This is a genomic window from Streptomyces sp. NPDC050703 (assembly GCF_040654435.1).
Lineage (GTDB): Bacteria > Actinomycetota > Actinomycetes > Streptomycetales > Streptomycetaceae > Streptomyces.
The window spans coordinates 1-56,538 of record NZ_JBFAHX010000005.1; the positions used below are offsets into that span (position 1 = coordinate 1).

Below are 56,538 nucleotides of genomic sequence, written 5' to 3' on the forward strand. Positions count from 1 at the left end.
ACCTCCGTGTGGTGCAGTCCTAGACAGCTCCACCACACCGGAGGTCTTCGCCTTTGATCAAGACCCCCGTGTCAACAACGCTCGTGATCAATACACCTAGCGCAGCGTGCCGAGCAGCCCCGCGTCGTAGGGCACCGCCTCGGCCAGGCGGCCGGAGACCGCCTTGTCGGCCCACTCGGGGTCGGCGATCAGGGCGCGGCCCACCGCGATGACGTCGAACTCCTCCCGCTCCATGCGGTCGAGGAGCAGGTCGATACCGGTGGCCGCGGACTCCTTGGAGAAGCCCTGCGGGCCCACGAACTCCTTGTCGAGGCCGACCGAGCCGACGGAGAGGGTGGCCTTGCCGGTGAGCTTCTTGACCCAGCCCGCGAGGTTCAGGTCGTCGCCCGGGAACTCGGGGACCCAGTAGCGCCGCGTGGACGCGTGGAAGGCGTCGACGCCCGCGTCGGCCAGCGGGGCGAGCAGGGCGTCGAGCCCGGCCGGGTCCTCCGCCAGCTTCGCGTCGAAGGCGTTCGCCTTCCACTGGGAGAGGCGGAAGATCACCGGGAACGCCGGCGAGACGGCCGCGCGGACCGCCTCGACGATCTCCCGGGCGAAGCGGGTGCGGGAGGCGGGGTCACCGCCGTAGCCGTCGGTGCGGCGGTTGGTGCGGCCCCAGAGGAACTGGTCGATCAGGTAGCCGTGGGCGCCGTGGAGTTCGACGCCGTCGAAGCCGATCCGCTCGGCGGCGGCGGCGCTGTCGGCGAAGGCGGCGATCACCGCGTCGAGGTCGGCGCCCGTCATCGCGTGGCCCTTGGCCTCGCCGTCGAGGCCGAGGCCCGAGGGGCCCGCCGGGGGCGCGGTGGGGACGGGGCCCTGGCCCTCGTCGCGGGTGGCCCCCACGTGCCAGAGCTGCGGGACGATCCGGCCGCCGGCCGCGTGCACGGCTTCGGCCACCTTCCGCCAGCCCGCGAGCGCCGTCTCGCCGTAGAAGTGCGGGACGCGGTGGCTGCTGCCGGCCGAGGCGTGGCCGACGTACGTGCCCTCGGTGACGATCAGGCCGACGCCGCCGGCCGCGCGGCGGGCGTAGTACTGGGCGACGTCGTCGCCGGGCACGCCCTTCGGCGAGAACTCGCGGGTCATGGGGGCCATGGCGATGCGGTTGCGCAGGGTGAGGCCGTTGATGTCGAAGGGGCGGCCGAGTACGCGGGCGGCCCGCTCGGCGGCTCCGGTCGTCGCTTCCGTGGTCGCTTCCGTGGCTTCCATGCGGCCCTCCAGGGCTCTCGGTACGAAGGTCTTCGCGGGGTCTCCGGCAGTGTCCGCGCGAAGCCTCGCTGACAGCACCGTAACGCGTTTGGTCATGTTGATGTGAAGACGGGTACCGTGAAGGGCATGAACCGGCCCGCGTCCGAGCGTTACTGCCTGACCCCCGCGCCCGGCGGCCTCGCCCTCGTCCAGGAGCTCCTGAACACCGCGCCGGCGGGCCGCCCCGCCCCCGCCGAGCTGCCCGATCTGCTGGCCGACGGTGCGCTCGGCGCCGCCCAGGATTGGGCCGACCTGGCGGTGCGCGACTGGGCCGGGGAGACGGGCAGGGCCGACGTACAGCTCGTGCTGACCGATGACGACCTGCCCCGGCTGCGGTGCCTGCGGGACCAGGTGCGGCGCGCGCTCGCCGCGGGCGACCGCGGCGGCGAGGCGGTGCGCTTCACGTCCGCGCCGGTCGTCGTGGGGCTCGCGGGCGACGGCACCCTCACCGTGGAGCCGGAGGGCGCGGGCGCCCGGTGGCTGGCCTCCGCGGTCCTGGCGGAGGCGCTGCTCGCCCAGGCCTCCGGCGTCTGGCGCCGGCTGAAGATCTGCCGCAACGAGTCCTGTGCCGCCGCGTTCTACGACCGCTCCCGCAACAACAGCGGCGTCTGGCACTCGGTCCGCGGCTGTGGCAACGCCGCCCACTTGCGTGCCTGCCGCGAGCGCCGCCGCGTCCAGGCGTGAGTGACCCCGGAATGCGGTGAAAGCGGCGTCATGCGGTAGATGCTGTCCGACGGACCGTCCCTTGCCGATTCCGGGAAAGTTACGGAGGATTCCGGTGGGGACCGGGGCCCCCGTGCCGGTAACGGCAGGGGCGGACCGCTACCCGGAGTACGTATCGAGGAGACAGCGATGTCCCCAGAGGCGCATGAGACGTCCACCGACACGCATGAGACGTCCACCGGGACGCACGGGACGGCCACCGGGGCGCGGGCGACCGCCGTCACACAGGTGGCCGCGGAGGCGCAGGCGCACGAGGACGAGAGCCCGAATCTCGACTTCGCGGGTACCACCCCGTACGAGGACTACGTCCAGGCGGACGTCCTCACCCACCTCCAGCACCTGCGCTCGGACGACCCCGGCGAGATGGTCTTCCTGGTCACGACCCAGGTCATGGAGCTGTGGTTCACCGTGATCGTCCACGAGTGGGAGACCGCCGCGCAGGCGCTGCGCCGGGACGACATCCCGGTCGCCGTCGCCGCGCTGAAGCGCAGCATCCGCGAGCTGGAGGCCCTGAACCACTCCTGGACCCCGCTCGCCCAGCTCACGCCCGCGCAGTTCAACTCCTACCGCGGCGCGCTCGGCGAGGGCTCCGGCTTCCAGTCCGCGATGTACCGCCGCATGGAGTTCCTGCTCGGCGACAAGTCGGCGTCCATGCTGGTGCCGCACCGGGGCGCGCCGCGCGTCCACGCGGAGCTGGAGAAGGCCCTGCACGAGCCGAGCCTGTACGACGAGGTGCTCAGGCTGCTCGCCCGCCGCGGCCACGCGATCCCGGCCTCGGTCCTTGAGCGTGACCTCGCCAGGAAGTACGAGCCCTCGCCCGAGGTCGAGGCCGTGTGGACCGAGCTCTACTCCGGTGACGAGAGCGGCGACCTCGCCCGGCTCGGCGAGACGCTGACGGACGTCGCCGAGCTGGTCTGGCGCTGGCGCAACGACCACCTGGTCGCCACCCGCCGCGCGATGGGCTCCAAGACGGGCACGGGCGGTTCGGCCGGCGTGGCCTGGCTGGAGAAGCGTGCCACGAAGAACGTCTTCCCCGAGCTGTGGACTGCGAGGAGCCATGTCTGAACTGCTGAGCGGGCCCGATGCACGGAGCCTGTCCGATCTGCGGGGCCGGACCGATCTGCGGGGCCGGGCAGAGGCCCTGGACGCCGCCGACCCGCTGGCCGGGAAGCGGAAGGCGTTCGTCCTTGACGACACGGTCTACCTGGACGGCAACTCGCTGGGCGCCCTGCCCGCGCACGTCCCGGCCCGCGTCGCCGACGTCATCGAGCGGCAGTGGGGCGAGCTGCGCATACGCTCGTGGGGCGAGAGCGGCTGGTGGAGCGCGCCCGAGCGCATCGGCGACCGCGTCGCCCCGCTGGTCGGCGCCGCACCCGGCCAGATCGTGGTCGGCGACTCCACCAGTGTGAACGTCTTCAAGGCGCTGGTCGCCGCGGTCCGCATGGTGCGCGACACGGACGGGGGCGCGCCGGACGAGGGGCGCGACGAGATCCTCGTCGACGCCACGACGTTCCCCACGGACGGCTACATCGCGCGGTCCGCGGCCCGCCTCACCGGCTGCCGGGTGATCCCGGCCGCCCCGGCGGAGGTGCCCGCGGCGCTCGGCCCGCGCACGGCCGCCGTGCTGCTCAACCACGCCGACTACCGCACCGGGCGCCTGCACGACCTGCCCGGCCTCACCGCGGCCGTGCACGCGGCGGGCGCCCTCGCCGTCTGGGACCTGTGCCACACGGCGGGCGCGCTGCCGGTCGGTCTCGACGAGCACGGCGTGGCCCTCGCCGTGGGCTGCACCTACAAGTACCTGAACGGCGGCCCGGGTTCGCCCGCGTACCTGTACGTACGCCGTGACCTGCAGGAGCGCTTCGACTCGCCGCTGCCCGGCTGGAACTCGCACGCCGAGCCGTTCGGCATGCGGCCCGGCTTCGAGGCGGCGGACGGGGTGACGCGCGGGCGCGTCGGCACCCCCGACATCCTGTCGATGCTCGCCCTTGAGGCGGCCCTCGACGTCTGGGACGGCGTCTCGGTCGACGCGGTGCGCGCCAAGTCGCTGGCCCTGACCGACTTCTTCCTGCGGTGCGTCGACGCGTACGTGCCCGAGGGGCTCGTGGAGTCGCTCACGCCGGAGGCGCACGCCGAGCGCGGCAGCCAGGTCGCGCTGCGCTGCTCCCCCGAGCTCTCGACTTCGTTCGAGCAGGGAGGTGCCCCCATCGCGGGCGATGTCATGAAGCGCCTCATCGAGCAGGGCGTCGTCGGTGACTTCCGCGCGCCCGACGTCCTGCGCTTCGGATTCACCCCGCTGTACGTCTCCTTCGCCGACGCCGAGCGGGCGGCCCGGGTCCTCGCGCGGACCCTGGGGGCGTGACGGCCGGGCTCGTGGCACCGGGGCGCGGGCCGGGCTGATAACGTCCGGCGGATCTTGCTCCCGTTCCTCCGCGCTCCGGAGGGGCGGGGGCGCCCCCGCAAGACGTACTGCTGTGGAGAGGTTGCCGCCGTGCCGGACGACGCCGCCGTGGCCCGCGATGCCGCCGAGACCGAAGCCGCCTTCTCGCATCCCGCCGTGGAGCCGGACGCCACCGCCGCCTACGGCGAACACCCCGACCAGGTCGTCGACTTCTACGCGCCGAGGGGCGACACGCCCCGCCCCGCACCGCTCGTCGTCGTCCTGCACGGCGGTGCCTGGCGCTCGCCCTACGACCGCAGGCACCTCACGCCGTTCGCGGACTTCCTGGCGCGCCGGGGCTTCGCCGTCGCCAACGTCGAGTACCGCAGGGGCAGCCCCATCCCCGCCCAGGGCGGCACGGCGCCCGTGGCCGGGCGCTGGCCGGAGACCTTCGACGACGTGGCCGCCGCCTGCGACGCGCTGCCCGCGCTCGTCCGCGAGGCCCTGCCGTCGGCCGACCCGCGCCGCACGGTCCTCACCGGGCACTCCGCGGGCGGCCACCTGGCGCTCTGGGCCGCGGCACGGCACGTGCTGCCCGCCGACGCGCGGTGGCGCACCGACCGCCCGGCCCCGCTGCGCGGCGTCGTGGCGCTCGCCCCGATCGCGGACTTCCGCAAGGCCGAGGAGCTGGGGGTCTGCGGCGGCGCGTCCGCCCAGCTCCTGGGCGGTGAGGCGAGGTTCGCGTCCCGGCTGCCCTACGCCGATCCGGCGGCGCTGCTGCCGACCGGCATCGCCACCACCGTCGTGCAGGGCCGCTCCGACATCACCGTGCCGCACACGGTGGCCGAGGCGTACGCCGACGCGGCGGCCAGGGCGGGCGAGGTCGTGGGCCTGACGCTGCTGGAGGAGGTCGGGCACTTCCCGCTGATCGACCCGGCGGCGGACGCGTGCGCGGTGGTGGCGGAGGAGATCGCGCAACTGGCGTTCTGACCCACCGCGGGGACGGTACCGGGAGGGCGGCGAGGGAGGCGGTGCGACGTGTTCGGGCCGGTCCCCGCGGCTGCGCGGCCCGGCCCGGTGGCGTCCCCGCGTAGTACCTGCGAGGGACCCCGCGGAACCCCTCTTGCTGTGGACGACCCCGGGACTCCGTCCCCGTACCTTCGTAGACGTGACCGAGATGACTGATCCGCTCAAGGCCAGAGGCCGGCGCAGCCCCGAGTTCCGCCTCGTGATGGAGGCCGTCGGCGGCATGCGCCAGGCGTTGATCCACGATGCCTTCGACTACCGCCCGCTGCCGCGGAGGGAGGCGCTCGGCCTGCTGGGCAGGCGGCTGCCGGAACGGGTGCGGGAGTACGCGTACTGGAGCCGCCACGCCCTGGTGGGGGCCGCGGCGGCGATCACCGTGTTCATCGCCTACCAGCTGAGCCTGGGCGGCAATGGCGCCATGTACCTGCTGTGCGGTCTCATCCCCGCGGCGGCCGTGCTGATGACCCTGGTCAGGCCGGTCGGCGCGTTCTGGGTGTCGCTGGTCTCCACGCCCTTCACGGGCGCGCTCGGCAACAGCTGGGACGGCCTGCCGTGGACGCCGCCCGCCCTGTTCGCGCACATCGTGGTGATGGTCGTGGTGGCGGCGAGGACCGGCCCGCGCACCGCCCTGTGGATGTGGATCGCCACGGCGGCGTACGCGCTGGGGGCCGAGGTGTTCCTGGGCATGGACAGCTCCAACTCCGTGCCGATGCTGTTCTTCTCCGCGATCGCGCTGCTGATCACCACGGTGATACACGTGCGCAAGGAGGCGCAGCGGGAGGTCACGGTGCAGCGCACCGTCACCGCCATGGAGCGCGGCAAGCGCACGCTCCTTGAGGAGCGCACCACCATCGCCCGCGAGCTGCACGACGTCGTCGCGCACCACATGTCGGTGGTCGCCATCCAGGCCGAGGCCGCTCCCTACCGCGTGGAGAACCCGCCGCCCGAGCTGGAACAGGCGTTCGTGACGATCCGTGAGAACGCGGTGTCGGCGCTGACCGAACTGCGCCGGGTCCTCGGCGTCGTCCGCGCCGAGGACTACGAGGCCCCGGACGCCCCGCAGCCCACCCTCGCCGACCTCGACCGCCTCCTGGACAACGTCAGGGACGCGGGCCTGGAGGTCGACAAGGTGATCACCGGGGCGGTGCGCGAGCTGCCGCAGGGCGTGGAGCTCTCGGCGTACCGGATCGTGCAGGAGGCGCTGAGCAACAGCCTGCGCCACGCGCCCGGCGCCGCGGCGCGCGTGGAGGTCGGCTACGTCCTGGGCGGCCTGGGCCTGCGCATCGTCAACGGCCCGGCGAAGGGCCTGGTCAAGCCGTCCCCCGGGGCGGGCCACGGTCTCACCGGCATGCGCGAGCGGGTCACGATGCTGGACGGCGAGATGACGGCCGAGGCGACGGCGGACGGCGGCTATGAGGTCACGGTCTTCCTGCCGGTCGCGCTCGCGGACCGCAGGGACCCGGCGGGAGCGGACTCGTGACGATCAAGGTGCTCATCGCGGACGACCAGATGATGGTCCGTGAGGGGTTCTCCGTCCTCCTCAACGCCATGCCCGACATCGAGGTCGTCGGCGAGGCGGTCAACGGCCGGGAGGCGGTCGACCGGGTCCGCGAGCTGGCCCCCGACGTGGTCCTGATGGACATCCGCATGCCCGAGCTGAACGGCATCGAGGCCACCCGCGAGATCATCGCCTCCGAGGGCACGTCGAAGGTGCTCGTCCTGACGACGTTCGACCTCGACGAGTACGTGTACCAGGCGCTGCGCGCGGGAGCCTCCGGGTTCCTGCTCAAGGACGCGTCGGCCCGCCAGCTCGCCGACGGGGTGCGGGTGGTGGCCTCCGGCGAGGCGCTGCTGGCGCCGACGGTGACGCGCCGCCTCATCACGGAGTTCTCGAAGCTGGCGGACACGCCGCGGCTCTCCGCCTCGGTCCGGGCCCAGCAGTACGGCGAACTGACCGAGCGCGAGACGGAGGTCCTGGTGCTGATCGCGCAGGGCCTGTCGAACGCGGAGATCGCCTCCCGCCTCGTGGTCGCGGAGTCCACCATCAAGACGCACGTCAGCCGCGTCCTGGTGAAGCTGGGGCTGCGGGACCGGACGCAGGCGGCGGTGTTCGCGTACGAGGCGCGCCTGGTCACGCCGGGCTGAGGCGCGGCCCCTCGGACGGGGCCGGGCCGGACCCTGGCCGTCGGCCCCCGGCGGGGCTAGCGTCGCGCCATGGACGCAGCCTTCGACGCCTCCGCGGTCTTCGCCCCCTCGTCGCCGGAGTTCGTGGCCGACCCGTACCCGGCCTACGCCCGGCTGCGCGAGGCCGGGCGGGTGCACCACTACGCACCCACCGACCAGTGGCTGGTCCCGCACCACGCGGACGTCGCGGCCCTGCTGCGGGACCGGCGGCTCGGCCGGACGTATCTCCACCGGTTCACGCACGAGGAGTTCGGCCGCGCGGCGCCGCCGCCCGAGCACGAGCCGTTCCACACGCTCAACGACAACGGCATGCTCGACCTGGAGGCGCCCGCGCACACCCGCATCCGCCGTCTGGTGACCAAGGCGTTCACGCCGCGCACGGTCGAACGGCTGCGTCCGTACGTCGAGGGGCTGGCGGACGGCCTGGTGCGCGACCTGGTGGCGGACGGCGGCGGGGACCTCGCCGCGCGCGTCGCCGAGCCCCTCCCGGTGGCCGTGATCGCCGAGATGCTGGGCATCCCCGAGGCCGACCGGCATCTGCTCAGGCCCTGGTCGGCGGCGATCTGCGGGATGTACGAGCTGAACCCGGGCGAGGACGCGGCGGCCCGCGCGGTCCGCGCGTCGGAGGAGTTCTCCGCGTATCTGCGGGAGCTGATCGCGGCCCGCCGCGAGAAGCCGGGCGACGACCTGGTCTCGGGCCTGATCGCGGCCCACTCGTACGAAGGCGAAGGCGGAGGCGCAGGAGACGGCGGAGGCGCAGGCGGAGGCAGGGGCGGTGGGGAGCGGCTCAGTGAGCAGGAGGTGGTCTCCACCTGCGCGCTGCTGCTCAACGCGGGGCACGAGGCGACCGTGAACGCCACGGTCAACGGCTGGCACGCGCTGTTCCGCCACCCCCGCCAACTGGCCGCCCTGCGCGCCGACCCCGGACGCCTGATCCCCACGGCGGTGGAGGAGCTGATGCGCTTCGACACCCCGCTCCAGCTCTTCGAACGCTGGGTGCTCGACGACATCGAGATCGACGGCACGACGATCCCGCGCGGCTCCGAACTGGCGCTCCTCTTCGGCTCCGCCAACCACGACCCCGCGGTCTTCACCCGACCCGCCGAGCTGGACATCGCCCGCCGCGACAACCCGCACATCTCCTTCAGCGCGGGCATCCACTACTGCGTCGGCGCGCCGTTGGCCCGCATCGAACTGGCGGCGTCCCTCGGCGCGCTCCTCCGCAGGGCCCCGGAGCTGCGGCTCGCGGCCGAGCCGCACCGCAAGCCGAACTTCGTGATCCGGGGGCTGCGGGAACTCCTGGTCGAGGTCTGACACGGGCTCCGCGGGGCGGGGCCTAGCCGGTGGTCATGTCGCGTCGCCGCAGCCCCGCGAGCCCCGCGGCGACGAGTACCGCCGCGACCAGGGTGAGGAGCAGCAGCGGGGACCAGTCCATCGCGGCCCCCGGCAGCTTCGGCAGGTGCTCGAAGGGGGAGAGGTCCATGACCGCCCCGGGCAGGTCCAGCGCCGGGCCGACCCAGCCGATCGCCAGGCAGCTCCCGACGACGGCCCAGGCGGCGACGGCGCCCTTGGGGTACGCGCCGACGAGCAGGACCGCGAGGCCGCCGAGCACCCAGACCGCGGGGAGCCGCGACAGGCTCGCGCCGACCACGGCCGCCATGTCCTCGCCGTGGCCGACGGCCATGCCGAGGCCGCAGGCCGCCATCAGGAGCACCGTCCCGCCGAAGGCGATCACCAGGTGCCCCGCCGCCCACCGCAGCCGCCCCACCGCGCCCGCGAGCACCGGCTCGGCGCGCTGCGAGGTCTCCTCGCCGTGCAGCCGCAGGACGGACGCCACGGCGTAGAGCGCGGCGACCATGCCGAAGAGCCCGGTCACCGCGGAGAGGAACGCGTCCGTCAGCCCTTCGGAGCCGCCCATGCGCGCGATGATGTCGCGGGTGTTCCGGTTCTCCCCCACGAGATCGGCCGCGCCGGACGCCATCCCGCCGAACACGGTCCCTGCCGCCAGGAACCCGGCCGTCCAGCCCAGCACGCTGCCCCGCTGCAACCGCAGGGCGAGGCCGCCCGCGGTGGCGATGCGGCCCCGCGCGGGTCCGGGCCGCGTCGGCAGGAAGCTCATCCCGACGTCACGCCGCCCCGCGAGCGCGTACGCGACGGCGCCCTGGGCCACGATCGCGCCGCCGATGAGCGCGAGCACCCACCAGCGTTCGCCCGCGTAGGGCCGCAGGTTCTCCTGCCAGCCGAGCGGCGAGAGCCAGGTCAGCGGCGACGAGCCGGCCGCCGTGCCCGCGTCGCCCGCGGCCCGCAGGACGAACGCCGTGCCGAGGACGGCCGCCGTGAGCCCCTTGGCGAGCCGCGCGCTCTCGGTGAGCTGCGCGGCGACGGCCGCCACGCCGGCGAACAGCATGCCGGTGCCCGCGACCCCGGCGCCGAGCGCGAACGCCCCCGCGACGCCGTGCCCCGCCATGCCGACGGTGATCAGCAGCCCGGCGCCCGCGTCGGCCACCAACGCCGCGAGGAGCGCGGCGCTGAGCGGCGCCCGCCGCCCGACCACGGCCGCCGAGAGCATCTCCTGCCGCCCGGTCTCCTCCTCGTCACGGGTGTGCCGTACGACGATGACGAGGCTCATGACGGCGGCGAGCACCCCCGCGTAGCAGCCGATGCGCCAGGCGGAGAGGGCACCGATCGAGTCGCCGAGGACGGGCCCGTACATGGCCCGCATCGAGGAGTTGGCGTTCATCGACTCCATGGCCTCGGACCGCTCGGCGGCGGTCGCGTACACGCTCTCCAGGGAGCCCGGCATCGCGAGGACGATCCCGGCGACGACCAGCACCCAGACCGGCGCCGTCACCCGGTCGCGCCGCAGGGCGAGCCGCAGCAGGGCGCCCGTACCGGCGAACTGGCGGGAGCCGGCGGCGCGGTGCACGGGGACGGCGCCGAGGCCGGTGGCGGCGGTCATCGCGCCATCGCCTCCTCCCGCGTGCCGCCGCCGCGTACGTCGTCCTGGTAGTGCCGCAGGAACAGCTCCTCCAGGGTGGGCGGGGTACTGGTCAGCGACCGGATGCCCGACGCCGCGAGCGAGGTGAGCACCGCGCCCAGCTTGTCGGTGTCGACCTGGAACTTCACCCGGTGCCCCGGCCCGCCCCCGGCCCGCCGCCCCACGGCGGTCGGGTCGGTGACGGCGAGGTCGGTGACGGCGAGATCGTGGACACCGGGCAGGGCCGACAGGTCGCCCGGCGCTCCGGTGAGTTCGGCGGTGACGCTGGTCCGCGTCAGATGGCGCAGCTCGGCCAGCGAACCGCTCTCCACGGTCCGCCCCTTCCTGATGATGCTGACGCGGTCGCAGAGCGTCTCGACCTCGCTGAGGATGTGCGAGGAGAGCAGGACGGTGCGCCCGCGCCCGCGCGCCTCCTCCACGCAGCCCCGGAAGACCTCTTCCATCAGCGGGTCGAGCCCGGAGGTCGGCTCGTCGAGGATCAGCAGGTCGACGTCGGACGCGAAGGCGGCGACGAGGGCGACCTTCTGGCGGTTGCCCTTGGAGTACGTGCGGCCCTTCTTGGTGGGGTCGAGTTCGAACCGCTCGACGAGTTCGTCGCGCCGGGCGCGGTCGAGTCCGCCGCGCAGCCGTCCGTAGAGGTCGATGACCTCGCCGCCGGAGAGGTTGCGCCACAGGGTGACGTCGCCGGGGACGTAGGCGACGCGGCGGTGCAGGGCCACCGCGTCGGCCCAGGGGTCGCCGCCGAGCAGGCGCGCGGTGCCGGAGTCGGCGCGGAGCAGCCCGAGCAGGACCCGGATGGCGGTGGACTTCCCGGCCCCGTTGGGCCCGAGGAAGCCGTGCACCTCGCCGGGCCCGACACGCAGGTCGAGCCCGGCGAGCGCGTGGGTGGGGCCGAACGACTTGTGCAGACCGGACACGTCGACGGCCTGGGTTGCCTTCGTCATGCTGGTGAAAGTACGCGCGATTCACAAATTTGTGAAGTTAAGGAAGCGTATAAACTCGCCGTGGCGGAGACGGCGGCAGCGACGGCGGGCGCGGCGGCGGGGGAACACGGGAGATGATCGACGGATGACCAGGGACGACAACGAGGCGCGGGACGTGACGCGGGGCGAGGCGCAGGGCGATCCGGCGCCGGGCGATCCGGTGCCGGGTGCGCCGGTGCGGCGGCCGGAGGCGGAGGTGGTCTCACGCTTCGTGGAGCAGTTCGCCGCGCAGCTCGTCGAGGCGGGCATGCCCCGGATGCCGGCCCGCATCTTCACCGCCCTGCTCGCCTCCGACAGCGGCGCGCTCACCTCGGCCGAGCTGGGCGAGCGGCTGAGGGTCAGCCCCGCCGCCGTGTCGGGCGCCGTGCGCTACCTCAGCCAGCAGCACATGGTCACCCGCGAGCGCGAGCCCGGCACCCGGCGCGACATCTTCCGGGTGCACGACAACCAGTGGTACGAGGCGGTCGCCAACCGTGACGGGGTGCTCAAGCGCTGGGAGAACGTCCTGCGGGACGGCGTCACCAGCCTCGGCCACGACACTCCCGCCGGGCGCCGCCTCGCCGAGACGCTGGCCTTCTTCGAGTTCGTCGAGGGCGAGCTGGCGGCCATGATGGACCGCTGGCGGACCCACCGCGAAACGCTCTTCGGCAAGGCCGCCGGCCCCACCCCCGGATAAGAGCCCGCAGCCCCGCCCAGGGCGCCGGCCCCACCCCCGGCCGACCGCCCCGCCCGGATGACTGGCCCGCCCTCGGCGTGACCGGCCTGCCCAGGAGACTGGCCCACCCCCTGGCGACCGTCCCGCCCAGGCACCCGCCGCGCCCTCGGGCGACCGGCCCGCCCCCACCCCCGGATAAGAGCCCGCCACCCCCCAGGCCGCCGGCCCCACCCCCGGCCGACCGGCCCCAATGTCCGTCACCGAGGCAGCGTCAGCCCCCAGGCCTCGGGGCGTACCGTCCACGTGCGGCTGCGCACGGGGCCGGCGAGCACCGTGTCCGCGCGGTAGCGGAAGTCGGCGCCCGACACCGTCACCGTCCGGGCGCGCACCCGTACCGGTGCCGCCTCCGCGCCCACCGACGACGGCCGCACCTCCACCTGGGCGAGCCCGCCGCCCCCCGCGGTGACCTGGATGCCCGCGACCGGCTGGTCCAGGTCGACCAGGGTCACGCCGTCCGCCTCCACCCGCAGCCGCGCGGGCCCGAACCCCGGCGGCGCCACCACCCGCGAGGGCCGCGCGGCCAGGGTGCGCACGAAGGACTGGCAGGTGCGCAGCCAGGCGTGGCCCTCGGCGCCGGCCGCGGTCCCCGCGGGCCCGTCCCGCGCTCCGGCGCCCGCCACCCGCACCGGGGGAATGCGCAGGTCGCCCAGGACGACCCCGTCGCTCTCGTCCACCAGCAGATCCAGCCGCCGCTCGGCACCCTCAAGGACGGCGCGGGCCGCCGCGACCGCCCCCGCGGGCACACCGAACGCCCGCGCCAGCGTCTGCGCGGCGCCCACCGGCACCAGCGAGAGCGCGGCGCCGCCGAGCCCGCGCTCCCGGTGCAGGACGCCCACCGCCCGCAGCAGCGCCCGGTCGTCACCCACCACCACGAGGCGGCGCGCACCCCGCCTGGCCAGGGCTTTCGCGAAGTCCTCCGGCCCCTCGGGCAGGCACGTACGGATCGCCGCGCCCGCACCGAGCACGTCCCTCGCAATCCGTACCGACTCACCGTCCGTCCGCCGGGCGACCGGGTCGATGACGACTAGCAGCTGGTCGCGAGCCGACAACGTGCGCCCTTTCTTTCGTCCTCGGGTAGCATCTTTGTGCAAGAGCCCCTTGCGCTATTGCGCCAGGGGCTTCGTCTATTCCGGGGCAGCATCCAAGGCACACCCATACGGCGGCTACGGCCCCCAGACCTTGGACATGCCCCGCCCGGAAGGGGTGTACGCCTGTGCCCGCACTTGTGCTGCTCGGTGCTCAGTGGGGTGACGAAGGCAAGGGAAAGGCCACTGACCTGCTCGGTGGCTCCGTGGACTATGTAGTGCGCTACCAGGGCGGCAACAACGCCGGCCACACGGTCGTCGTCGGCGACCAGAAGTACGCGCTGCATCTCCTCCCTTCCGGGATTCTCTCCCCGGACTGCGTGCCCGTCATCGGCAATGGTGTCGTCGTCGACCCGTCGGTCCTGCTCTCCGAGCTGAGCGGTCTGAACGAGCGCGGCGTCGACACGTCGAAGCTGCTGATCAGCGGCAACGCTCACATCATCACGCCGTACAACGTGACCGTCGACAAGGTGACGGAACGGTTCCTCGGCAAGCGCAAGATCGGCACCACGGGTCGCGGCATCGGCCCGACCTACGCCGACAAGATCAACCGCACCGGCATCCGCGTCCAGGACCTCTACGACGAGTCGATCCTCCAGCAGAAGGTCGAAGCGGCGCTGGAGATCAAGAACCAGCTCCTCACCAAGCTCTACAACCGCCGCGCGATCGAGGCGGAGCAGATCGTCGAGCAGCTCCTGGAGCACGGCGAGAACATCAAGCAGTACGTCGCCGACACCACCCTGATCCTCAACAACGCGCTCGACGAGGACAAGGTCGTCCTCTTCGAGGGCGGCCAGGGCACGCTCCTGGACGTGGACCACGGCACGTACCCGTTCGTCACCTCGTCGAACCCGACCGCGGGCGGCGCCTGCACGGGCACGGGCGTGGGCCCGACGAAGATCACCCGGGTCATCGGCATCCTCAAGGCGTACACGACCCGCGTCGGCGCCGGCCCGTTCCCGACCGAGCTCTTCGACCAGGACGGCGAGGACCTGCGCCGCATCGGCGGCGAGCGGGGCGTCACCACCGGCCGTGACCGCCGCTGCGGCTGGTTCGACGCGCCGATCGCCCGCTACGCGACCCGCGTGAACGGCCTGACGGACTTCTTCCTCACCAAGCTGGACGTCCTGACCGGCTGGGAGCAGATCCCGGTCTGCGTCGCGTACGAGATCGACGGCAAGCGCGTCGAGGAGCTGCCGTACAACCAGACGGACTTCCACCACGCGAAGCCCGTCTACGAGATGCTCCCCGGCTGGTCCGAGGACATCACCAAGGCCCAGACCTTCTCCGACCTGCCGAAGAACGCGCAGGGCTACGTGAAGGCCCTGGAGGAGATGTCCGGCGCCCCGATCTCCGCGATCGGCGTGGGCCCGGGCCGCACGGAGACGATCGAGATCAACAAGTTCGTCTAGCGAGGCGACACGATCGCGGGAAAGTCCCACAGCTCTCGGCCCCCACCTGGGGTGATGTCGGGGCGCGGTGGGACTTTTCCGCGTCAGCCCTCCGGGTCGCCGCAGACGCGCAGGCCCTCCGGGGTGGCGCAGGGGAGGTGGCCGTGGGTGCGGATGACGTCCAGGCCGCTGCCCCGGGCGTACGCGAGGAAGCCGGAGGCCAGCGAGTCGGCGGGCGGGCGGCCGTACGTGTAGGCGTACTCGATCTCGCGGTACGGGTAGCCGCTCCTCTCCAGGTCCTCGGCGGTGGCCGCGTGGCCGTCCAGACGCAGGCGGTGCAGGCCGTCGAGGCCCTCGGCCGAGCGGAGTTCGCTGTAGCCGATGGCGCCGGGGATGCGGGCGACGGCGTCGAGCACCTGCTCCGTGGAGTCGAGTTCGCAGCGCGTCACCGGCACCGAGCGGTCGTCCCTGCTCAGGCAGTCGTTGGACGAGGCCTTCAGCTCGAAGGCACCGGCCAGGACGCGGCGCTGGAGGGTGTCACGGGTGCCCGAACTCGACCCGCGGCTGACCAGGACCACCGGCAGGTCGGGGCCGCCGAGCTGCTCCCAGTTGCGGACGTCGCCCCGGTACAGGCGGCGGACCTGCGGCAGCGTCAGATTCGTCAGCCGTACGCGGTCGTTGACGACCAGGGCGAAGACGGAGACCGCCACGCGGGTCTCCGCCAGGCGCGGGAAGCCGTCGGACTTGGGGCCGTCGGAGAAGGTGAGCAGCGGCGGTGAGCCCTTGGCCCGGCCGCCGCCCCCGCCGGTGAACCGCTTTCCCTCGTCGTCCAGTTCGCGTACGCCCGCCGCGCTGCCGTGTGCCGAGACGGTGATGTCGGAGCCGGGGCAGTCGGCCTCGTACTTCTCTTCGAGTTCCTCGGCGACCGGGGCGAACGCCGTCGAGCCGAGCACCGTCAGCTCTCCCTTCGCGCACTCGATCGGCGGCGGGTCGTCGTCGCGCAGCACGATGATCGTGGCCAGCGTGATGACGGAGAGGGTGAGCAGGACGGTCAGGAGCCGGGCGGGCCGGGAGAGCACGGGCGGCTTGTCGTCCAGGGTGGTGGAGCGGTTGGGCTGCACCTCGCCCGCCTGGAGGCCGCCGGAGACGATGACCTCGCCGCCGACCGGGCCGCCGGTGAGCAGGACGAGGAGCTTGTAGTGCTGGCCCCGGTTGAGGGGGACGCGCGGGATGTGCAGGGTGCTGCCCTCGTAGCGCAGGCCCGCGCCCTGCGTGAAGTGCTCCATGAGGTGGTCGGCGCCGGCCGGCGCGGTCACCGCGAGGCCCCGGACGGTGCGCCCGGAGAAGACGGCGGTGAGGCCGTGCGGCGCGCGGCCGGTGTAGTCGGCGTCGGAGACGGACTGCGAGCCGTCGTTCTCGACGCGGAGCAGGACGAGCGTGGCGTCGGACATCTCCGGCGTCTCGTCGAAGAGGCCGAGGCGGGCGTTGGCGCCGCCCGTGCGGACGTTGTCGCCTATGGCGGTGTCCATCTGCACGCGGTAACCGATGCGCTTGCGGCGCGGGACCCGGCGTTCGTACCAGAGCGCCCCGACGGTGGCGAGCAGGCCGAGGACCGCCGTGAGGACGGCGATGGTGTTTTCGGTGCTCAACCACTCCATGGGCGGTGACCGTAGGGGGCCGGTCGCCGGAGCGGGCCGCTTTCGCCGTCCCGTCGGCGGCTGTTCGCCGGCGGTTCAGCTCGCGCGCCGCCCCGCCCGGCCTCCCGCGCGGGGCGGCTCAGCCGTCCTTGTCGTACGTCAGCTCGCCCGTACCGTCCGTGTTGGCGCGGCGCAGTCTGCCGTCGCCGAGGAGCGTCACCACGCTCGGTTTGCCGGGGGTGCAGGCCGACATGGGCTCGCCGACCGTGATTTCGGTGCCGTCGAAGTGCAGCCGCTCGTCGGAGGCGGACGCCAGCTTGCCCTGGAAGACGCAGCGGTAGGTGCTGCCGTTCTTCATCGGGCCCTCCGCGACCAGGGACAGCGTGGTGTCGCCGGTCTCGCCCTGCTGGAGGGTGAGGCGGCGGGTGTGGTGGCCGTAGTCGTTGTCGAGGCCGCCGGACCAGGTGCCGAGGTACTTGTCGGGCACCGTGCCCTCGTCGTCGTCCTCGGTGCTGGGCGTGGGGTCCGGAGTGCTCGGCCCCGGGGTGGGCGAGGTGGGCCCCGGCGTCTTCGGGCCGCTGCTCGCGGAGTCCTTGGCGTCGTCCTTCGTGCCGGAGCCCTCGCCGTTCATCACGGCGTAGACCGTGCCGCCCGCCCCGATGGCCACCACCAGCGCCACGGCGATCAGCGCCGCCGTCGAACGGCCGCTGCGGCGCGGCGGCTCGGGCGGGCCGAGGGAGACGTAGGGGCCGGGGCCGTAGGGGGGCGTCGAGCCCTGGCCGGGCGGCTGCTGCGGATAGCCGTACGGAGTCTGCTGCTGGGGGTAGCCGTACCGGGCGGGCTGCGGGTGCTGCTGGGGGTGGCCGTACGCCGGGGCGCCGGGCGGCGGCGTGGGCGGCGGGGCCTGCCCCGACACCATGGTGGGCAGGTGGTCGAGGGGTGTGGCCCCGGGCGTGCCGGGCGGCGGGGGCGTGTGCCCGTCGGCGGCGGGCGCCTCGGGGGTGCCGCTGCCCGCGCCGTTCCGCGAGGCGGCAGCGGCGGCGGCTGCCCCCGAGGCCGCCGCGGGCGGAGTCGCGGGCGTCCGCGGCGAGGCGTCCTGCGGCGGGCCGTCCGCGCCCTCCGCCTGCGCCCCGGGCTCGTCAGGGTCCTCCGTGTCGAGCAACTGCACAGCATGCCGCCCGAGTTGGGCGACGAGGGCGCCCGGGAGCCACGGGTCGAGGGTGCGGCCACCTTCGCTGAGCGTGTCCTGCGCGCCCGTGCGCTCCAGGACGTCGTCGAGGGACGGCCGGGACGCCGGGTCCTTGCGCAGACAGGCGCCGATCAGCTCGGCGAGGCTCTCGGGGAGCCCTTCCAGATCGGGTTCCTCCTGTGCGATCCGGAACATCAGCGCGTGCACACCGCTGTTGGCCGTGCCGAAGGGCAGCGCGCCCGACGCCGCGTACGCGAGGACGGAGCCGAGGCAGAAGACGTCGCACGCCGGGGTGATCCGGTCGCCGCGCACCTGCTCGGGGGCCATGAAGCCGGGCGAGCCGACGAGGGCGCCGGTGCGGGTCAGGCCGCCGTCGGCGACCGTCTCCAGGGCGCGTGCGATGCCGAAGTCGATGACGCGTGGGCCGTCGATCGTGACGAGCACGTTGGACGGCTTGAGGTCGCGGTGGACGATGCCCGCCGCGTGGATGTCCTTGAGGGCGTTGGCGAGACCGGCCGCGAGGATGCTCACCGACCGCTCGGGCAGCGGCCCGTGGCCGTGCGAGACGACGCTCTGCAGGGAGGGTCCCGCCACATAGCCCGTCGCCACCCAGGGGATGACCGCCTCGGTGTCGGCGTCGAGGACGGGCGCCGTCCACGCCCCGCCGACCCGCCGCGCGGCCCGCACCTCCTGCCGGAAGCGGTCCCTGAACTCGTCCTGTTCGGCCAGCTCCTGGCGGACCAGTTTGACCGCGACCGTGCGGCCCCTGTCGGACCGCGCCAGGTACACCTGCCCCATGCCGCCGGCGCCGAGCCGCGCCAGCAGCCGGTACGCCCCGATGCGCTGCGGATCTCCGGGACCGAGCTTCTCCATCGCCGCACCGACCTCCCCCATTGGTGTGCAACAGGGTGAGGATAGTGCGCGGGTGCGACAGCGTGGGCCTCCTCACTCTCTACGGTTCCGTAACGGGTTCCGCATCCGGCCCGGGAAGCGTGTCGAGCACCTCGGACAAGCGCTCCAACACCCGTACGGTTTCGGCGAGTTCGGTCTCGCCCAGGGCCGCGGAGAGGCGCCCCGCCAGTGCCGCGTGGCCCGGCTCGATCCTCGCCACGGCGGCCCTGCCCGCGTCCGTCGGGCGGAGCAGTTTGGCGCGGCGGTGCGCCGGGTTCGGCAGGTACTCCGCGAGGTCTTCGCGCACCAGCAGGTCCGCCACGCGCTGCACGCTCTGCCGGGTGATGCCCATGGCGCGGGCGATGCCCGCCACCGGCAGCGGCTCGCGCAGCACGGCGCCGAGCACCTGCCACCAGGCGGCGGTGAGCCCGGCGGGCCCGGCCAGTTCCTCGGCGCGCGCGAGGAACTGGCCGTTGAGGCGGAAGACGGTGAGGGCCGCGCGGCTGAGCAGATCCTGCTGGGCGCGCCGGGCTTCGTCGGTCATGTGCCGGTCCCCGGTCACGCGTCGAGCGTCTCGTAGGCCGCCGGGTCCGAGTCGTGGAAGAGGCGGTACCAGGCGTCCAGCTTCTCGCCCTCGAAGACGTCGCCGAGCCGTCCGAAGACCTCGCGCGCGAACGCGACCGGCTCGGTCGGCCCCGCCGTGACCAGGTCGCCGTCGGTGACGGCGTCCTCCTCGACGTACCGCTCGCCGCCCCGGTAGCCGGTCGCCGCCAGGTACATCGCCGCCGCGCTCGTGTGCGCCCGGTCGTCGAGCAGGCCCTCCCGGGCGATGCCCGCGGTGGCCCCGCAGATCGCGGCCACCGGCACCCCGGCGTCGAGGAAGGCGCGGGCGGTGCGCGCGAAGGGTGCGAGGTCGTCGCCGGTGTCCCAGAGGTCGGCGCCCGGCAGGACAAGCAGCGCGCTGTCCTCGGGGCGCAGTTCGGCGAGGGGGAGGGCGGGCTGTACGCGCAGGCCGCCGAGGGAGGTGACGGGTCCGGCCGACGCGGCGACCGTGCGGATCTCGTAGCCGGCGCGGGCCAGCCATGCCGTGGTGTGGCCCGTCTCCCAGTCGGCGAAGGTGTCGTAGACGGCCAGGTGTACGGGCTTGCGGGACATGGGGTCCTCCGTGAGGTGGATGTCGCTGCGGCTCATGACGTCGTAGGTAAGCATGCTGTCAAAATGGCAGCATCCTGTCAACGGCTCACCTCGATGCGACCCCGCCCACCGTCACCGCCGCCGCGCGGGACGCCGCCCGCTTCGTTAACGTCCGCCAGGGGCGCCCTTAACCCGGCCCTCCCTAGCGTCCGTGGGCATGGACAGCACACTGACCCTCAGCGCCCACCTGGCCGTCGACCTGGCCGCCGTCACGCTGCTGACCTTCGGCGTCTTCTATCCACGGCACCGCAGGCGGGAGCTGGTGCCGGCGTACCTCGCGCTGAACGTCGCCCTGTTCGCGGTCGTCGCGGGGCTCGGGACCGCGGGCGGGAACGGCGGACTCGCCCTCGGCTTCGGGCTCTTCGGGGTGCTCTCGATCGTGCGGCTGCGCTCCGACGCCCTCCAGCACCAGGAGGTCGCGTACTACTTCATCACCCTGGTGCTCGGCCTGCTCTGCGGCCTGCCCGCCCTCGGCCTGCCCGTGGCCGCCGGGCTCGCGGCCGTGCTGCTCCTGGTCATGTACGGCGCCGACCACCCGCGCCTCTTCGCGCACGACCGGCGGGCCGTCGTCACCCTGGACGCCGTGTACCGCGAGGAGGCCGCCCTCCGCGCCGAACTGGCCCGGCGCCTCGGCGACCCGCTCGGCTGGACCGTGCGGGAGATCGACTACGTACGCGACCTCATGGTGCTGGAGGTCCGCTTCCGGCAGCCGGAACCTTCGGCGCGGGTGAAGGAGTTCTCAAGGAGGACGACCTCCCGACGCGCCCCCGAGGAAGCACGAGGCCGCACGACCCGGTCCCGCACGCTCGCCCCCAGCCACCCGAAGGAGACCGTGTGAACCCCGCCGTACGCGCCATCGGCCGCGCCGCGCTCGCCGCACACCCCATAGCGCTCGACGAGGTGAACGCGCGAGCGGAACTGCTCGCCCGCTTCGACAACAGCTATCTCGTGCCCGTCGACGTCTTCGAGGACCTGGCGGCCCTGCTCACCGACCCCCGGCGGCCGGGCGGCCCCTTCCGGGCGCTCAGCATCGGCGGAAAGCGCTGGTTCCGGTACCACTCGACGTACTACGACACCCCGGACCTCGCCACCTTCCACGACCACCGCCAGGGCCGCCGCCTGCGCTACCGCATCAGGGAGCGGGTCTACCGCGACAGCGGGGAGCGGCAGTTCGAGATCAAGCTCAAGAGCGGCCGCGGCGAGACGGTGAAGCACCGGCAGCGGCTCGAAGGGGACGACCACGTCCTGGACGCGGCTCGGCAGGGCTTCCTCGCCGGGGTGCTGCGCGGCTCGTACGGCGTCGAGGCACCGACCGGGCTCACCCCCTCCCTGGTCACCGACTACCAGCGGGCGACCTTCGTCGCCGACGGCCGGCGCATCACGTGCGACGCCGGTCTCGTCGTCCGGGACACCGCGACCGGCAGGACGGCCGAGGCGGACCCCGGCCTCGTGCTCGTCGAGACGAAGACCAGGGGGCATCTGACTGAGGCCGACCGGGTGCTGCACCGGTTCGGGGTGCGCGCGGCCGACTTCACGAAGTACTGCGGGGGGTATGCGGCGGTCCGCCCGGAGCTGGGCGTCAACAAGTGGGCTCGGGCGGTACGGACGGCGTTCCCGCGCGCGGCGCGGGCGGGAACACCAGGGTGACCTCGGCGCCGCCGTCCGTGCTCGCCGCCGCGAAGCGGCCGTGCGCCCCCTCGGCCGTGCGGCGGGCGATGTCCAGGCCGAGCCCGGTGGAACCGGCGCCGCTCGTGCCCCGGCCGGGGGAGGCGTGGCCGGGGAAGCCGGGGCCCTCGTCGCGGACGGCCAGCACCGCGTCGCCGCCGGGGGCGACCCGCACGGTGACGCGGAAGGCGGTGCCCTGAGGGGTGTGGTCGAGGACGTTGCCGATGAGGGCGTCGACGGCCGCCGCGAGCTCGTCGGCGGGGACGGGCACGGGCACCCCGTGGTCCGGGACGGTGACGTCGACGTCCCGCCCCTGGTCCTCGGCCAACGGCGTCCAGAAGACGGCCCGTTCGCGGGCCACCACCGCCAGATCCGCGCGCGGCGCCTCGCGCAGGGGGCGCCTGGCCCGGCGGATCACGTCGTCGACACTGCGCTCAAGGGCGGTCACGTCGGCCGCGATGCGCCGTGCCTCGGCGGTGTCGCGGAGCGTCTCGGCGTCCAGGCGCAGGGCGGCCACCGGGGTGCGCAGGCGGTGGGCGAGGTCGGCGGCGTTCTCCCGCTCGGCGGTGAGCAGTTGGTCGATGCGGCCCGCGAGGCGGTTCAGCTCGCCCGCGATCAGGCGCAGTTCGGGCGGGCCCTCGGGGGTGGCGCGGGCGGTCAGGTCCCCGGCGGCCAGCCGGTCGGCGGTGCGGGCCAGGCGCCGGGTCGCGCCGACGAGCCGGGCGCCGAGCCGGTCGGCGAGCAGCAGCCCGAGGAGGACGAGGCCCACGCCGATGCCCGCGAGGACGAGCCAGGAGGCGAGCGTCCCCGCGTACAACTGCCGTTCGGTGAGCGTCACCCGCACGACCGCCGTGCCGTCCTTCGCGCCCTGCACGGGGACCAGGATCTGACGCCCGCCGGACGCGGGCTCGTAGGTGAAGGCGCGGCCGGTCCGCGCGAGGCGGACGGGGCCGGTGGCGGCGGGGTCCTCCGCGCCTCGCGGCCCGATGACCGAACCGTCCGCGAGCACGAGCGACGTCGCGGGCAGGCCGGCCCCGTTGACGCTCTCCACGGTCTGCTCGGCCGTCGCCCGCTCGTCGGCGGTGGCCAGCGAGGGCCCGATGGCATGAGCGACCCACTGGGCCCGGGCGGTCGCCTCGGCGGTCGCGCGGTCGGCGGCATGGCTGCGGGTCAGCAGGGTGAGGGGAACGAGCAGGGCCGTCAGGACGAGGGCGGTCGTCGCGGCGGTGAGAAGAAGAAGACTCCGACGCATCAGCCGCCGTCCGGGGGGACGGGGCGGGGGGCTGCGGTATCCGCAGCCGCGATGTTCGGTGGCGTGGGGTGCGGGGTGGCGGTGTCCGTGGCGGTGGTGGTCGGCGGTGTGTTGTTCGTGGGGGTGGTGTGCGGGGTGGTGTTCGCGGGGGTGGTGGTGGCCGACTGCGCGGTGTCCGCGGGGGTGGTGTCCGCAGCCGCGATGTCCGGCGGCGTGAGGTGCGTGGCGGTGTGCGGGGTGGTGGTGGCCGGCGGTGTGGTGTCCGTGGGTGCGGTGTGCGGGGCGGTGGTGGTCGGCGGGGTGGTGTTCGCGGGGGTGGTGGTGGCCGACTGTGCGGTGTCCGCGGCGGTGGTGTCCGCAGCCGCGATGTCCGGCGGCGTGGGGTGCGGGGTGGCGGTGTCCGTGGCGGTGGTGACCGGCGGTGTGGTGTCCGTGGGTGCGGTGTGCGGGGCGGTGGTGGTCGGCGGTGTGGTGTCCGCGGCGGTGGTGTGCGGCAGCGGGGTGTCCGCGGGGGTGGTGTCCGCAGCCGCGATGTCCGGCGGCGTGGTGGCCGGGGCGGTCAGTTTTACGCCCACCGTGCGCACCGTGTGCAGATAGCGCGGGCTCTGGGCCGTCTCGCCCAGCTTGCGGCGGAGCCACGACAGGTGGACGTCCACCGTCTTGTCGGCGCCGCCCAGCGGCTGCTGCCAGACCTCGGCGAGCAGTTCGCGCCGGGAGACGACCTGGCCCGGCCTGCGGGCGAGGTGCGCCAGCAGGTCGAACTCACGGGGCGTCAGGTCGACGGCGGCGCCGTCCAGGGTGACCTCGCGGGAAGCCGTGTCGACGGTCAGCGCCCCCACGCGCAGCGGCTCCTCGGCCCCGGCCGCGCCGAGCCGCCGCAGCACCGCCTTGACGCGGGCGTCGAGCTGGGCGGCACCGAACGGCTTGACGATGTAGTCGTCGGCCCCGTCCTCAAGCACCGCGACCATCTCCGGCTCGTCGTCGCGCGCCGTCGCCACGATCACCGGTACGTCGCTGACCGCCCGCAGCATCCGCAGCACCTGCGCCCCGTCCACGTCGGGCAGCCCCAGGTCGAGGACGACGAGGTCGGGCCTGCTGGTCACCGCCGCGTCGAGCCCCGCCATGCCGCTCGGCGCGGTCGCCACGGCGTGCCCCTTGTCGCGCAGGGCCCGTACCAGCGCGCCACGGAGCTGCGGGTCGTCCTCGACGACAAGAAGATGTGCCATACAACCACCGTAGTCGGGGGACCCCGCGCCTTGGCGGGGTTTTAACCGGGCGTTAGGAAACGATGCTGCACAGTGGCGTCATGAGGAAGTGGCGGAGCGCCGCGGCGACGGCGGCATGGGTCGCCGTGGGCACGGCGGCGGGCGCGCTGGGCGCCTGGCAGCTCGCCGGTGCGGACAGCGGGGGCGGCGCCGCGCACAGCAGGCCCCTGGACGAGGCCGCGGTGCGCGAGGCGCTGGCGCGGGCGTCGGACGCGGCCACGCCTCCTGGCGCGGGGGCCGCGGACGGCACGGGGACGCCGCCCTCACGGCAGCCGTCCGGAACGGGACCGCAGCCACCCGGCAGGGCGTCGCAGCCGCCCGGTACGGGACCGCAGCCACCCGGCAAGACGTCGCACCCGTCCGGCACGGCGTCGCGGGAGCCGGCGCGGAAGCCGCCGGAGCCGACGCGGACGCCGGTCCCCGAGCGGTCCACCGTCCGCTTCACCGGCGGCTCGGCGACGGTGGAGTGCCGTACCGACGGCACGGTCTTCCTCGTCTCCTGGAGCCCGGCCGACGGCTTCCACATCGACGACGACGTGACCCGCGGCCCGGCGGCGGTGGCCCGCCTGGAGGCGGAGCCCGGCGACGACGACGAACGGGACGACCTGCCGTACGAGATCCGCTGCACGGCGGACGGCCCGCGGGCACGGCCGGCGGCGGACGGGGGAGACGGGGCGGACGCGGCGGACACGGACGACGACTGAGGGGCCACGGCCCGCGGGGCGCGACCGGCGAGGAAGCCGTACGACACTGTGTCGGGTTCCGCCCGTTCCGTCAGACAGGACGCCCATGTCGTGTCCACTGCGCGGACATCTACCCTCGGCCCCATGACCCCTCAGCCGAATCCCCAGGTCGGCGCCGCCGTGAAGGCCGCGGACCGCGCACATGTCTTCCACTCCTGGTCCGCACAGGAGCTCATCGATCCGCCGGCCGTCGCCGGCGCCGAGGGCTCCCACTTCTGGGACTACGACGGGAACCGCTACCTCGACTTCACCAGCGGCCTCGTCTTCACCAACATCGGCTACCAGCACCCGAAGGTCGTCGCCGCGATCCAGGAGCAGGCCGCGACGATGACGACGTTCGCGCCCGCCTACGCCGTCGAGGCCCGCTCGGAGGCCGCACGCCTCATAGCCGAGCGGACCCCCGGCGACCTGGACAAGATCTTCTTCACCAACGGTGGCGCCGACGCCGTCGAGCACGCCGTCCGCATGGCCCGGCTGCACACGGGCCGCCCCAAGGTCCTCTCCGCGTACCGCTCGTACCACGGCGGCACCGAGCAGGCCATCAACATCACCGGCGACCCGCGCCGCTGGGCCTCCGACAGCGGCTCGGCGGGCGTCGTCCACTTCTGGGCGCCGTTCCTGTACCGCTCCCGTTTCTACGCGGAGAACGAGCGGCAGGAGTGCGAGCGGGCCCTGCGGCACCTGGAGGACACGATCGTCTTCGAGGGCCCGCAGACCGTGGCGGCGATCATCCTGGAGACCATCCCGGGCACCGCGGGCATCATGGTCCCGCCGCCCGGCTACCTCGCCGGCGTCCGCGAGATCTGCGACCGCCACGGCATCGTCTTCATCCTGGACGAGGTCATGGCGGGCTTCGGGCGGACCGGCGAGTGGTTCGCCGTGGACCACTTCGAGGGCGTCGTGCCGGACCTGATGACCTTCGCCAAGGGGGTCAACTCCGGTTACGTGCCGCTGGGCGGCGTCGCGATCTCCGCGGCCGTGGCGGAGACCTTCGCCCGGCGGCCCTACCCGGGCGGTCTGACGTACTCGGGGCACCCGCTGGCCTGCGGGGCGGCGGTCGCCACGATCCGGGTGATGGAGGAGGAGGGCATCGTCGAGCAGGCGGCCCGCCTCGGCGCGGAGGTCATCGGCCCCGGCCTCGCCGAGCTGGCCGAGCGCCACCCGAGCGTCGGCGAGGTGCGCGGCATGGGCATGTTCTGGGCGCTGGACCTGGTCAAGAACAGGGAGACCAGGGAGCCGCTGGTGCCCTACAACGCCACGGGTGAGGCGAACGCCCCCATGGCGGCGTTCGGCGCGGCGGCGAGGAAGCGCGGCCTCTGGCCCTTCATCAACATGAACCGCACGCACGTGGTCCCCCCGTGCAACATCACGGCCTCCGAGGCGAAGGAGGGCCTCGCGGCCCTGGACGCGGCACTGACGGAGGCGGACGCGTACGTGTCGTGACCTGAGGCGGAGCCGGGGGCACCCCACGGGCCCCCGGCGCACCGCGAAACCGCCCCCGGGCGGGCCACCGCGTAGGGTGACGTGCTCGAAAGCAATCCGAAGCTGTCCGAGTGCGCCGGAAAACGACCACGCCGGCACGTCCGGCCAGGCGCCCACGCCAGGGGGAGGCCCCAACCCATGCCCGGAAGCGACGGCCCCGCCGTCATCCGCAGCACGCTGCGCCAGCAGATCGCCGACGCCCTCCGCGACGAGGTCCTCGGCGGCAGACTGGAGCCGGGCCAGGAGTTCACGGTCAAGGAGATCGCGGAGCAGTACGGCGTCTCCGCGACCCCCGTCCGCGAGGCCCTGGTGAACCTCACGGCCCAGGGCCTCCTGGACGCCGACCAGCACCGCGGCTACCGCGTCCACGAGCACACCCTCGCCGACTACCGGTCCCTGCTGGAGGCCCGCGGCCTCATCGCGGACGGCATCTTCCGCGAGGTCGCGGAGCACGGCCCGCCCCGCGAGGGCATGCGCGACGCCCTGGTCTCCGTGCGCCGCCGCGGCGAGGAGGCGTCCCGCGCCGCCTGCGCCGGCGACCTGAACGTCCTGATCGGCTACGACCTCCGCTTCTGGCGCGAGCTGAGCGCCCTCTTCGGCAACCCCTACCTCTCCGAGTTCCTGCACCGCCTGCGCGTGAAGTCCTGGGCCTGCGCCGTCACGCACCTGCGCCGCTGGAGCGAGAGCGACGGCGGCGACCTGCGCGGCGCCCTCTGGTCGCGGCACACCGAACTCGTCGACGCCCTGGTCCGCCACGACCCGTGCGGGGCCCACGAGATCGTCGCGGAGTACAACGCGCACTCCCTCTCCCTCATCGAGCGACTGGCCACCGCATGAGCGTCGACCTGACGGTCGTGATCCCCGCGTACAACGAGGAGCAGCGGCTCGGCCCCACCCTGGACGCGGTCCGGGACCACCTGGAGAAGACGTACCGCGGCGAGTGGGAGCTGATCGTCGTCGACGACGGCTCCACCGACCGCACCGCGGAGATCGCCGCCGCCGCCGCCGCGGCGGACCCCCGCGTCCAGCTCCTGAGCGGCGACCGCAACCGCGGCAAGGGCCACGCGCTGCGCGAGGGCGTCCTCGCCTCGTACGGCCGCCGCGTCCTGGTCACCGACGCCGACCTCGCGGCGCCCATAGACGAGCTCGACCGCCTCGACAAGGCGCTGGCCGACGGCCACACCGCGGCGATCGGCTCCCGTGCCCGGCCCGGCGCCACCATCGGCGCCCACCAGCACCGCCTGCGCGAGCTGCTCGGCCGCAGCGGCAACTTCCTCATACGCTCGGTCGCCGTCCCCGGCATCCGCGACACCCAGTGCGGATTCAAGCTCTTCGACGGCGACCGCGCCCGCGAGGCGTTCGCCGCGTCCCGGCTGAGCGGCTGGGGCATAGACGTCGAGATACTGGAGTACTTCCGCCGGGCGGGCTGGCCCGTCGCCGAGGTGCCGGTGCGCTGGTCCCACCAGGAGGGCTCGAAGGTCCGCCCGCTGGACTACGTACGGGTCCTCGCCGAGCTGACGGCGCTCAAGGCCCGCGCGATCCGCGGCGCCGACATCCGCGCGGCCCTGTTCTTCCTGGTCTTCGCGGTCGTCCTGTACGCGGAGCGCTGGGTGGCGCCCGGCCACCGCTACATCCCGGACGCGCTCCAGGACCAGAACCAGTGGGAGTGGTTCTTCGCGGTGACGGCCGACAACGTCCGCCACCTGGACAACCCGCTGTTCACGACCCTCCAGAACTTCCCCGACGGCGTGAACCTCATGGCCAACACGGTCATGCTCGGCCTCTCCGTCCCCCTGGCCCCCGTGACCTGGCTCCTCGGCCCCGCGGTCGCCCTGAACGTGGCGATGACGGGCGGCCTGGCCGCCACCGCGTTCGCCTGGTACCGGCTCATCGTGAAGCGGCTCGTCGCGCACCGGGGCGCCGCCGCCGTCGGCGCGGCCCTCGCCGCGTTCGCGCCCCCGATGATCAGCCACGCCAACGCCCACCCGAACTTCATCGTCCTGTTCATGATCCCGCCGATCATCGACAGGGCGCTGCGGCTCTGCGAGGGCACCCGTGTCGTGCGGGACGGCGTGGTCCTCGGGCTCTTCACGGCCTACCAGATCTTCCTGGGCGAGGAGCCGCTGCTGCTCGCCGCGCTCGGCATGCTGGTCTTCGCCGTCGCGTACGCGGCCGTCCGCCGTGACGTGGCACGGACCGCCTGGCGCCCGCTCGCCCGCGGCCTCGGCATCGCCCTCGCGGTCACGCTCCCGCTGGTCGCCTTCCCCCTCTACTGGCAGTTCTTCGGGCCGCAGAGCTACAAGAGCGTGCTGCACGGCGACAACGCGGGCAACAGCCCGCTGGCGTTCATCTCCTTCGCCGAGCGCTCCCTCGCGGGCAGTGAGCGGAGCGTGGACGGCCTGGCCATGAACCCCACCGAGCACAACGCCTTCTACGGCTGGCCGCTGCTCCTGCTGGCCTTCGCGATCGTCGTACGCATGTGGGACCGCGCGGTGGTCAAGGCGCTGGCGTGCACGGTGGCCGGGGCGGCGCTCCTGTCGCTGGGCCTGAAGTTCCGCGTCCCGCTGACGGACGTCGTGCTGCCGGGCCCCTGGGCGGCGCTCGCGGACCGCCCGCTCTTCGAGTCCGTCATCGAGTCGCGCGTGGCGATGGTGTGCGCCCCCGCCCTCGGCATGCTCCTCGCCCTGGCCCTCGCCCGCCTGCCCGGCGCCCCGCGCCCCCGCGTGTTCGCGGGCGTGGGCGCCACGGTCCTCGCGCTGCTGCCGATCGTGCCCGCGCCGCTCGACGCCGTGGACCGGATCGACGTACCGCCGTTCGTCGCGGACGGCACCTGGCGGACGTACCTGGGCGAGGACGAGACCCTCGTACCGATCCCGGTGCCCGACCCCGGCAACGCCGAGGGCCTGCACTGGCAGACCACCGCGGGCCTGGGCTTCCGCCTCCCCGGCGGCTACTTCAACGGCCCCTGGGGACCGGACCGCGTCGGCATCTACGGTCCCTCGCCCCGCCACACCTCCAACCTGCTGCGCGAGGTGCGCGACGAGGGCCGCGTCCCGCGGATCACCCCGGCCTGGCGTGCGGCGGCCCGCGAGGACCTGCGGTTCTGGAAGGCGGGCGTCCTCGTCCTGGCCCCGCAGCAGCACGACGGCCAATTGCGCACCACCGTGGAGAAGCTCGTCGGCAGCCGGGGGAAGTGGGTCGGCGGCGCCTGGGTATGGGATCTGCACGAGGGCAGCTAGCGGACCCGGGCCCGACTACGCTGCCTGCACGCACGTACGCGTACGCACGCACGCGAGGCACCGCTCCCTGACCCGACTCTCGATCCGAGGAGACCTACTTGGCCTGCGACCTGTGGCTGGTCCCGCTCGTCGACGTGTTGTGCCACAGCCCCGACAACCCCTTCGCGGAAGAGCTCGCCGTCTACGACAAGGCGCTGAACCAGGCCGGCCACCCGTCCGTCCCCGTCTTCTCGTACATGCCGGGCCTCTCCGGCGACGTGGCACCGGTCGCCGGCTTCGACTACGACGCGCTGCACTTCCTGCGCCGCGCGTACCTGCTCCGGCTCTGCGGCCTTGAGGTCACGCCGGTCGACGAGCTAGGCGGCGACTACGGACAGCTCCTGGAGATGTTCGACGCCACCGCCCAGCAGTCGCACCTGGTCTGGCACTACGACCACGCGGGCGCGTACGTCCCCGTGGACTTCCCCGCCCCGCTCTCCAACGACGAGCTGCTCGCGGGCGGCGGCCCGCTGGGCTCCTCCCAGGCGCTCCTGCGCGAGCTGGAGTTCGTGGCCCCGGCCATCGGCATCGACCCCGCGAACCCGCCGCCGGCCCCCAGGCCCCCCTCGGCCCCGACCTCCCTGGAGGAACCCGCGGCGCCGTCCCCGCCGGACGAGAGTCCCTTCGCCCGCGAGCGCCACGTCTGGCTCGGCCTGCACGCGGCGACGACCCGGAGCCTGGCGCAGGGCTCGATGATCATCTACAGCTGATCCGCGGCGCCGGAGTCCTACCTGGGCTCCGGCGGCCGCTGCCGGGGCATGTTCGGCCGGGCGCCCGGCGGCAGCGGAATCCGGCCGGGCGCGGCGGGTGCCTGGGCGGGTCCGGGGACCATGGCCTGCATGCCCAGCGGCACGGGACCCGCCCGGAACTCCACCATCCAGTCGGACGTCTCCGTCCGCACCAGCTCGGTCACGTCCTCGCAGAACCTCCGCAGCACCAGCAGACAGCGCTCGGCGGCGTCGCCCGCGGTCCCCTCCGTGGGCCCGAGCACCTCGCGCACGCTCTCCGCCGCCCAGTCGAACTGCAGGGCCTGCAGCCGCCGCTGCACGGCCTGCGCGGTCGCCACGTCCCGCATCCAGCCGGAGGTGAGCCCGAAGAAGCGGTCACACCCCACACAGGCCGCCCCGCCGAGGAGCGCCACGAACCCCCAGGTGGCCACCCCGGGCACGGCCCCCGCCAGGTCGAGCAGCGGGAGCACCCCCGCGCCCACCGCGCCGAGCGCCGCCCCGCCCCGCAGCAGCCGGGCCCCGCGCCGCTTCCGCCCCCGGTCGGTGAGATACCACTCGGCGGTGTCGAGGGCGCCGCGCTCCACCCACCGGTACAGCTCGTCGAGCCGCGCGGCGGGCTCGCCCCAGTCGCCGATGGGCAGTGCCCGGCCGGTCAGATCCCCGGGGTGCCGGGCACCGGCCCCGGCACCCGTGCCCGCCCCCTGCCCGCCCCGGCCCTCGGGGGGCACCCCCTCGGGACGCATCTCCGGCTGGCTCACCCGGCACTCCTCTACGAGATCCCTGACTGTTCGCCGCGGCCCGTTCGCTGCGGCGCCGCAGCGAATCCGTGCCGCTGCGCAGGCTGACGCGGAGCATCAGTACTACCGCCCAATGGGTGGCCATCAGCCCGCTTTCCCGGCTTTTCCGCCCGGATGGGGCCCTTGATCAGGTATAGGAAGACGCTCCGTCTCACTCGAAAGAGTGCCGGGGCGTTGCCTCCTCGGACCACGTAGGCTCGTTTCCAGCGGAAACCCCGCTCCGAGCACCCGTTGATCGAACCGTGAGAACCCAGGAGCTGATCGTGATCCCCGGTGGTGGCCAGCCCAACATGCAGCAGCTGCTCCAGCAGGCCCAGAAGATGCAGCAGGACCTCGCGACCGCGCAGGAGGAGCTCGGCCGTACGGAGGTCGAGGGCCAGGCGGGCGGCGGCCTCGTCAAGGCGACGGTCACCGGCTCCGGCGAGCTGCGCGGCCTGGTGATCGACCCCAAGGCGGTCGACCCCGAGGACACCGAGACGCTGGCGGACCTCGTGGTCGCGGCGGTCCAGGCGGCCAACGAGAACGCGCACGCGCTCCAGCAGGAGAAGCTGGGTCCGCTGGCGCAGGGCCTGGGCGGCGGCGGCATCCCGGGGCTTCCCTTCTAAGAACCCACCCGGCCGACTACCGTACGTATCAGGCAGGACCGGCAGTACCCCCAGAGAGGCGTTCCGTTGTACGAAGGCGTGGTCCAGGACCTCATCGACGAGTTGGGCAGGCTGCCCGGCGTCGGTCCCAAGAGCGCGCAGCGGATCGCCTTCCACGTCCTTCAGGCGGAGCCCACGGACGTCCGGCGGCTCGCGCACGCCCTCCTGGAGGTGAAGGACAAGGTCCGCTTCTGCGCGACCTGTGGGAACGTCGCGCAGGAAGAGCTCTGCAACATCTGCCGCGACCCGCGCCGCGACCCCTCCGTCATCTGCGTGGTGGAGGAGCCGAAGGACGTGGTGGCGATCGAGCGTACGCGCGAGTTCCGGGGGAAGTACCACGTCCTCGGCGGCGCGATCAGCCCGATCGAGGGCGTGGGCCCGGACGACCTGCGCATACGGGAACTCTTGGCGCGCCTCGCCGACGGCACGGTCACGGAGCTGATCCTGGCCACGGACCCGAACCTGGAGGGCGAGGCGACGGCGACGTATCTGGCGCGCATGATCAAGCCCATGGGCCTGAAGGTCACCCGCCTGGCCAGCGGCCTCCCTGTCGGGGGAGATCTGGAATACGCGGACGAGGTCACCCTCGGCCGTGCTTTCGAGGGGAGACGACTCCTAGATGTCTGACGCCACGCTGAACACAGTGACCGACAACCCCGACGACTTCGCGGTGCAGATCTCCGACCAGGTCGCGAGCTTCATCGTCTCGGTCAGGGAGGTCGCGAAGGGCGACGAGCCGGACTCGGCCGTCCCCTTCCTCCTCCTGGAGGTCTCCCAGCTCCTCCTGGCCGGCGGCCGCCTCGGCGCGCACGAGGACATCGTCCCCGACGAGCGGTACGAACCGGATCTCGGCCCCGAGCAGGACGTCGACGACCTGCGCCAGCGCCTGGCCGCGCTGCTCGACCCGATCGACGTCTACTCCGAGGTCTTCGACCCGTACGAGCCCCGCAAGGCCCCGGTGCCCTGCCGCATCTCGGACGACCTGGCGGACGTCGTCGCCGACCTCGGCCACGGCCTGGCCCACTACCGCGCGGGCCGCACCACCGAGGCCCTGTGGTGGTGGCAGTTCTCCTACTTCTCGAACTGGGGCTCCACGGCCTCGGGCGCGCTGCGGGCCCTGCAGTCTTTGGTGGCCCACGTCCGCCTGAACCAGCCGCTGGAGGACCTCGACGGCCTGGACACGGACGAGGACCTCACGGAGGAGACCCTCGAAGAGGCGGCGGGCAGGGTCATGGCGGAGGAGATCGCGGGGCCGCTCGGCCTGCGGACGGTCAAGTAGCCCACAGCTCGGCCACCGGGTGCCCCGGCCCCCGGGCCCGGATGCTGTGACCCGCCCCACTTTCCGGAGTGCCGTGCCCCGGAACGGGCATGAGCCCAGCCGAGCGGCCGGGACGTACGCCCCGACCAGCGGGACGTATGCCGGGCCGATCAGAGCGTGAGCGGGACATCTCACTCCCTGATATGGGCGAGGCGGATTTCGGCCGCTCGTTAGACTGAGCCGACCGCACAACGGATTGAGCGAGGAGCGCACGTGGGCCTTGTCGTGCAGAAGTACGGAGGCTCCTCCGTAGCCGATGCCGAGGGCATCAAGCGGGTCGCCAAGAGGATCGTCGACGCCAAGAAGAACGGCCACCAGGTCGTTGTCGTGGTGTCGGCGATGGGCGACACGACGGATGAGTTGATCGATCTAGCCGGGCAGGTGTCTCCCATTCCCGCCGGGCGGGAATTCGACATGCTGCTGACCGCGGGTGAGCGGATCTCCATGGCGCTGCTCGCCATGGCGATCAAAAACCTGGGCCACGAGGCCCAGTCGTTCACCGGCAGCCAGGCCGGCGTCATCACCGACTCCGTCCACAACAAGGCGCGGATCATCGATGTCACCCCCGGGCGCATCAGGACCTCGATCGACGAGGGCAACATCGCCATCGTCGCCGGGTTCCAGGGCGTCAGCCAGGAGGGGAAGAACATCACCACCCTCGGGCGCGGTGGTTCGGACACGACGGCCGTCGCCCTCGCCGCCGCCCTCGACGCCGAGGTCTGCGAGATCTACACGGACGTGGACGGCGTGTTCACCGCCGACCCGCGTGTGGTCAAGAAGGCCCGGAAGATCGACTGGATCTCGTTCGAGGACATGCTGGAGCTCGCGAGCTCCGGGTCCAAGGTGCTGCTCCACCGCTGCGTGGAGTACGCCCGCCGCTACAACATCCCGATCCACGTGCGCTCGTCCTTCAGCGGTCTGCAGGGCACCTGGGTCAGCAACGAACCACACGCCGAGCAAGGAGCCTCCAAGGTGGAGCAGGCCATCATCTCCGGTGTCGCGCACGACACCTCCGAGGCCAAGGTCACGGTCGTCGGCGTGCCCGACAAGCCGGGCGAGGCCGCCGCGATCTTCCGCGCCATCGCGGACGCCGAGGTCAACATCGACATGGTCGTGCAGAACGTGTCGGCCGCCTCGACGGGCCTGACCGACATCTCCTTCACCCTGCCCAAGGCCGAGGGCCGCAAGGCCATCGACGCCCTGGAGAAGACGCGGTCGGCCATCGGCTTCGACTCGCTCCGCTACGACGACCAGATCGCCAAGATCTCGCTCGTCGGGGCCGGCATGAAGACCAACCCCGGCGTCACCGCGACCTTCTTCGAGGCGCTCAGCGACGCGGGCGTGAACATCGAGCTGATCTCGACCTCCGAGATCCGCATCTCGGTCGTCACCCGCGCCGACGACGTGAACGAAGCCGTCCGCGCCGTGCACACCGCCTTCGGGCTCGACTCCGACACGGACGAGGCCGTGGTCTATGGAGGCACCGGCCGATGAGCCGTAAGCCGACGCTCGCGGTCGTCGGAGCGACCGGGGCCGTCGGCACGGTGATGCTCCAGATCCTGTCGCAGCACGCCGACATCTGGGGCGAGATCCGCCTCGTCGCCTCGCCGCGCTCGGCCGGCCGCAAGCTGGCCGTGCGCGGCGAGGAGGTCGAGGTCCACGCCCTGGCGGAGGACGTCTTCGACGGGGTCGACGTCGCCATGTTCGACGTACCCGACGAGGTGGCCGCCCAGTGGGCGCCGGTCGCCGCGTCCAAGGGCGTGGTCGTGGTCGACAACTCCGCGGCGTTCCGGATGGACCCGGACGTGCCGCTCGTCGTGCCCGAGGTCAACCCGCACGCCGCGCGCGTGCGGCCGCGCGGCATCGTCGCCAACCCCAACTGCACGACGCTCTCGATGATCGTGGCCGTCGGCGCGCTGCACGCCGAGTTCGGCCTGCGCGAGCTGATCGTCTCCTCGTACCAGGCCGTGAGCGGCGCCGGACGCGACGGCGTGGAGACCCTGCGCCGGCAGATCAAGCTGGTCGCGGGCAGCGAGCTGGGCACCAGCCCCGGGGACGTGCGCAGGGCCGTCGGCGACGACACGGGCCCCTTCCCCGAGCCCGTGGCGCTGAACGTGGTGCCGTGGGCCGGGTCCCTGAAGGACGACGGCTGGTCGTCGGAGGAGATGAAGGTACGGGACGAGTCGCGGAAGATCCTCGGGCTCCCCGGGCTCCGCGTCGCGGCCACCTGCGTCCGCGTGCCCGTCGTCACCACGCACTCCCTGACCGTCCACGCCCGCTTCGAGGACGAGGTGACGGTCGACCGCGCGCGCGAGATCCTCGCCACCGCGCCGGGCGTCGTCCTGTTCGACAACCCGGCGGCGGGGGAGTTCCCGACCCCGGCCGACGTGGTCGGGACCGATCCGACCTGGGTCGGCAGGGTGCGGCGCTCCCTGGACGACCCGACGGCGCTCGAACTCTTCGTGTGCGGCGACAACCTGCGCAAGGGCGCCGCCCTGAACACCGCCCAGATCGCGGAGCTCGTGGCCAAGGAGTTCACGGCCTGACCTGCCCGTGGGGACGCCCCAGCGCGTGGGCCTTTGTGGGATCTGTGTAAGTTCTGTGTCCAACTCGGTGTTGTGGCGCCTTGCCCTGGATCAGTCCGGCGTTCGAAGATTCGCGTGCGATCACTGCAACCGGCAGCGGGGCGGGGGGCGTCTTTAGCGATCGCCTTCGAGGTGTGTCGTGAACGCCGCAGGTAAATGGGGCATAGGGGAAGAGCTGGTACGCATGGGGGCATTTAATGCATCGTCACGAGCGATGCCCGCGCGACTCGCCGCAAACGCGACGCCGGATGCGTACAACCCTGACTGGGGGAAGCGTGTCCAACAAGCGTGGCAGAGGTACTCGACTTCACAGCGGTACAGGCGAGAGGCGCGGCGGCGCTGCGCCCCCCTCGGCGTGCCCGCGCGGCCGGCGGCATGCCGGTGATCGCGCCCATGCCCGCAGCGCGGCCCGCCCGCATTCCGGCGCAGCGCGAGGGCGATGACTTGCGCGTGACCGCGGGCACCACCGTCGACCACCTCACCGAGACCTACCGCGCCCACTACAGGTCGCTGCTCGGTCTCGCCGCGCTGCTCCTGGACGACACGGCGTCCTGCGAGGACGTGGTGCAGGAGGCGTTCATCAGGGTCCACTCCGCGCGCAAGCGGGTGCGGGACCCCGAGAAGACGCTCGCCTACCTGCGGCAGACCGTCGTGAACCTCTCGCGGTCCGCGCTGCGGCGGCGCATCCTCGGGCTGAAGCTGCTCTCCAAGCCGATGCCCGACATGGCGAGCGCCGAGGAGGGCGCGTACGACCAGCTGGAGCGCGACGAGCTGATCAAGGCGATGCGCGGCCTCCAGCGGCGCCAGCGCGAGGTCCTCGTGCTGCGCTACTTCGCCGACATGACCGAGGCGCAGGTCGCCGAGACCCTGGGCATATCACTCGGCTCGGTGAAGGCGTACGGCTCGCGCGGCATCGCGGCGCTGAGGGTCGCCATGGAGGCGCCGGCATGAGTGAGCGTGAGCGGGACGAGCAAGGCGGATCCGAGCGGCATGGCAGGAACGGCAACGTGAACCACGGCCCCGACGAGACATCCGGCGGGACCGCCTCCGGGGGCGCGCCCGCGACCGAGAGCGGGGCCGGGCCCCGGGACGAGGCCGGAACCGAGCGGTCCCCGGCCGTTCCCGAGGGGGAGGGCGTCCCCGAGAAGGCCGCCTCCGAGAAGGCCGCAGCAGACCGGGCAGCCTCCGAGGAGGAGACCGGCTCCGAGGAGGAGACCGGCCCCGTCGAGCCGGTCCGCTCCCTGGAGAAGCTCATCGCCGCACGCGCACCCCGCTCGGGCCCCGCTCCCGCGGGCGAGGACCTCGGCGCCGACGAGCTGGCCCTGCGGCGGATGATGCGGCAGGCGGTCCAGGAGATCGAGCCGAGCGAGCGCTCCCTCGACCACCTGCGGCAGGCCGTACCGGCCCGCAGGGCCCGCAAGCGCCAGGCCGTCGTCGGCCTCGCCGCGGCCGCGCTCTTCATCGGCACCGCCGTCCCCGCCCTGGTGCACGTCACCAACGCGCGGGGCGAGGCCGACGACCGTCCCGCGATCGCGGGCAACAGCCAGGAGTCGCAGGGAGGCTCCGGCAGGAGCAAGGGCACCGAAGGCGCCGCGAAGGAGCCGGACAAGCGGCCCGACAAGTCCAAGAGCAAGGACAAGAAGCACAAGAAGGCCAAGAAGGAGGGCAAGGGCAAGGAAGGCTCGGGCGGCGGCGGCACGGGTTCGCCCGACCCCGGCACCTCCGAGGCCGCCACCTCGCCCGCCTGCTCCGCCGCCCAGCTCGCCGCCACCGGTGGCGCGGGCACGGGAGACGGCAAGAGCCCGGTCTACGGCAGCTTCCGGGTCTCCAACATCTCCGACAGCAGCTGCACGGTCGAGTCCGCGGGTGCGGTCTCCGTGACGGCGCAGGGCGCGGCCGACCCCGCCAGGGTCACCGTCGTCGACCACACGGCGGGCGACGCCGCGAGCCAGCTGCCGGACCCGTCCACGGAGGCGAGCCCGCTCGTGCTGCGGCCCGGCGCCGCGTACGAGGTGCGGTTCGCCTGGGTGCCCTCGGACACCTGCCCCATCGAGGGCGGTGGCGGCGAGCCCACCCCCGACCCGACGCCCTCCGAGGGCGGCGGCGGCACCACGGGCAGCCCGGACAGCGGCACGCCCGAGGGCGGCACGGAGCCGCAGCTCGTCCGGTCGGACGGCGGTGTGAAGGACGGCAGTGTCGTGGTCTCCCTGACCGCGGAGGCGGGCGCGCCGTCGGCGGGCACGACGGTCGCCAACGCGTGCGCGGGCACGGTGTACCGGACGGGCATCCTCCCCGCGTCCTGAGCCCCCGCTCCCGGCCTCCGGGGCCGGCCTCCCGCGCCGGGCTCTCGGGGCTCCGGGCTCCCTAGGCTCCCGGCTCCTGGGCCGCCCCGGTCCCCCGGTCCTCGGGAACCAGCCCGAGGCGGGTGTCGCGGGCGATCTCCGCCTCGCGGCGGAACAGCCGGAACCACATGAAGAGCACGAAGCCCGCGAAGACGAACCACTCGCCGGTGTAGCCCAGGTTCTGGAAGGCCTTGAGGTCGAGGCCGGTGTCGTTCGGCGCGGTCGCGGGCACGGCCTTCATCCCGGAGTCCGCGTCGGCGAGGGTGACCCACGCGTCGTACACGTCGTCGCGTACGAGGTTCACGAGCGAGGCCGAGCTGATCGCGCCGAGCTGCCCTCGGGGCAGGCCGCCCGCGGCGCTGACCCCGTTGGAGCCGGGGCTCTCGGAGGCCTGGAGGGCGCCCCGCACGGTGACCTCGCCCTTCGGGGCGGCGGGCGCCTCGGCGGTGTTCGCGTCACCGGGGAGCCAGCCGCGGACCACGGGGAGCGACTTCCCGCTGTCCGTGCGGAGGAGGGTGAGTACGTAGAAACCGCGCTCGTCGTCCACCTCCCGGTTCGGGACCAGGAGTTGCTCGCCGTACCGCCCGGTGGCCGTGGCCTGCAGGCCCGAGGTGTTCTTGTCGACGGGCAGCAGCGAGTCCAGGGGGCGGGGCCGGGAATCGGCGCCCGGCTTCTCGCGCGCCTCGGCCTGCCGCTCGGCGGACTCGTGGTCCTGTACGCGGTCCTCGAAGCGGCCGAGCTGCCAGGAGCCCATGAAGATGCAGAAGGGGATGGCCAGCACGACGAAGACGTTGATCCCCCACCAGCGGGGCGTCAGCAGGAACCGGTACACACCCCCACGGTACGGGGCCGCACGGGGCCCCCGGCCGTGGGGGTGCCCGTCCCTCCCCGCACCTCCGGCGGGGGCCGCTCAGCCGGCCGCGGGCGGCAGGTGCCGTGCGGCGAAGTCCAGCTCCAGGCGGATCTGCTTGATGCGCTCGTCGACGACCAGCGAGCCGTGGCCCGCGTCGTACCGGTAGACCTCGTGGACCGCGCCCCGCGCGGCGAGACGGTCCACGTAGTTGTCGATCTGGCGGATCGGGCAGCGGGGGTCGTTGACGCCCGCCGAGATGTACACCGGGGCCTTGACCTGGTCCACGTACGTCAGCGGCGAGGAGGCCGCGAAGCGCTCGGGGACCTCCTCCGGGGTGCCGCCGAGGAGCGTGCGGTCCATGGCCTTCAACGCCTCCATCTCGTCGTGGTACGCCGTCACGTAGTCCGCGACGGGGACCGCGGCGAGGCCGAGGGCCCAGGCGTCGGGCCGGGTGCCGAGGCCGAGCAGCGTGAGATAGCCGCCCCAGGAGCCGCCCGCGAGGATCAGGCGGTCGGGGTCGGCGAGGCCGGAGGTGACGGCCCACTCGCGGACGGCCGTGATGTCCTCCAGCTCGATGAGGCCCACGCGGTGCTTCAGGGCGTCGGTCCACTCCCTGCCGTACCCCGTCGAGCCGCGGTAGTTCACCCGCACCACCGCGTACCCGTGGTCGATCCAGGCCGCCGGTCCCGCCGCGAACGAGTCGCTGTCGTGCCAGGTGGGCCCGCCGTGCACCTCGAAGACGGTCGGCAGGGGGCCCGTGGCGCCCGCGGGCCGCTGGACGAGGGCGTGGATGCGGCCGCCGGGCCCCTCCACCCACACGTCCTCCACCGGGACGGACCCGGGGGCCTTCAGGCCGGGCGGGTCGAGGACCACACCGCCGGAGGTCGAGCGCACGACCGGCGGCTCGGCCGCCGACGACCACATGTACTCCACGGTGCCGTCCGGCCGGGCCGTGGCGCCCGTGACCGAGCCCGGGGGCGTGTCGACGCGCACCAGCTCCCGCGAGGCCAGGTCGTACCGGAACAGCTCGCCGCGGGCCTCGAAGCCGTGCGCGATCAGCAGCGCGGAGCCGTCCGGATACCACTCGGCGCTCACGTCGCCCGGCAGCCCGAGCGCGAGGTCGCTCTCCTCGCCCGACGCGATGTCCCAGACCATCGGCTCCCAGCGACCGCGCCGCTGGTGCCCGACGAGGAGCCGCGTGTCCCCGTCGACCGGCGCGAAGCCGAGGACTTCGAGACCCAGCTCGACGGTGCCGCCCCTGGTGTCGTCGAGCTCGGCGACGGTGGTGCCGTCCGGCCCGATCACGCGCAGCGCGGAGTGCATCGCGTCGCCGTGCTCCGTGTGCTCCACGGCGATCAGGGTGCCGTCGTGGGAGAGGTCGCCCACGCCCGCCGACTCCCGGTGGCGGTACACCTCGACCGGGCCCGCGTCCGGCGCGCCGGGGCGCACGACGTGGATCGTCGAGCCCTCCTCGTCCGTGGAGCGGCCGACGACCACCGTCTTGCCGTCCCTGCCGAGGGCGAGGCCCGCGGGGTACGAGGCGTCGAGGCCGGGGACCGCGGGCTCGTCGGGGCCGCCGGTGAAGGGCTGGCGCAGCCAGACGCCGAACTCGTCGCCGTCCTTGTCGTCGAACCACCAGATCCACTCGCCGTCGGGCGAGAGCACGCCGTCCGTCGTGCCGTTCGGCCGGTCGGTCACCTGGCGCTGGGCGCCCGTCTCCCTGTCCCAGGCATACAGCTCGTACGTCCCCGTCGCGTTCGACACGAACAGGGAGCGCTGCGGCGCGTCCTCCGCCCAGTCGGGCAGCGACACCCGTGGTGCCCTGAACCGCTTCTCCCAGTCCGGCATGGCTTGCGTCCCCGTGGCCTTCTCGGCACCCGTCTCGCTCATGCCCCCCATACTGCCTGGCGCCGCCCACGATCCGCCGGTGGGATTCCCCGGCCTGTGGACAACGTCCGGCACGCACCCCTCGCCCATGTGCTCCCCGAAGGCGTCACGGCAGCGGTGACGGCGGGCGCAGCCAGCCCTCGCGGCCGGGGTCGAACTCGCCGAGCTTCGTCCAGTCCCAGGACCGCAGCACCTCCCGGCCCAGGTCGTCGCCCCGCCGGATGACGGTGACGACGACGTCGGCGGTGTGCCGGGTCATGAGCAGCGTCCGCAGCCGTGTCGCGACGCCCGTCCTGCGCTGCGCGGGCGCCACCATCAGCTCGCCCAGGAGGAAGACCCGCCCCGATGCGGTCTGCTCCTGGATCCCGGCGGGCAGGATGCCGCGGAAGCCCTCCCACCATTCTCCGCCGCGGGCCGCCCGGTAGCCGTAGAGGCAGCCGACCAGGCCGCCGGCGGCGGCGACGACCATGTCGAAGTCGGGCTGCTGGACGTCGTGTTCGAAGCGTTCCAGGAAGCCCCGCCGGTCGCGGTCCCCGGCGTCGGCCGGCCGCCGGTAGGCCTCCACGTAGAGATCGGCCACCGCCTCGCGCTGCTGCTCGGCCTGCCAGCGGCTGAGCCGCCGCAGAAACACCTCGGCCATGTGTCCTCCCGCCCCGCCCCACTGAGGGCGTCTCCCCCCGCACCCGGACTCCGCATGGTGGCAGGGAGGAACGGCGAGGAGTAGGGGGCGGCGCCGGGACCGGCCCGCACACCCGTCATCGCTGACCCTTATGCCCTAATGGCACCGTTTCGTTCCACGCCGTGACAGGAACGAAGACGGAGACCCGACCCCCCACTCCCGACGAGGCACGATGGCTGACCGCACATCACCATGGCAGCGGCTCGGCGGCGTTCCGGCGAGCAGACAGCCCCCGGAGAACCGCGCCGACCCGATCTACGACGCCCTGCGCAGGCGCTGGAACGCGCAGGGGCGGACCGTTCCCGGCAGGCCCGATCCCGAGTGGAGAAGGCTCGTGGAGCGGGACCCCTGGAGCCGGGACCGCGACGAATAGCGGTACCGCGCCGACGGCTTCCAGGGTGAAGGCCACCCTTCCGGCGGAGTGGCTTCTGTTCTTCCCCATCGTTTTCCTGATGCTGACATCTGTGGCGAGCTATTCGTAGCCCGTGCACGGCATCAATCGTCTGTTTCGACTGAACGCACCAACGGTGGAGGTCCATCTTGCGTCGCAAAGAAGCTGCAGTTCTGTCCCTGTCGGCCGCAGCCCTCCTGATGGTGGGAGCGGGAACCGCCCACGCGGGCGACGACGAGGCGAAGTTCCAGAACAACACGCAGATCCTGTCCTGCCTGACCCTGGAGGTCCTGGACATCCCGATCGCGTCCTCGGCCAACAATAATATCGACTGCTCGAAGAACGAGTACTCCGGTACTTACGAGCGGATGGCGGTTGTGGCGAGTCAGCAGCACTGACCCCGAATGGAGCAAAACCTCCCGGGAAGCCGCTTCGTTGACTGATTGGTGACGCCGGAGGTCCGACCGCCATTCTGATGAATGAATGGTGTACGCCGGTGGCGCCGGTGTTAGTACTGGGTGAAGACGTGTGATAGCCCAGTAGTAGGGACTTTCCGCTTCCGCCAAGGATTCGGAAAGACGAACAAAAGCACACGCCTCATAGGAGAAATCGTGAAGCTCAGCAAGGCCCTCATCATCACCGCCGCTGCGATGGCCGTTGTCGGCGCCGGCGCCGGAGCCGCCCAGGCCGCAGACGACGACACCACCAAGTTCGAGAACAACAGCCAGATCCTCAGCTGCGACGTGGTCGAGGTCATCGACATCCCGATCCTGTCGTCCGCCAACAACAACCTGGACTGCTCGAAGAACACGGAGGAGGAGGAGGAGAACACCAAGATCGTGCACGTCGAGGAGGACGACCACTCCAAGGCTGCCGTGATTCTCCCCCGGAACTCGCACCACCGCTGACCGTGGCCGCCCGCCGGTCACCGTGCACGGCCGGGCGAACCGAAACGGTTTCGTGTCGCTCCGGGGCTACCCGGAGCGACGCATGCATGCGGTGAAAACTCCCGTCATCTCCGGGGCTTTTCATCCTGCGCCACGGGCATGTCCCGGTGCCTTCCGCCGAACGGCGGAACGATGATTCGATGAATCACTGAATCACTGAATCAGTGAATCAGTGAATCGATGATTCGCTCGCGCACCGAAGTGCCCGGTCGGGCCGTCCGCCTCACGGCGGGCGGCCCGTCTTCATTCATAGGAAACACGTATGACCCGCCCGACGCCACGCCGCATTCGGGTGAATTTTCGCGGACCGTCAACGCTCCGGTTTCCTCCTCTCTCTTCGCTCGTTGGGCAGAGGCCAGGTCACGGTGCGGGAAGAGGTTTTTCCCGCCCGGCTCCTGTCGCCGTACAGGCGTGGCCCGTAAGAAGGGGAAAAGCTGTGAAGCTCAAGAAGAGCGCAACGATCGTCACCGGCGCCGTCATGGCCCTCGGAGCGGGTGCTCCCGCGTTCGCCGGGGCCGGGGCCGAGGGGGCGGCCGTCGGCTCCCCGGGTGTCGTCTCCGGCAATGTCGTCCAGATTCCCGTCCACGTTCCGGTCAACGTGTGCGGCAACACCGTCGACGCGATCGCGCTCCTGAACCCGGCGTCCGCCGACTTCTGCGCGAACGACTGACGTTCGCGGTCCCGCTGTTCCCGCTGTGTCTCGGCCGCCCGCGGAAGCGCTCCGGCTCCGGGGCCGGCTCCTCCATCGCACAGAGAAAGATCAATAGATTGCGACAGGCCCTCAGCAAAGGCATGCTCTCCGCCGCGGCCGTGACGAGCATTCTGTCCCTGTCCGGCGCCACGGCGTTCGCCGACTCCGAGGCGAACGGGCAGGCCACGAACTCGCCCGGCGCCCTGGCGGGCAACAACGCGCAGGCACCGCTCGACGTGCCGCTCAACGTCTGCGGGAACACCGCAGACGTCGTCGCGGGACTCAACCCCGCCTTCGGCAACGAGTGCGAGAACGTCCTGGGGCACCGGGAGTCCGCCCCGCCCTACGGGGAGCCCCCGCACCACGGCGGGCAGCACCACGCCGAGCCCGAGCGGAAGCCCGAGCAGCGCCCGCACGTCCCGCAGCGCCCGCACGAGGAGCCCCGCTCGCACGACGAGCACGACGAGGAGGCGTCGAGCACCAGCGGTGCCGTCGCCGAGGGCGAGGCGGTCGGCTCCCCGGGCGCGGTCGCGGGCAACGGCGCCCAGGCCCCGGTCGACGCCCCGGCCCAGGTCTGCGGCAACCACGCGGGAATCGCCTCCCTGCTCTCCTCCGTCTTCGGCAACGGCTGCGACGCTCCCGCCACCGAGCCGGGCAAGGAGCACGAGGAGCAGGAGGGGCACGAGGGGCACGAGGGGCCTGAGGAGGAGTGCGAGGAGGGAGAGTCGCCGCGCGACCCCGCCCCGCACGCCCCCGGCACCGGGCCCCGGATCGTGCCCCCCGGCCCCGTCGAGGTGACGTCGTCCACGCCGAGGGCGCCGAAGCACGCGCCGCAGACGACGCGCGAGGACCACCCGGTCGAGACGCGGGCGCAACTGGCCGAGACGGGCGCCGACGAGATGCTCTACGGGGCCGCTGCCGCGAGCGCCGCACTGCTGCTCGGCGGAGCGATCCTCTACCGCCGCAGGGCCACGTCCTCCGCTGACGAGTAGTTCCGTACACGTCACGGAGAACCGCCCACGGGGAACCGCCCCCGGGAACCGTCCGAGCCCCGCTGCCCGCCAGGCGGCGGGGCTCGGTGGCGTCGGGGCCGGCGCCGGCGTTGGAGGCCCGGCCCCCGCGGACCATCGCGAACACGGGAGCCGGGCCGGGTGCCGTCTCCGCGTCACCTGACCAGAGACTAGGGGCGGGCCCCGGCCCGCGCGCGTGGCACGCCTGGCCGCGCCCGGCGTGCCACCCGATCCGATCAGCGCGCGGACACCTCGGCCCGGCGCGTGACCCCCTCGCGGCTCTGCGCGGGCAGCAGGGCCACCGGCCGGCGCCCCACGTGGCGCCGGACGCCCCGCACCAGGGCGGCCGCGGTGAACGAGGCCCCGTACACGAAGCGCATGCTGGGGCCGAAGCTCGACGCGGTGGTCAGGCCCGCCGTGAAGAGGCCGGGGGACGACGTCTCGAAGCGGTCGCTGACGTAGGGCGAGCCGTCCCCGAGGCGGAGCAGGCGCGCGCGCAGGCCCGGGGCGAGGACGTCGAGCCTGTCGGCCGTCGCCCGGAAGCCGGTGGCCGCGATGACGTGGTCCGTCACGACGAGACCCGCCGCCCCCTCGCGGTTGCGGGTCCGCAGCCGCACCCGGTGGCCCACGCGCTCGGCGGCCTCCACACGGACCCCCGCCCGCAGGGGGACGCCGGACTCGACGCGCTCCCTGACCCACCACGCGCCGGCCGGGCCGAGGGCGGTGGCGGCGGCGTGCGCGCGGACCTCCTCCGGCAGGCGGCGGAAGAGGCCGGGGGTCCGGGTGTAGAAGGCGTTGCGCCACCCGCGGCCGAGGCCGGTCCGCGGGGCGCGCAGCGACTCCCACCAGGGCCGCCGCAGGGGCGCGGGCGGCGCGTTCCAGGCCACGCGCGGCGCGCGGGCGAGGACCCGCACCCGGGTGCCTTGTTCGGCGAGGAGAGCCGCCGTCTCCAGTGCCGCCTGGCCCGCGCCGAGCACGGTCACGTCCTTGCCGCGGAAGCGCCCGAGGTCGGCGTGGTCGCTGCTGTGCGAGACGAGGTCGGCGCCCAGGTCCCGCAGGACGCCGGGGACTTCGGCGAAGGGCAGCACGCCGACCGCGAGGGCCACGGCCCTGGCGTGCAGCTGCTCGCCGTCCTCGGTCCTGGCCGCGTAGCCGTGGGCGGTGGTGTCGACGGAGGTGACGAGGCGTTCGTCGACGGGCGGCGCCGCCCGCCGGGCGAACCACAGGCCGTAGGAGGCGAAGTGCTCGACGGGCAGGGGGCGGCCGTGCTCGGCGGGCAGGCCGTGCCGGGCGCAGTAGGCCGCCAGGCCGTACCGGCCCGCGGGGTCGGAGAGGTCGGAGGCCCAGGGCTCGGACTTGAGGAACATGCCGCGCGGCATGTTCTCCCGCCACGACGCCATGGGCCTGCCGACGACCCGTACGTCGAGGCCGGCGGCGGCCGCGTGGGAGGCGATCGAGAGGCCGTAGGGGCCCGCTCCGACAATCAGCAGGTCATGCACGTCATGCATCGGTGACAGCTCGCTCTCTGTTCGTCGTGCCGGACGGGCCCGTGGGGTCGGCGGGGGCGGCCGGGCCGGGGAGTGCCGCGGGGAGGGGGAGGGGCGCGGGGGCCGGGGCGGCCGCGGGCCCGCGGCGCAGTCGTGCCGCGAGGCGTCGCAGCACGTGGCGGCACCACAGCCGGCGCATGGCCGCCCCGGGGGCGGGGTCGTCGCCGCAGTGCCAGGCCAGTTCGCGCGGCGGTGACGGTTCGCGCCGGCCCGGCAGGGGGAGGGCGCGCAGGGCGGTGAGCGGCGCGTAGTTCTCCACCAGGAAGGTGCGGCCGACGAGGGGCCGCGGGGCGGGCACCGCCCGGTGGGTGAGGTCCAGGTGCAGGGCGCGCACCACGTCCGTCCCCGTGCCGTCGGCGAAGAGGCGGAACTGGGCGCCGGGGCGCGGGTTGAAGTCGATGAGGTGGAAGTCGCCGGTACGGGCGTCCCTGCGGAAGTCCAGGTCGAAGATCCCGCGGTAGTCGAGGGCCGACACCAGCCGGACCGTGGCGGACCACAGGTCGTGGTTCGCGGTCCACTCGCCGGTCACCGTGAGGCCCGCCGAGCGCGGCCAGGAGCGGTGCTTGCGGCCCGTACCGCCGCCACGTACGGCGCCGTCGCCGCCGGCGCAGCCCTGGACGAACCAGTCACCGTCCCCGGCGTGTCCGGCTCCCGGCACGAACGCCTGGAGCAGCAGGGCGCTGCCGGCCTCGCCCCGGCGCTCGAACAGGGCCACGGCCTCCCGCGCGGAGCCGATCACGGTGGTGCTGCGCAGGCCGGCGCCCCGGGGGAGCAGCCAGGGGCGGCTCCACTTCGCCACGGCGGGCAGCCCGATCGCGCGTACGGCACGGGCGGCTTCGGCGGCCGACCCGGGGGCGAGGGTGTGCGGGTGCGCCACTCCGGCCCGTGCGCACACCTGGGCCAGGGTGGCCTTGTCTGCGACGTGCTCGGCCGTGGTCCCCGACGGGCGCGGCAGCAGGTAGAAGGCGCTCAGCTCCGCGTGCAGGGCGCTGACCGCGAGGGCGCCCGCGTCGTCCATGGGGATCAGCACGGCGGGCCCGGTGAGGTGCCGTGCGACCCGGCGCAGGGCGCGCGCCACCTCGGCGGGCGGCGCCCCCGGCGCGGGCGGCGGGTGCATCCGGTGCAGGTGCCGCGAGTGCCGTACGGGACTTTCGTGGTCGTCGGCCACCAGATGGACCTCCACTCCCGCGCGTCCCAGGGAACGTACGGCGCCCAACGTCCCGTGGTGGAAAGGATTGCGGTCGATCCGCAGAAGGACCGCGGGGGTGCGTGTGTCCAGTGGAAGCAATGTCGTCCTCCCTGCTCGGTCGCCCTTGTGGGCGAGGTGGCGTAACGCGGGATTAGAAACTCGATTGGCGCAATAGAGATAAATATGACGGCACGTCAGGACGTGAGTCGGGAAAGAGGAGGAGCGGTCATGGCCCCACGGTGCACACGACGCAGGGAACGGCTTTCTCTCATCGCCGGAGGAATTGCCGCGTCAATGGTCATCGCCGCCGCGCCGGCCTGTGCGGCGGCTGTTCCGCGCGACGCGGGGCCACCCGGCCCCCCGGCCGCACCGGGCGCCGCGCCGACGGACCCCACGGCCGCGGCGACGAGCGCGCCCGCGCCGCCGGCCCCGGTCGCCACAACCCCGGTCGCCCCGGCCCCACTCGTCCCGGTCCCGGCCCCGGTGCCGCCGGGCGACGCTCCGGCACCGCCCGCCTCCTCCGGTCCCGTCCCGCCATGGGCCCCGGAGCCGCCGAAGGCCCCCGGGCCGGTCGGGGCGCCCGCCTTCGGCGCCTATCTCGACTACGGGACGGCCGGGGTCGAGCGCATGGACGCGCTGAGCAAGTGGCTCGGCGGCATGGAGCTGCGGGTCGGGCACACCTATCTCCCGGGCGACCGCTGGAGCAACATCGCGGGCGCGCCGAAGTTCCTCGAAGGGTGGGCGGACTGGCGCAGGAAGAAGGACGACAGGCTTTTCGTGCTCAACGTGCCCATGCTGGAGCGGAACGAGGAGCGCGTCGGGGACGCCGAGGTCGCGGCGCTGCTGCGCAGGGGGGCCGCAGGCCACTTCGACGACCACTTCCGGGTGCTCGCCCGGCGCCTGGTCGACCTGGGCGTGCCCGAGACGGTGATCGTGCTCGGCTGGGAGATGAACGGCACGACCTACACGCATCGGTGCGGCCCGGACCCGGAGTCCTGGAAGAGGTACTGGAACAGGATCGTCACCACAATGCGGTCGGTGCATGGACAGAGGTTTCAGTTCGACTTCACGCCCAACAGGGGGCGCGACGCCATTCCGTGGACGCAGTGCTATCCCGGCGACGAGTCCGTCGACATCATCGGCATGGATTCGTACGACCAGCCGAGCGGAATGTCGTTCGACGAGCAGGTCAAGGAACCCTATGGGCTCCAGGACCACATCGATTTCGCGGCGGCCCACAACAAGCCCATCTCGTATCCCGAATGGGGTCTTTTCCGCAACGGAGACAACGAAGAATACATGCGCGGCATGCTGGAATGGATGAAGGAAAAGAAGCCGTTGTACAACACCCTCACCGACTACTGCCCGCACGGCGTGTGGCAGTGCACCACCAACCCCGGTGCCGCGGCGGTGTACCGGCAACTCCTCTCCGCGGGGATCGGGGACCTCGCCGCACCGGCGGGACCGGCCGAACCGGCGAAGCCCTCCGCGTGTTCCCCGACCCGCGCCGGCCAGTGGGCGGGGCGCTGGCTCGGCAACAGGTTCTGCGTCCGGTTCGACCTGGAGGAGGGGGCGGACCGCTACTGACCCCGCCGCGCCCGCAGCTCCCGCAGCCGCGGCTTCGCCCACTCACGGGCCGACGCGTACCCGGCCGCGGCGGCGAGGAGCGGGGCCGTGGTCCCGCGGGCGAGCAGGAAGCGCTGGTTGGTGACCGGGTCGGGGCGCCAGTGGTGCTTGTACGGCTCGTTGCCGCGCAGCAGGCTCAGCGCGCGGCGCTGCTCGCCGGCGGTGTGCCGGGTGGCCGCGTCGAGGAGCATCGTGGCCACGTCGACCTTGCGTTCCCTGAGGCTGGGGTGGGCACCGTACAGGTAGCCGCCGGCCAGCGTGCCGGAGAGCAGGGTCAGATCGGCGGCGAGGACCTCGCCGTCGAGGCGGAACTCGGTCACCACCGCCTCGCCCGCCGCGACCATCGGCCGCATCGAGCGCAGCAGGTGCTCGCGGAAGCGCGGCTGGAGGTGCTCGGAGGTCACCTTCCGGCCCGCCCACTGGAGTTCGTGCAGGTGCAGCAGGGTGTGCAGGGAGGTCTCGACCTCGTCGGCGGGCACGACGCGGCTCTCCACGCCGAGCGCGGACAGCTTGCGGATCTTGGCCCGGGTGCGCTGCGCGCGCGGTGCCGGAAGGCGCTTGAGCAGGTCGTCCATGGGCAGCGCGGGCAGTTCGAGGCAGGGCGAGTCGGCGAGCGCCCGCTTCGGGCCGTCCCAGAGCCCGTAGACGCCCTCCAGGCAGGCGCCGGGCCGCACTTCGCCGAAGTCGATCAGCGCGGTCCCGGCGAGCCGGCGCAGCCCCGCCACGAGCGCCCGCGCCCCCGCCTCGCGGCAGGCGTCGTCGATGAGCACGTCGGTGAAGTCGGAGATCGCGCCCCCGAGCGGGCGCAGGACCGGGCCGCGCACCCGCATCAGGGGCGCCGCCGCGACCAGCCGGTCACCGTCGCCCACGAGCACCACCCGCAGCCGCCCCGGCCGCCCGTACGACCGCCACCAGGAGGACAGCCACGCATGGCTCTGGAACGGGGTGGCCGCCGCACAGGACAGGTACAGCCGCCGCCAGGCCCCCGCGAGCGCCTCGAACTCCGCCTCGTCCACGCACACCCGGAGCGTCGGGGCGTGGTCCCGCACGGCCGTCACGGGGCGCTCCTCGCCAGGACGGACGCGGGGCCGGGCACGGAGGCGCCGGGGCCGGGCCGCGTACGGGCGTGCGGGCGTACGAGGAGGGCGAGGCCGCCGATCAGACCGCCCGCGCAGCCGCCGACCAGGGCGGTCACCCCGGCGGAGAGCGAGGACGGCTCGGCCGGGTCGAGGGCGCGGGAGAACGGCAGCAGTTCGACCTGGGTGCTCTCCTTGGAGTGGTCGGCACCCGTGGAGAGGGAGCGGGCCACCGCGTTGGCCGTGAGGGCGGCGCTCCCGGGCGTCGTCGCCGACGCGGAGATCGCGATCATCGGCGCGTCGGGCGAGGTGGCCACCTGGATGCTGTCCTGCAGCCGCGTGGGCGACATGCCCGCCGCCACCTGCGCGTCACCGATCACGGCGAGCTGCTTCGCCACCCGGCCGTACGCCTGGGCGTAGCCCAGTGCCGCCGCCGGGTCGGTCTTGCCCTGCGGCACGACGACCACGTAACTCGTCGCCGTGTACTGGGGCGTCTGCAGCACGCCGTACCCGGTGCCCGCGAGGAGGCCGAGGAGCGCGCAGGCCGGCAGGGCCGTCCAGCGGGGCAGCCGTGCGGCGCGGGCACGCAGGGGGGCGAGGCGGGCGCGCAGGGCGCCGAGCCGCGGGCGTTCGTTCACGGGGTCGCTCATCGGGGGGTCACCTCCGGGGTCTGGCCGGAGACGACCGATGTGTAGACACGCATCAGCTGTCCGGCGCTGCGGGTGATGCTGTAGTGCTCCGCCGCGGCCGGTGCGGCGCGGCGCGCGGGGATGCCGCCGCGCAGGCCGTGCAGCGCCCCGGCGAAGGCGTCCGGATCGCTCGCGCAGCGGACGGCGTCGGCCGCGACGCCCTCGGGGAGGCCGTCGATGGCGGGGCACGACGAGTACAGGACGGGCAGGCCGCCGGCCATGCCCTCCACGAGTGCGAGGCCGAAGGCCTCCTCGGGGGACGGCGAGGCCAGCGCGTCCATGGCGGAGAGCAGCGAGGGCAGGTCGGGCACGCAGTCGGCGGCGGTGCCCTCCTCGTGGCCCGCCTCACCGGCGAACCGCACCCGGTCCGCGAGGCCGAGCCGCTGGGCGAGGCCCCGCAGCTCCCGCTCCTCGGGCCCGCTGCCCACCAGCAGGACGAGGACGTCGCGCGGCAGCCGGGCCACCGCGCGCAGCAGGACGTCGAACCGCTTGCCCGCGGAGAGCCGGCCGACGCCGCCGACGACGAACGCCGACTCGGGGAGGCCGAAGCGCTTGCGGACCAGGACGCGGGCGGCCGGGTCGTGGCGGAAGCGCTCCACGTCGACGCCGTTCGGCACCACCTGGATGCGCTGGCGCGGCACTCCCCAGCTGTTGAGGCGCTGCCCGACGGCGGGGGAGACCGCCACGGTCATCCGGCCGAGCCGCTCCCCCGCGAGGTACAGCGCGCGGACCCCCTTGGTCAGCGGCCTGCCCTCCATCTGCGAGTCGCCGAGGGAGTGTTCCGTGGCCACCACGGCGCGCACCCCGGCCAGGCGGGCGGCGACGCGTCCGTAGAGGCAGGCGCGGTACAGGTGCGTGTGGACGATGTCGTAGCCGCCCGCCCTGATGAGGCCGCTGAGCCGGGGCAGCACCGTGACGTCGCGGTTGCCCGCCATGCCGAGGTCGGTGACGCGGGTGCCGTCGGCGACGATGCCGCGCGCGACGGTGCCCGCGTTGGTCAGCGTGATGACGTCGCTCTCCGTCGGCAGATGGCGCAGCAGCAGGCGCAGTTGCTGTTCCGCGCCGCCCACCCCGAGGCCGGTGATGATGTGCAGGGCCCTCATGCCGTCACCGCCGGTCCCGCGAGCACGCGGTGCCTGAGCCGGTTGGTGCGCAGCTTCAGGCGCAGCCGCCAGGCGGTGTCGCCCTGGCCGATGTGCACGCGGGGCAGCGCGAGGGGCCCGGCGAGCGGGCCGGGGGCGATGGCGCAGGCGTAGCGGTACCCGGCGTCGTGCACGGCCATGAGCACCCGCTCGTCCACGTGCCCGTACGGGTAGCAGAACCCGGCGGGTTCCTCGCCCGTCACGTCGCGGAGCGCGGCCCGGCTCCCGGCGACCTCGCGGCGCAGCGCCGGGCCGTCGGCGGCGGTCAGGTCGGTGTGGGTCATGCCGTGCGAGGCGATCTCCATGCCCTCGGCGGCGGCGTGCCGGATGCCGTCGGCGTCCAGGAGCGGCTTGCGGGGGCCGAGCGGGTCCCAGGCGTTCTCCCCGGCGAGGCGGCCCGGCAGCACGAACACGGTGGCCGTGCACTCGTGGCGGCGCAGCAGCGGCAGCGCGTGGTCGACGAAGTCGCGGTAGCCGTCGTCGAAGGTGAGGCCGACGAGGTTGTGCTGGCGCCCCCGGGCGCAGGCCTCCGTGAGCTGCCTCATCGAGACGCCGCGCAGGCCCTGGCGCCGCATCCAGCGGAGCTGGGCGTCGAGGCGGTCGGGGGACACGGTGATCCCGTACGGGTCGTCGGCGGCGTCGGCCACGGAGTGGTACATCGCCACCCACGCCGGGACACGGGGTGTCCTGAGCCGCAGGAAGGGCTCCGTGTCCGACGGGGTGGGCGGGGTGAGGTCAACGGACATGACGCGGCTCTCCTGTCACTGAGCGGGTCACTGAACGGGTCACTGAGCGGAGTACGGACGGCCAGGGCTGTGCCTTGAGGAGCAGACCGAGGAGCGCGAAGGAGGCGGTGACCACCGCGCTGCTCGCCAGGACGGCGAGTGCGGGGTGCCCGATCACGCTCTCGGTGAGGGCGCCGAGCACCGTCGCGCAGGCGGCGGCGGCGGTGAGCCGGGCGAGCCGGGCGAGCACCGCCCTCGTCCTGACGGGCACGGTGTGCGGGCCGAGGCCGCGGAACAGGAGCAGGGCGGTGACGCAGATCCCGGCGGCGTTGGCCGCGGCGATGGCGTGGACGCCCCAGGTGCCGACGGCCAGGAAGCCGATGCCCGCGGTGGTGACCAGGCCGATGGACATCGCGTAGAGCGGCACCCAGGTCTTCCGCGCGACGGAGAAGTGGGCCCTGGCGAGCGCGCCGACCATGGTGTGGCCGAGGAGGCCGAGGGCGTAGACGCGCATGACGGAGGCCGTGATCTCCGTGTCCCGCGCGGTGAAGTGGCCGCGGTGGAAGAGCAGGTCGATGAGGGCGGGGGCGCTCGCGACGACCGCCGCCGCGCCCAGGAGCACCATGCAGCCCACGAGGACGAGGTCGCGCTCCACGCGGTCCCTGGCCCGCTCGGTCTCTCCGGCCGCGAGCGCGCGGGCGACGACGGGGAAGGTGACGGTGCAGAGCATGAGGGCCAGGGCCATCGGCATCTGCGCGACCTTCTGCGCGTAGTTCAGGTGCGAGATGGCGCCCGCCGGCAGCGAGGAGGCGAGGAACCGCTCGACGAGGACCTGCGACTGACGGCACAGCGCGAAGAAGAGCACCGTCCAGATGAGCGCGGTCTGCAGCGTCGCCTCCCCGGCCGGGGCCGGGCCCTTCGCCGTGTCCTCGGGCCGCCGCCGCAGCTCCCGCCGGAGCGAGGGCGCCTGTACGAGCACCATGAGCGCGCCGCCCACCGCGACACCGGCCGCCGCGGCCCGTACGCCGAAGGGGGCGGCCAGCAGGAACAGGGCGGCGATGATGGCGGTGTTGTAGGCGACGTACACCGTCGCGGGCGCCACGAACCGCTGGTGCGCGCGCAGGGCCGCGCTGCAGTAGCCGGTGAGCCCGAAGGTGAAGGCGCAGGTGGCGGTCAGCCGCGTGCAGTCCACGGCGAGCCCGGGGTCGGGCAGCCCCGGCGCGAGCACCTCCACCACGACGGGCGCCGCCGCGACGAGCAGCAGCGCGGCACCGGCGAACCACAGGGACATCCGCGGCAGTGACGCCCGCACCAGGTCGCGTACGGGGTCGGCGTCCGGTTCCGCCGCGCGGCGGGTCAGGGCGAGGCTGAACGCCGGTACGAGGAAGAAGGCGAGGCCGTCCTCGATGAGCAGTGTCGCGGCGAGTTCGGGCAGGGTCCACGCCACGAGGAAGGCGTCCGTGTCCGTGCCGGCGCCGAAGAAGTGGGCGAGCGCCTGGTCCCGTACGAGCCCGAGCAGCGAACCGGCCACGGACAGCGCGGCGGTCACCAGCGCGGCCCTGGCCAGGAAGGAGCCGCCGGTCTTCGGGGAGTGGCCGCTCGGCGGGGCCGGGGCCGTCACGGGTCCGGCCGGGCGCACCGCCTCGTCCGCCGGCTCCGCCGTCACCCCCGGGACGGTCGTCATCCGGTGGCCGCCTCTTCGCGCGAACCCACCGACCACCACGCCACCACGCCGAGCATGACCGCCGTGAGGACGGTGGAGGGCCCGCCGATGTCCGCGTAGACGAAGTCGACGAGCTGCCAGACGAGGAGGCCGCAGGCGAGCAGCGCGCAGTCCGGGCGGGCGCCGCCGCCGTCGCGCCCGGCGCGCTCGCCGTGCCACGCGCGCAGGGCGAGGACCAGGAGCGCGGCCCAGCTCCCGGCGAGCGCGGCCAGGCCGAGCAGGCCCTGTTCGGCGAGGACGAGGAGGTACATGTTGTGCGGGGAGAGCAGCGGCTGGCGGACGAAGCCGCTGCCCGCGCCCGCGGTGTCGCTGGCGGCGGACAGGGCGAGCGAGGCGTGGCCGTCGCGGTGGCCGGGGAAGCCCTTGAGCCCCACGCCGGTCACGGGGTGCTCGCGCCACATGTCCGCCGACGCCGCCCACATCGTGTACCGGTCGACGACCGACTGGTCGGGCGTCCCAGTGACCTGCGTGATGCTGCCCAGCCGCTCCTGGAGCAGGTCCGAGCCGAGGCCGAACCCGGCCACCAGGACCACGGCCGCCGCGCCCGCGGCGAGCAGGACGCGGCCCGCGCGGCGCGCCCCGGCGAGGCACAGCACGGCCGTGCAGGCCGCGGCCGTGGCGATCCACGCCCCGCGGCTGAACGACAGCGCGAGCGGCACGGTCAGCAGGGCGGCGCAGGTCACGGCCGCCGACCGCTGGCGCGGAGCGTGCGGGCGGAAGGCGAGCGCGAGGGCGCAGACGAGCCCGTAGGAGACGACCGTGGCCATCCCCATGACGTCCGTGGACCCGAAGGTCCCGACGGCACGGATGTCCTCGCCCGCGTACGAGGCGCCGGTGCCCGTGAGGTTCTGGTGCACGCCGATCGCGCCCTGCCAGAGGGCGAGCGCCACCAGCGCCCAGGCGACGATCCGGAGCCGGCGGGCGTCGCGGACCAGCACGAGCACGGCCGCGGGTACGAGGACGAAGATCTGGAGGTAGCGCGCGGCACCCGCGATGCCGGTCGCGGCCGACGGGGCGCCGAGGGCGGCGACGGTGACACCGATGACCGGCAGCCCGATGAGCACCGCGGCGGTCCTGGTCAGCGGGCGCCGGCCGGTGCGGACGAGGTGGACGACGCAGCCGCCGACGACCAGGGCGGAGGCCGCGTCGGCCACGGTGCCCGTACCGCCGCCCCCGGCGGCCTCGCCGCCCGCGGGCACCGGGAGCGCGAGCAGCGCGACGAGCAGCACCACCGGCAGGACCGAGGCGTCGCGCCGCAGCGCGCGCAGGGCGGCGTCGAGCGGCCGGGCGCGCGGGAGGACGGGGGAGGGGGCGTGGGTCACGGGCCTCAGCTCCCCGTGCGGCGCACGAGGCAGCCGACGGTGCGCAGCAGGATGCAGAGGTCCTGCCAGAAGGACCAGCTGTCGATGTAGGCGTTGTCGAAGCGGCACCGGTCCTCGATGGAGGTGTCCCCGCGCAGACCGTGGATCTGGGCGAGCCCGGTGATGCCGGTCGGCATCCGGTGCCGTTGCGCGTAGTGCGGGTAGGACTGGCTGAACTGCGCCACGAAGAAGGGGCGTTCGGGACGCGGCCCGACCAGGCTCATGTCGCCGCGCAGCACGTTCCACAGCTGCGGCAGCTCGTCGAGGGAACTGCTGCGCAGGAAGCGGCAGAACGCGCTCATCCGGCGCTCGTCCGCGACGCTCCACCGCGTGGCCGCCTCCTGCGGGTCGGCGGGCCGGTGGGTGCGGAACTTCAGCAGGGTGAAGAGCCGCCCGTCCTTGCCGACGCGTTCCTGCCGGAAGACGACGCCAGGGCCCTCCGTGGCCCGCAGGACCAGCGCGCAGGAGAGCAGCACGGGCGCGGCGAGCAGCAGCAGGGCACCGGAGACCGCGACGTCGAGGAGCCGCTTGCCGAGGCCCGTCCCCCGGCACCCGGCCGGCAGCAGCGGGCGGCAGCGGAACCCCGCCACGTGGGCCCGGGCGCTCTCCCGGGGCGAGGCGAGGCCGGGGCCGCGCGGGTCGATCTCCCAGAGGTCGCAGCCGAGGCCGCGCAGGGCGGTCAGCCGGTCGGCGGGCCCGGGAGCGTGGCCCGCGAGCAGCAGGACGGCGCGTACGTCGTTCTGGATGACGGCCCGGTGCAGTTCGTCCTCCGTGCGCAGCACCGGAAGTCCCGGCGCGGCGGGCGGCTCGGTGCCGTCCTCGTCGGCGGGCCGCTGCTCCGCGGCCTCGTCCACCACGCCGACGGGGCGCAGCCCGCAGCGGGGCCGCCGCAGCAGGGCCGCGGCCACGGCCTGCGCCTGCCCGCCGGGGCCGAGCACCAGGACGGGCCGTGGTCTTCGCACGGCGCGGGCCCGCAGGAGCCGGTGGACCAGGGCGCGCCCGCAGACGCCGGCCAGGCAGTGCGCGGCGGCTGCCCAGAGGAGGGTGCGCGGCGCGAGCTGCGGCAGGTGGGCGGGGAGGGCGGGCGCGAGCAGCGCGGCGACGCACCAGCCGAGGGCGATCCGGCCGCAGAGCGAGGGCACCTCGTCCAGGGTGGCGGGGACGGCGGTGTACCCGTACAGGCGGCCCCGCGCGTTCAGGGCGAGGACGCCGAGGACGAGCAG

At 73.7% G+C, this 56,538-nt stretch carries 51 protein-coding genes and 1 pseudogene (1 of these 52 only partly in view); 29 read left to right on the forward strand and 23 right to left on the reverse strand.

Translation table 11 applies throughout. From position 1 onward, the window contains the following. Window positions 1-96 precede the first annotated feature (96 nt). Window positions 97-1,245 (reverse strand): NADH:flavin oxidoreductase, encoded by a 1,149-nt coding sequence (locus AB0I16_RS06245; RefSeq protein ID WP_363248136.1) that lies wholly within the window; start codon window positions 1,243-1,245, stop codon window positions 97-99. Between the two features lie 126 nt (window positions 1,246-1,371). Here AB0I16_RS06245 and AB0I16_RS06250 point away from each other — a divergent pair, with 126 nt between their 5' ends. From AB0I16_RS06250 to AB0I16_RS06280, 7 genes are all read left to right on the forward strand, one after another. After that, on the forward strand, window positions 1,372-1,968 hold the full coding sequence (locus tag AB0I16_RS06250) for a CGNR zinc finger domain-containing protein (protein ID WP_363248137.1): 597 nt from the start codon (window positions 1,372-1,374) through the stop codon (window positions 1,966-1,968). 168 nt (window positions 1,969-2,136) lie between these two features. Beyond that, complete coding sequence (locus AB0I16_RS06255; protein ID WP_363248138.1) at window positions 2,137-3,072, forward strand: tryptophan 2,3-dioxygenase family protein; 936 nt, start codon at window positions 2,137-2,139, stop codon at window positions 3,070-3,072. Further along, the gene (locus tag AB0I16_RS06260) at window positions 3,065-4,369 is read left to right on the forward strand and encodes an aminotransferase class V-fold PLP-dependent enzyme (protein WP_363248139.1); all 1,305 of its coding nucleotides are present in this window, start codon (window positions 3,065-3,067) and stop codon (window positions 4,367-4,369) included. Before AB0I16_RS06255 ends, AB0I16_RS06260 begins: the two co-directional genes overlap by 8 nt. Before the next feature lie 129 nt (window positions 4,370-4,498). After that, window positions 4,499-5,377 carry an alpha/beta hydrolase gene (locus AB0I16_RS06265; protein WP_363248140.1) on the forward strand — a complete coding sequence of 293 codons (879 nt, stop codon included), beginning with the start codon at window positions 4,499-4,501 and terminating at the stop codon, window positions 5,375-5,377. A 187-nt stretch (window positions 5,378-5,564) separates the two neighbouring features. After that, complete coding sequence (locus AB0I16_RS06270; RefSeq protein WP_363248352.1) at window positions 5,565-6,893, forward strand: histidine kinase; 1,329 nt, start codon at window positions 5,565-5,567, stop codon at window positions 6,891-6,893. Further along, entirely contained in the window at window positions 6,890-7,558 is a 669-nt protein-coding gene (locus tag AB0I16_RS06275) for a response regulator transcription factor (protein ID WP_363248141.1), read from the forward strand. The genes AB0I16_RS06270 and AB0I16_RS06275 overlap by 4 nt, the downstream gene beginning before the upstream one ends. Before the next feature lie 69 nt (window positions 7,559-7,627). Next, window positions 7,628-8,911: a cytochrome P450 gene (locus tag AB0I16_RS06280; RefSeq protein WP_363248142.1), complete on the forward strand. Its 1,284-nt coding sequence runs from the start codon at window positions 7,628-7,630 to the stop codon at window positions 8,909-8,911. Between the two features lie 22 nt (window positions 8,912-8,933). Here AB0I16_RS06280 and AB0I16_RS06285 read toward each other — a convergent pair whose 3' ends face one another. Both AB0I16_RS06285 and AB0I16_RS06290 read right to left on the reverse strand, forming a co-directional pair. After that, complete coding sequence (locus AB0I16_RS06285; RefSeq protein WP_363248143.1) at window positions 8,934-10,556, reverse strand: ABC transporter permease; 1,623 nt, start codon at window positions 10,554-10,556, stop codon at window positions 8,934-8,936. Beyond that, window positions 10,553-11,539, reverse strand: coding sequence for an ABC transporter ATP-binding protein (locus AB0I16_RS06290; RefSeq protein WP_363248144.1), 987 nt, complete (start codon window positions 11,537-11,539; stop codon window positions 10,553-10,555). Before AB0I16_RS06290 ends, AB0I16_RS06285 begins: the two co-directional genes overlap by 4 nt. A gap of 124 nt (window positions 11,540-11,663) precedes the next feature. On the opposite strand from AB0I16_RS06290, the gene AB0I16_RS06295 reads away from it, so the two are divergent. Continuing rightward, on the forward strand, window positions 11,664-12,254 hold the full coding sequence (locus AB0I16_RS06295; RefSeq protein WP_363248145.1) for a MarR family transcriptional regulator: 591 nt from the start codon (window positions 11,664-11,666) through the stop codon (window positions 12,252-12,254). A 236-nt stretch (window positions 12,255-12,490) separates the two neighbouring features. On the opposite strand, the gene AB0I16_RS06300 is transcribed toward AB0I16_RS06295, so the two are convergent. Continuing rightward, window positions 12,491-13,342, reverse strand: coding sequence for a diacylglycerol kinase family protein (locus AB0I16_RS06300; protein WP_363248146.1), 852 nt, complete (start codon window positions 13,340-13,342; stop codon window positions 12,491-12,493). Between the two features lie 164 nt (window positions 13,343-13,506). Between AB0I16_RS06300 and AB0I16_RS06305 the strand changes: the two genes are divergently transcribed. Continuing rightward, window positions 13,507-14,790, forward strand: a complete 1,284-nt coding sequence (locus AB0I16_RS06305) for an adenylosuccinate synthase (RefSeq protein WP_363248147.1) — start codon at window positions 13,507-13,509, stop codon at window positions 14,788-14,790. A gap of 83 nt (window positions 14,791-14,873) precedes the next feature. Here the strand turns inward: AB0I16_RS06305 and AB0I16_RS06310 are convergent, their stop codons facing one another. The 4 genes from AB0I16_RS06310 to AB0I16_RS06325 all read right to left on the reverse strand — a co-directional run bounded on the left by AB0I16_RS06310 (window position 14,874) and on the right by AB0I16_RS06325 (window position 19,641). Beyond that, window positions 14,874-16,427 (reverse strand): substrate-binding domain-containing protein, encoded by a 1,554-nt coding sequence (locus AB0I16_RS06310; RefSeq protein ID WP_363248148.1) that lies wholly within the window; start codon window positions 16,425-16,427, stop codon window positions 14,874-14,876. Between the two features lie 118 nt (window positions 16,428-16,545). Next, on the reverse strand, window positions 16,546-18,468 hold the full coding sequence (locus AB0I16_RS06315) for a protein kinase (protein WP_363248149.1): 1,923 nt from the start codon (window positions 18,466-18,468) through the stop codon (window positions 16,546-16,548). 79 nt (window positions 18,469-18,547) lie between these two features. Further along, on the reverse strand, window positions 18,548-19,030 hold the full coding sequence (locus tag AB0I16_RS06320; protein ID WP_363248150.1) for a MarR family transcriptional regulator: 483 nt from the start codon (window positions 19,028-19,030) through the stop codon (window positions 18,548-18,550). Window positions 19,031-19,044: 14 nt separating this feature from the next. Then, entirely contained in the window at window positions 19,045-19,641 is a 597-nt protein-coding gene (locus AB0I16_RS06325) for a DJ-1/PfpI family protein (protein ID WP_363248353.1), read from the reverse strand. Between the two features lie 196 nt (window positions 19,642-19,837). Between AB0I16_RS06325 and AB0I16_RS06330 the strand changes: the two genes are divergently transcribed. Both AB0I16_RS06330 and AB0I16_RS06335 read left to right on the forward strand, forming a co-directional pair. Beyond that, window positions 19,838-20,518, forward strand: a complete 681-nt coding sequence (locus AB0I16_RS06330) for a DUF4956 domain-containing protein (protein ID WP_363248151.1) — start codon at window positions 19,838-19,840, stop codon at window positions 20,516-20,518. Then, window positions 20,515-21,327 carry a VTC domain-containing protein gene (locus AB0I16_RS06335; RefSeq protein ID WP_363248152.1) on the forward strand — a complete coding sequence of 271 codons (813 nt, stop codon included), beginning with the start codon at window positions 20,515-20,517 and terminating at the stop codon, window positions 21,325-21,327. The genes AB0I16_RS06330 and AB0I16_RS06335 overlap by 4 nt, the downstream gene beginning before the upstream one ends. Here AB0I16_RS06335 and AB0I16_RS06340 read toward each other — a convergent pair. Further along, complete coding sequence (locus AB0I16_RS06340) at window positions 21,260-22,597, reverse strand: HAMP domain-containing sensor histidine kinase (RefSeq protein ID WP_363248153.1); 1,338 nt, start codon at window positions 22,595-22,597, stop codon at window positions 21,260-21,262. The two genes, AB0I16_RS06335 and AB0I16_RS06340, sit on opposite strands and share 68 nt — an antisense overlap. 551 nt (window positions 22,598-23,148) lie before the next feature. Continuing rightward, window positions 23,149-23,823 (reverse strand): annotated as a pseudogene (locus tag AB0I16_RS06345) (response regulator transcription factor); the annotation flags it as partial. Between the two features lie 80 nt (window positions 23,824-23,903). Here AB0I16_RS06345 and AB0I16_RS06350 point away from each other — a divergent pair. From AB0I16_RS06350 to AB0I16_RS06370, 5 genes are all read left to right on the forward strand, one after another. Then, window positions 23,904-24,566, forward strand: coding sequence for a hypothetical protein (locus AB0I16_RS06350; RefSeq protein ID WP_363248154.1), 663 nt, complete (start codon window positions 23,904-23,906; stop codon window positions 24,564-24,566). Window positions 24,567-24,689: 123 nt separating this feature from the next. Next, window positions 24,690-26,048, forward strand: coding sequence for an aspartate aminotransferase family protein (locus AB0I16_RS06355; RefSeq protein ID WP_363248155.1), 1,359 nt, complete (start codon window positions 24,690-24,692; stop codon window positions 26,046-26,048). A gap of 177 nt (window positions 26,049-26,225) precedes the next feature. Beyond that, window positions 26,226-26,924, forward strand: a complete 699-nt coding sequence (locus AB0I16_RS06360; protein WP_363248156.1) for a GntR family transcriptional regulator — start codon at window positions 26,226-26,228, stop codon at window positions 26,922-26,924. Continuing rightward, on the forward strand, window positions 26,921-29,326 hold the full coding sequence (locus AB0I16_RS06365; protein ID WP_363248157.1) for a dolichyl-phosphate beta-glucosyltransferase: 2,406 nt from the start codon (window positions 26,921-26,923) through the stop codon (window positions 29,324-29,326). Before AB0I16_RS06360 ends, AB0I16_RS06365 begins: the two co-directional genes overlap by 4 nt. Before the next feature lie 98 nt (window positions 29,327-29,424). Continuing rightward, a complete protein-coding gene (locus AB0I16_RS06370; protein ID WP_363248158.1) occupies window positions 29,425-30,075 on the forward strand; it encodes a hypothetical protein in 651 nt (216 codons plus the stop codon). 17 nt (window positions 30,076-30,092) lie between these two features. Here the strand turns inward: AB0I16_RS06370 and AB0I16_RS06375 are convergent, their stop codons facing one another. Further along, window positions 30,093-30,851: an SLATT domain-containing protein gene (locus tag AB0I16_RS06375; RefSeq protein WP_363248159.1), complete on the reverse strand. Its 759-nt coding sequence runs from the start codon at window positions 30,849-30,851 to the stop codon at window positions 30,093-30,095. 302 nt (window positions 30,852-31,153) lie between these two features. Between AB0I16_RS06375 and AB0I16_RS06380 the strand changes: the two genes are divergently transcribed. The 7 genes from AB0I16_RS06380 to AB0I16_RS06410 all read left to right on the forward strand — a co-directional run bounded on the left by AB0I16_RS06380 (window position 31,154) and on the right by AB0I16_RS06410 (window position 37,740). Beyond that, window positions 31,154-31,495, forward strand: coding sequence for a YbaB/EbfC family nucleoid-associated protein (locus tag AB0I16_RS06380; protein WP_363248354.1), 342 nt, complete (start codon window positions 31,154-31,156; stop codon window positions 31,493-31,495). Between the two features lie 66 nt (window positions 31,496-31,561). Beyond that, on the forward strand, window positions 31,562-32,161 hold the full coding sequence (gene recR, locus AB0I16_RS06385) for a recombination mediator RecR (RefSeq protein WP_363248160.1): 600 nt from the start codon (window positions 31,562-31,564) through the stop codon (window positions 32,159-32,161). Further along, window positions 32,154-32,813, forward strand: a complete 660-nt coding sequence (locus tag AB0I16_RS06390; RefSeq protein ID WP_363248161.1) for a DUF5063 domain-containing protein — start codon at window positions 32,154-32,156, stop codon at window positions 32,811-32,813. The genes recR and AB0I16_RS06390 overlap by 8 nt, the downstream gene beginning before the upstream one ends. A gap of 252 nt (window positions 32,814-33,065) precedes the next feature. Next, window positions 33,066-34,346: an aspartate kinase gene (locus AB0I16_RS06395; RefSeq protein WP_363248162.1), complete on the forward strand. Its 1,281-nt coding sequence runs from the start codon at window positions 33,066-33,068 to the stop codon at window positions 34,344-34,346. Continuing rightward, entirely contained in the window at window positions 34,343-35,398 is a 1,056-nt protein-coding gene (locus AB0I16_RS06400; RefSeq protein ID WP_363248163.1) for an aspartate-semialdehyde dehydrogenase, read from the forward strand. Before AB0I16_RS06395 ends, AB0I16_RS06400 begins: the two co-directional genes overlap by 4 nt. 327 nt (window positions 35,399-35,725) lie before the next feature. Next, entirely contained in the window at window positions 35,726-36,388 is a 663-nt protein-coding gene (locus AB0I16_RS06405; protein ID WP_198503251.1) for a SigE family RNA polymerase sigma factor, read from the forward strand. Beyond that, on the forward strand, window positions 36,385-37,740 hold the full coding sequence (locus tag AB0I16_RS06410) for a hypothetical protein (RefSeq protein WP_363248164.1): 1,356 nt from the start codon (window positions 36,385-36,387) through the stop codon (window positions 37,738-37,740). Before AB0I16_RS06405 ends, AB0I16_RS06410 begins: the two co-directional genes overlap by 4 nt. Before the next feature lie 61 nt (window positions 37,741-37,801). Here AB0I16_RS06410 and AB0I16_RS06415 read toward each other — a convergent pair whose 3' ends face one another. The 3 genes from AB0I16_RS06415 to AB0I16_RS06425 form a co-directional block, all read right to left on the reverse strand. Then, window positions 37,802-38,611: an SURF1 family protein gene (locus AB0I16_RS06415; RefSeq protein WP_363248165.1), complete on the reverse strand. Its 810-nt coding sequence runs from the start codon at window positions 38,609-38,611 to the stop codon at window positions 37,802-37,804. 78 nt (window positions 38,612-38,689) lie between these two features. Then, the gene (locus AB0I16_RS06420) at window positions 38,690-40,522 is read right to left on the reverse strand and encodes a prolyl oligopeptidase family serine peptidase (RefSeq protein WP_363248166.1); all 1,833 of its coding nucleotides are present in this window, start codon (window positions 40,520-40,522) and stop codon (window positions 38,690-38,692) included. A 103-nt stretch (window positions 40,523-40,625) separates the two neighbouring features. Beyond that, entirely contained in the window at window positions 40,626-41,159 is a 534-nt protein-coding gene (locus AB0I16_RS06425; RefSeq protein ID WP_363248167.1) for a hypothetical protein, read from the reverse strand. Between the two features lie 211 nt (window positions 41,160-41,370). Here AB0I16_RS06425 and AB0I16_RS06430 point away from each other — a divergent pair, with 211 nt between their 5' ends. The 5 genes from AB0I16_RS06430 to AB0I16_RS06450 all read left to right on the forward strand — a co-directional run bounded on the left by AB0I16_RS06430 (window position 41,371) and on the right by AB0I16_RS06450 (window position 44,219). Further along, entirely contained in the window at window positions 41,371-41,571 is a 201-nt protein-coding gene (locus AB0I16_RS06430) for a hypothetical protein (protein ID WP_363248168.1), read from the forward strand. A 167-nt stretch (window positions 41,572-41,738) separates the two neighbouring features. Further along, complete coding sequence (locus tag AB0I16_RS06435) at window positions 41,739-41,987, forward strand: hypothetical protein (RefSeq protein WP_363248169.1); 249 nt, start codon at window positions 41,739-41,741, stop codon at window positions 41,985-41,987. A gap of 213 nt (window positions 41,988-42,200) precedes the next feature. Further along, window positions 42,201-42,497, forward strand: coding sequence for a hypothetical protein (locus tag AB0I16_RS06440; RefSeq protein WP_363248171.1), 297 nt, complete (start codon window positions 42,201-42,203; stop codon window positions 42,495-42,497). 517 nt (window positions 42,498-43,014) lie between these two features. After that, window positions 43,015-43,206 (forward strand): chaplin, encoded by a 192-nt coding sequence (locus AB0I16_RS06445; protein WP_363248355.1) that lies wholly within the window; start codon window positions 43,015-43,017, stop codon window positions 43,204-43,206. Between the two features lie 140 nt (window positions 43,207-43,346). After that, the gene (locus tag AB0I16_RS06450; protein WP_363248172.1) at window positions 43,347-44,219 is read left to right on the forward strand and encodes a chaplin; all 873 of its coding nucleotides are present in this window, start codon (window positions 43,347-43,349) and stop codon (window positions 44,217-44,219) included. A gap of 254 nt (window positions 44,220-44,473) precedes the next feature. Here AB0I16_RS06450 and AB0I16_RS06455 read toward each other — a convergent pair whose 3' ends face one another. Together AB0I16_RS06455 and AB0I16_RS06460 are read right to left on the reverse strand one after the other, a co-directional pair. Beyond that, window positions 44,474-45,736, reverse strand: coding sequence for an FAD-dependent oxidoreductase (locus AB0I16_RS06455; RefSeq protein ID WP_363248356.1), 1,263 nt, complete (start codon window positions 45,734-45,736; stop codon window positions 44,474-44,476). A gap of 1 nt (window position 45,737) precedes the next feature. Then, a complete protein-coding gene (locus tag AB0I16_RS06460) occupies window positions 45,738-47,072 on the reverse strand; it encodes an ATP-grasp domain-containing protein (RefSeq protein ID WP_363248173.1) in 1,335 nt (444 codons plus the stop codon). A gap of 129 nt (window positions 47,073-47,201) precedes the next feature. Here AB0I16_RS06460 and AB0I16_RS06465 point away from each other — a divergent pair, with 129 nt between their 5' ends. Next, window positions 47,202-48,560 (forward strand): glycosyl hydrolase, encoded by a 1,359-nt coding sequence (locus tag AB0I16_RS06465; protein ID WP_363248174.1) that lies wholly within the window; start codon window positions 47,202-47,204, stop codon window positions 48,558-48,560. Here the strand turns inward: AB0I16_RS06465 and AB0I16_RS06470 are convergent. The 7 genes from AB0I16_RS06470 to AB0I16_RS06500 form a co-directional block, all read right to left on the reverse strand. Beyond that, window positions 48,554-49,648, reverse strand: a complete 1,095-nt coding sequence (locus AB0I16_RS06470; protein WP_363248357.1) for a GNAT family N-acetyltransferase — start codon at window positions 49,646-49,648, stop codon at window positions 48,554-48,556. The genes AB0I16_RS06465 and AB0I16_RS06470 overlap by 7 nt on opposite strands. A gap of 5 nt (window positions 49,649-49,653) precedes the next feature. Then, complete coding sequence (locus AB0I16_RS06475; RefSeq protein WP_363248175.1) at window positions 49,654-50,325, reverse strand: lipopolysaccharide biosynthesis protein; 672 nt, start codon at window positions 50,323-50,325, stop codon at window positions 49,654-49,656. Beyond that, the gene (locus AB0I16_RS06480) at window positions 50,322-51,467 is read right to left on the reverse strand and encodes a glycosyltransferase (RefSeq protein WP_363248176.1); all 1,146 of its coding nucleotides are present in this window, start codon (window positions 51,465-51,467) and stop codon (window positions 50,322-50,324) included. The genes AB0I16_RS06475 and AB0I16_RS06480 overlap by 4 nt, the downstream gene beginning before the upstream one ends. After that, entirely contained in the window at window positions 51,464-52,165 is a 702-nt protein-coding gene (locus tag AB0I16_RS06485; protein WP_363248358.1) for a polysaccharide deacetylase family protein, read from the reverse strand. The genes AB0I16_RS06480 and AB0I16_RS06485 overlap by 4 nt, the downstream gene beginning before the upstream one ends. Before the next feature lie 76 nt (window positions 52,166-52,241). Further along, the gene (locus AB0I16_RS06490; RefSeq protein WP_363248177.1) at window positions 52,242-53,915 is read right to left on the reverse strand and encodes a lipid II flippase MurJ; all 1,674 of its coding nucleotides are present in this window, start codon (window positions 53,913-53,915) and stop codon (window positions 52,242-52,244) included. Further along, a complete protein-coding gene (locus tag AB0I16_RS06495; RefSeq protein ID WP_363248178.1) occupies window positions 53,912-55,276 on the reverse strand; it encodes an O-antigen ligase family protein in 1,365 nt (454 codons plus the stop codon). The genes AB0I16_RS06490 and AB0I16_RS06495 overlap by 4 nt, the downstream gene beginning before the upstream one ends. Window positions 55,277-55,281: 5 nt before the next feature. Further along, window positions 55,282-56,538: the 3' portion of an exopolysaccharide biosynthesis polyprenyl glycosylphosphotransferase gene (locus AB0I16_RS06500; RefSeq protein WP_363248179.1), read on the reverse strand. The gene runs 240 nt beyond the window's last position; 1,257 of the gene's 1,497 nt are visible here — the last part of the coding sequence; the start codon falls outside the window, past its right edge; the stop codon is at window positions 55,282-55,284.

Bases quoted from the DNA above. Each gene is read 5' to 3' on its own strand.
- AB0I16_RS06245 (WP_363248136.1), bottom strand. From the start codon at position 1,245: ATGGAAGCCACGGAAGCGACCACGGAAGCGACGACCGGAGCCGCCGAG.
- AB0I16_RS06250 (WP_363248137.1), top strand. From the start codon at position 1,372: ATGAACCGGCCCGCGTCCGAGCGTTACTGCCTGACCCCCGCGCCCGGC.
- AB0I16_RS06255 (WP_363248138.1), top strand. From the start codon at position 2,137: ATGTCCCCAGAGGCGCATGAGACGTCCACCGACACGCATGAGACGTCC.
- AB0I16_RS06260 (WP_363248139.1), top strand. From the start codon at position 3,065: ATGTCTGAACTGCTGAGCGGGCCCGATGCACGGAGCCTGTCCGATCTG.
- AB0I16_RS06270 (WP_363248352.1), top strand. From the start codon at position 5,565: ATGACTGATCCGCTCAAGGCCAGAGGCCGGCGCAGCCCCGAGTTCCGC.
- AB0I16_RS06280 (WP_363248142.1), top strand. From the start codon at position 7,628: ATGGACGCAGCCTTCGACGCCTCCGCGGTCTTCGCCCCCTCGTCGCCG.
- AB0I16_RS06285 (WP_363248143.1), bottom strand. From the start codon at position 10,556: ATGACCGCCGCCACCGGCCTCGGCGCCGTCCCCGTGCACCGCGCCGCC.
- AB0I16_RS06290 (WP_363248144.1), bottom strand. From the start codon at position 11,539: ATGACGAAGGCAACCCAGGCCGTCGACGTGTCCGGTCTGCACAAGTCG.
- AB0I16_RS06295 (WP_363248145.1), top strand. From the start codon at position 11,664: ATGACCAGGGACGACAACGAGGCGCGGGACGTGACGCGGGGCGAGGCG.
- AB0I16_RS06310 (WP_363248148.1), bottom strand. From the start codon at position 16,427: ATGGAGTGGTTGAGCACCGAAAACACCATCGCCGTCCTCACGGCGGTC.
- AB0I16_RS06315 (WP_363248149.1), bottom strand. From the start codon at position 18,468: ATGGAGAAGCTCGGTCCCGGAGATCCGCAGCGCATCGGGGCGTACCGG.
- AB0I16_RS06320 (WP_363248150.1), bottom strand. From the start codon at position 19,030: ATGACCGACGAAGCCCGGCGCGCCCAGCAGGATCTGCTCAGCCGCGCG.
- AB0I16_RS06325 (WP_363248353.1), bottom strand. From the start codon at position 19,641: ATGTCCCGCAAGCCCGTACACCTGGCCGTCTACGACACCTTCGCCGAC.
- AB0I16_RS06330 (WP_363248151.1), top strand. From the start codon at position 19,838: ATGGACAGCACACTGACCCTCAGCGCCCACCTGGCCGTCGACCTGGCC.
- AB0I16_RS06340 (WP_363248153.1), bottom strand. From the start codon at position 22,597: ATGCGTCGGAGTCTTCTTCTTCTCACCGCCGCGACGACCGCCCTCGTC.
- AB0I16_RS06350 (WP_363248154.1), top strand. From the start codon at position 23,904: ATGAGGAAGTGGCGGAGCGCCGCGGCGACGGCGGCATGGGTCGCCGTG.
- AB0I16_RS06355 (WP_363248155.1), top strand. From the start codon at position 24,690: ATGACCCCTCAGCCGAATCCCCAGGTCGGCGCCGCCGTGAAGGCCGCG.
- AB0I16_RS06360 (WP_363248156.1), top strand. From the start codon at position 26,226: ATGCCCGGAAGCGACGGCCCCGCCGTCATCCGCAGCACGCTGCGCCAG.
- AB0I16_RS06365 (WP_363248157.1), top strand. From the start codon at position 26,921: ATGAGCGTCGACCTGACGGTCGTGATCCCCGCGTACAACGAGGAGCAG.
- AB0I16_RS06390 (WP_363248161.1), top strand. From the start codon at position 32,154: ATGTCTGACGCCACGCTGAACACAGTGACCGACAACCCCGACGACTTC.
- AB0I16_RS06400 (WP_363248163.1), top strand. From the start codon at position 34,343: ATGAGCCGTAAGCCGACGCTCGCGGTCGTCGGAGCGACCGGGGCCGTC.
- AB0I16_RS06410 (WP_363248164.1), top strand. From the start codon at position 36,385: ATGAGTGAGCGTGAGCGGGACGAGCAAGGCGGATCCGAGCGGCATGGC.
- AB0I16_RS06420 (WP_363248166.1), bottom strand. From the start codon at position 40,522: ATGAGCGAGACGGGTGCCGAGAAGGCCACGGGGACGCAAGCCATGCCG.
- AB0I16_RS06425 (WP_363248167.1), bottom strand. From the start codon at position 41,159: ATGGCCGAGGTGTTTCTGCGGCGGCTCAGCCGCTGGCAGGCCGAGCAG.
- AB0I16_RS06430 (WP_363248168.1), top strand. From the start codon at position 41,371: ATGGCTGACCGCACATCACCATGGCAGCGGCTCGGCGGCGTTCCGGCG.
- AB0I16_RS06445 (WP_363248355.1), top strand. From the start codon at position 43,015: ATGGCCCTCGGAGCGGGTGCTCCCGCGTTCGCCGGGGCCGGGGCCGAG.
- AB0I16_RS06465 (WP_363248174.1), top strand. From the start codon at position 47,202: ATGGCCCCACGGTGCACACGACGCAGGGAACGGCTTTCTCTCATCGCC.
- AB0I16_RS06475 (WP_363248175.1), bottom strand. From the start codon at position 50,325: ATGAGCGACCCCGTGAACGAACGCCCGCGGCTCGGCGCCCTGCGCGCC.
- AB0I16_RS06480 (WP_363248176.1), bottom strand. From the start codon at position 51,467: ATGAGGGCCCTGCACATCATCACCGGCCTCGGGGTGGGCGGCGCGGAA.
- AB0I16_RS06485 (WP_363248358.1), bottom strand. From the start codon at position 52,165: ATGTACCACTCCGTGGCCGACGCCGCCGACGACCCGTACGGGATCACC.
- AB0I16_RS06490 (WP_363248177.1), bottom strand. From the start codon at position 53,915: ATGACGACCGTCCCGGGGGTGACGGCGGAGCCGGCGGACGAGGCGGTG.